Genomic DNA, 57671 nt, shown 5'->3' with positions numbered 1-57671 from the left:
TGAGCACCAACCCGGCCATGATGTCGTGACGCAACCAGGCAACCCGGTACCCGCGTAGCGTGCGAAGTCCAGGAAGCCAGCGACCCCACCCGGTTTCGTTACCGACACCGCGACGTGCAATCCGGCCCGGTTCAGGGACGGGAGGCAAAGAATCCGAATTGCTCATAGCGCTGTGGCCTGCGGTAATGTGATTAGACAGTAGCTCAATCAGGCAAATTGTCCCGTCCTGATGCCCGATTCCGAGGGGGCGAATGCCGGGGTCGGTAGCTGCCAATGATGAAATGCAGCTAACGGCCAAGCGGACATCCGCCAAATGTCCACCGGCAGTGAACACGCGCTGGTCGCTGGTTTCGGCATTCGGCAAATTCGCGCGAAAAAGACGGCTAGACAGTCGGCACCGTTCCGCCGTCGATGACAAACTCACTGCCCGTGATAGATGAAGCTCGAGGCGAAGCCAGAAAGCCAATCAGGTCGGCAACCTCTGACGGCGTCGATGGGCGCCCGAGCGGGATGCCCCCTAGTGCGTCCATGATGATCTGCTTGCCGCCTTGATAGTCAGTCCCTGCCTCCTGCGCGAGTCGCTCGGCCAATGCGACCGAGGCTTCGGTTTCAACCCAGCCCGGCGAAACCCGGACAACACGGACGCCTTTGGGCGAAACCTCTTTCGATAAACTCTTGCTGTAAGTCGAAAGCGCAGCCTTGGCCGCTGCGTAGGCTGTCGTAGCGTCCGGCAGAGGCAGCCGACTCTGGATGGAGGTCACGTGGAGGATGACCCCTTCCTTTCGCTCCAGCATATCCGGGAGCAAGGCACGATCCAGGCGCACGGCCGGAAACAGATTCAGATAGAGCTCACGTTGCCACTGCTCTTCGTCCAGTGCAGCGAAGCCGCCGCCAGGTGCCGACGAACCACCCAGGACATGGATGATGATGTCCACACTGCCCAGTCGCTGTCGGGTCGCGGCGATGACTGCATCACAGCCTTCCCGGGTCGAAAGATCGGCCAGAACCAACAGGCCATCCGGCAGGGCACTGTTTGGCTCCCGAGCAGAGGTAATCACCTTCGCGCCCTCGCCCAGGAACAGGTCGACCACGGCCTTCCCGATGCCCTTGGTGCCTCCGGTGACGAGGACTCGCTTACCACTCAAGCCAAGGTTCAGCATGGCGTGATCTCCAAGGAGGCTATGCGATCGCTCTCCAGCGTGAAGACGTGACTCATCTGAACCGGGCTACCGGGAAAATGGCCGGTAAGCCGTGCAATGACGGTCAGCCTGCCCTCTCCCTGCATTGCCTGCAGAGGTTGGACTTCAAAAGAGAAAGCCCGCCGGACCTCCTTCTGCCAGACGTCGATGGCCTGAATGCCTTCATGCGTTTTGTTTTCATCGAACACCCTGGCATGCGAGCAGAAGCAGCTCGCAAGTTGTGATAGGTCGCCGCCATTGCTGACATCGAAGTACGTCTCAACGGCGACGGGAAGCTGAAGGCTCATTTGCTGATCTCCTGGATGGATTACCTGGAGTGATCTTGCGACCTGACTGATAATTTGCTCAACTGGGATAAACTTTATGACCTATCCCATAATCCAGGACAATTCATGTCAGACCCTCGTTTAGGCCTGAGCGAGCTGGACGCTGTTATAGCGGTTGCCCGCAGGGCTTCGTTTCGACAAGCCGCCATCGATCTGAATGTCTCAACCACCGCGTTAAGCAGCACCATCGCTAAACTGGAAGCAAGCCTCGAAACGCGGTTGTTCAATCGCACGACCCGCAGCGTGGCCGTCACCGAGGCCGGCAGGATTTTTCTGGAGCAGGTGGGGCCGGCCCTGCAGGATTTGCGCGCGGCGCTCGACGCGGTGCGATCTCACAATGCCGGCCCTTCGGGTACGCTGCGCATCAATGCGTTCGCCAGCGCTGCTCGAGCAGCACTCCTGCCACTGGTGGTGGAATTCTTGCGGCATCATCCGAAGGTACACATCGACCTTGTCACCGAAGGCCGCCTGGTGGATATCGTCGCTGATGGCTTCGATTTCGGCGTACGTTCCGCGAGCCTCGTGCCGAGCGATATGATCGTGATCCCCCTCGGCCTGCCGCAACGGTACGCCGTGGTCGGTACACCGGCGTACTTCGACCAATACGGCAGGCCACGGACACCGCCTGATCTGCTCAACCATCGGTGCGTGCGTGTCCGTCTGCCCAATGGGGCGATTTTCCCGTGGCATTTCGAGCGAGATGGAGAAGTGACCAGGCTCGATGTGAACGGGCCGCTCACGCTTGATGAACCAAGCGTCGTCAAAGCAGCGGTGCAGGAAAGCATGGGGCTCGGCTTTTTCATGGAGCAGGACGTTCGGGATGAAATCGAGGCCGGACAGTTCGAGCAGGTATTGGAAGATTGGACGCCGCCCAGAGACAAGCTCTGCCTGTACTACCCGAACCGCCGCAACCCCTCCGCCGCGATCAAGGCATTCATCGCCCTCGCTCGCGCCAATCCGGCCGCCAAGGATGGACCCGCGTAAACGTCGCCCATCGATTGTACAAACGAGCCTCACACACCGATTAACCTGGCGCTACTCGGCATCAGGCGATCAAACCCAGCGTCAATCCTTTCAGGGTCGCGGCGGCTCGGGTCGAGCATTCCAATTTGCGAAATATGCTTTCCATGTGGGTGCGAACAGTGCTCGGACTGATGTCCAGCAGTCGCGCCACCTGCTTGTTACTAGCGCCACGGCTGATTTCCAGGAGCACGTCACACTCGCGTGCGGTGAGTAACGAGCCCTTCGGCTGATGAGCCCGCCGCTCGCCACGGGCAGCGGCGATAACCGCGTCACAAACATCCTTGTCGAACAAGCCACCGGCGGCATCCTGTGCGAGCAGTCTGGCCGCCTCCGATTCGCCATAGGCCGTCCTCCATGGCCGGGCTTCCCTTAGTGCGACCCAGGCCACGGAGGTGGCGAACAGTCGGTGCTCGGCACACAGTGCATCACCCATCACGCCTCGAAAATAACCACTGCCATTCAGCCGTTCGTAAGCATGGGCTGCAATCTCCGCAGACACGGCCAGCTCACTGATAGGCCTCAGCGCCTGCTGCGTCCAGTAGGGGACGAGGTGCACCCGCTCCACGGCGCTATAAGAAAGCGCCCCGGCGGTATTCCAGAGCTGGTTGGAAACGGCTGCCCGGCCGAGACCGTAAACGAGCGCTGCCTTGCCGATCGCAGTCAGGGAGGGTTCATCTAGCCCCCACGAACGTGCAGCCTCCATCGCGACATGCGCCACCCGTCGCGAGTGCCCCGCCAGCCAGGGTAGCTTCAAGTCAATCACGTCCCCCACTAATGTCAGCGAGACCGAACGTTCGGCCTGCGCGTCGGCCGGGTGTTGCGAGAGGCCTTCCAGGTCTGCCAGCCACTCCCTGGCGTTATCCATGAGCAACGACGCGAGGGAGGCGGGATAACGCCGATCCGACTGGTCGCGAATCCAGCGCAGCGCCGCGTCGAGGCCATGTGCTCGACTGAGAATATCCAGATCACCTGCAAGCACCACCTGATAGGCGACCTCCGGAATGTGTTCATGGGTCAAGCCCAGCGGTCGGCCAGTCCCATCGTAGGTTTCGAATACGCCGCACAAGCCGGCCTCGACAGCGGCACCCAGTTCGAGGGTTCTCGCGACTTCGCCAGAGACCTCGCAGTGCACCACGGCAAGCGGGACCGCCTGATGCACCGCGTTCATTTTCTCTTTGCTCAGGGTCAGATCGAGCATCGCACGGCGGCCATCGACGTCATCACCCAGCAAATTTGCAAACCCTTCGGCGTTGGCGGTGCAACCTGACCAGCGCAGCAAGGCGACCTGCTCCGCTACCCTCTGATGCTCGCCCTCGCCGTGTGCGGCCTGCGCCAACCTCCGCGCCAGTGCGGCAACGCGTCGGGAATGCCCGAGAGGCTGTCCCATGCTGAGGTCCCCGACCTGGCCGATCGCCCGCAAAGCTCCGCTCAATGAGATGTCCAGGTGCAACGCGCTATCCATGAAAAAATGCCTTGGGTCGGATAAATGACCGATGCCCACGAAGCAGGCCAGTCAGCAGAATTTGAGCTCCCACACAGGAGCTGATGCAATGAAAACATTCAGATCGAAAGCCGTCACCGTCGCCTTTGCCCTTGCAAGCACATTGGTCGCGGGTGTCAGTCAGGCCAAAGATACAACGCCTTCGGTGGTCATCGTACACGGCGCATTCGCCGACGGCTCCGATTGGGCCAAGGTCGTGCCGCTTCTTCAGGCCAAAGGGGTTGCAGTTTCGGTCGTGCAAAACCCGCTCACCTCGCTTGCCGACGACGTCGCCGCGACGCAAAGAACCTTGAACAATCAGCCAGGCCCGGTCGTTCTGGTCGGTCACTCCTGGGGCGGCACCGTGATTACTCAGGCCGGCAGCGACGAAAAAGTCCGCGCCCTGGTGTACGTCGCCGCCTTCGCGCCTGATGCCGGTCAAACAAGCGGCGAGCAAGGAAAAGGCGCGCCCACGCCTCCGGGCATCAGCCAGATCAAGGCTGACGGCAACGGTTTCCTCTACTTGACGCCAGAAGGCATGGCAAAGGACTTCGCCCAGGACCTCCCTGCGACGCAGACCGCCGTGATGACCGCGACGCAAGGCCCCATCAAAGCCTCCGCGTTCGAGGATAAAACGACCGTTTCGGCCTGGAAGACCAAACCGTCGTGGTATCTGCTCGCCACCGAGGACCGGATGATCCATCCCGATGTCCAGCGCTCTGCCGCCAAGCGTATCGGCGCCACCCTGGCGGAGCTGCGCACCAGCCATGTCCCCCAGCAGTCGCAGCCAGCCGAAGTGGCCAAGGTGATTCTCGAGGCAGTGAAAAAAGTCGGCGAGCAGTGATTGCTGCGTGCGGCGCCACTAATAACCCAGAACTCAACCGCTGCATCGATACGGAACGGACGCATGAATCATCTGAGTGAGCGCAACTACGACTTCATCGTGTGTGGCGCAGGCACGGCGGGCTGCGTGGTTGCTGCCCGCCTTGCCCAACAGTCCAACGCACGCGTGTTATTGATTGAAGCAGGCAACGAATACAACGGCCCAGAGGTTGTAGAACCCGCGCAGTGGCCGCTGAACCTCGGTTCGGAGCGCGACTGGGCATTCGAAGGACAAGCCAATCCCCACCTCAACGGTCGTCGTCTTTCCTTGAACATGGGCAAGGGGCTCGGGGGTGGATCCAGCATCAACGTGATGGTCTGGGCACGCGGGCATCGATCGGACTGGGATCACTTCGCTGCCGAGTCCGGCGACGCTGCCTGGGGATACGATTCGGTACTGGATTACTACCGGAGAATCGAGAACTGGCACGGCAGCCCGGATGCCGCACGGCGGGGTTCTGGTGGCCCCGTGCATGTCGAGCAGCCGGCTACGCCTCAGCCCCTCGCCAAGGCAATACTGGAAGCGGCCAGCCGTCTCGGTATTCCCCGATATGACAGTCCCAACGGCGCGATGATGGAAGGCCCGGGCGGGGCCGCGATCACTGATCTGCGCATCAATCAGGGCAGGCGCGAGTCCGTTTACGATTCCTATATCCGGCCACTGCTGAACCAACCGAATCTGACGGTTCTCACCGGCGCATTGGTGGCCCGTGTTCTTCTTGACGGCTCACGGGCGGTCGGTGTCGAAGTGATCATCGAAGGGCAACGCCACTGCTTCTATGCCGAAGCCGAAGTCGTCTTGTCCCTGGGCGCGGTGAATACGCCCAAGGTGCTCATGCAGTCAGGAATCGGCCCGGAGCGCGAACTGCGCACCCATGGCATCGTTCCGATCAGTCACCTTCCCGGTGTGGGTCAGAATCTTCAGGACCATATTGCCTTTGCCTGTACCTGGGAATACTTGCGCCCCCAAGCTGTGGGCGGCGGTGGTTGTGAAACCACTGTGTACTGGAAAAGCGACAGTCGCCTGGACGCCCCAGACCTGCTGCACTGTCAGCTTGAATTTGCGGTGCCCTCCCCGGCAGAAGTGGGTATCCCGCCGCCGCAACAGGGTTGGACGACGTTCGCAGGGCTGGCCAGGCCTGTCAGTCGAGGGCGCTTGCGCCTATCGGGCGCCGGACCATTGGATGCACCGCTGATTGAGCCGAACTCGCTGAGCGCACCCGAGGACATTGCGTCGGCGTTTGCGTCGATCGACCTCTGCCGGGCAATCGGAAACAGCGAAGCCTTCAATGGGTTGGTAAAGCGCGAGGTGGTCCCCGGGCCAAAAGATCACCGCGCCATGGAGCAGTTCATGCGCAATTCTGCAGTGTCCTACTGGCACCAGTCCTGCACCGCGAAAATGGGCCGAGATGCGATGTCGGTGGTCGACCATCAACTCCGCGTGTATGGCATCGAGAAACTGCGGATCGCCGATGCCTCGATCATGCCGCGCATCACCGTTGGCAACACCATGGCTCCTTGCGTCGTCATTGGCGAGCGAGCCGCCGATCTCATCCTCGCGGCGCATGGAGTGATCGCTCCGGTCACAGCGCCACTCGGATAAGGCAATGAGAACACTGACAGCGGGCGGCGGTATCGTCGACCTTGCAAAAAAAAGGGAGGCAATTGACTGTCGCAGTCGCAACCCACAGCAATTGACCAAACACGCTTCGCGTCGCTATCTGGCGCCCTGCTGGTATTCACGGGGCGTACACCCAAACTCGCGGCGAAAAACGGTGTGCAGGTACTGCGCCGATTTGAAGCCGCAACTGCGCGCGATGTCGGCGATTGCTGAATCGGTGTTCTCCAGCCCGTTGGTGGCGGCTGCCAATTTGAAACCCAGGATCTCGTCGTGGACGCTGCAGCCTCGCACATCGCGAAAGTGCGATTCCAGCGATGAGCGAGACACCCCCACGTAGGCCGCCACTTGCGCGGACTTGATGCCCTGGCAGGCATATTGGCGAATGAACAGCAGGGCTTGCATGACATATGGGTTGCCCAAGGGTTGGTGCAAACTCGAGACCTGCACGTTGATCGCATCCGGGGGTATCAGGATGTGCATGCCGGTGGAGGGCATGCCGTGCAGCATCTGGTGCAGCAATCGCGCAGCGGTGCGCCCCATGGTTTCGGTGCCCTGGATGACCGAACTCAAGGGGACCCGGGTCAAGCAGCGGGTCAACGGGTCGTTGTCGATGCCAATCAGTGCCACCTCCTCCGGGACGGCGATTCCGGCGGTCAGGCAGGCTTGCAGCAACTGCCGGGCGCGGGCGTCACTGACGGCGATGATACCAATGGGTTTAGGCAGGCTTTGTAGCCAGTCGATCTGCTGCTCGACGGCGCTGTCCCAGAGTGGCGCGCTGGTGCCCATGCCCCGATAGACCTCAGCGTGCAGACCATCGCGTTGCATCAATCGTCGAAAGGATTTTTCCCGTTCCTGCGCCCAACGGTTGGCCTGCGCTTCCGGCAGGCTGAAGCAGGCAAAACGTGTCAGCCCTGCCTCGATCAAGTGCTTGTAAGCAAGGGTAATCAAGGCGTCGTTATCGGTGGCCACATACGGGATACCTTTCGGATAGGCGCGCTCATCCTCGTAAGAACCGCCCACCGCCACCACGGGTAACTCGATGCCGGCCAACGCCTCACCGATCAGCGGATCGTCGAAGTCGGCAATGATCCCATCCCCCTGCCATCGTTCGATGCCTTTCAGGCGACAGAGAAAATCCTCCTCCAGAAAAAGGTCCCAAGAGGCACGGGTGCTGCTCAGGTAATTGCCGATGCCGCTGATGATGCCGCGGTCATAGATCTTGCTGCCGTTGAACAGCAGCGCGATGCGGTGCACGGGAGGTACGGTTTTCATTGTTTTTATTATGGTCTGGAGGCAAGCCGTCCTGGACGGCGATTGGCACAGACTAGGCGCCCGGTCGACGAATCTCAATACTCAAAATCGCACCCTGTGTTGATGATTTTCGTAATCAGCGGTAACGGGGCCGTTGCTAGTATCGGGACACCGCCTAGAACAACAAGGACATTTGCCTGATGCCGTACTTCCCCAATGTCGACCAGATTCGCTACGAAGGCCCTGACAGCAACTCGCCTCTCGCCTTCCGGCACTACGACGCCGACAAAGTCATCCTCGGCAAACCCATGCGTGAACACCTGCGCATGGCTGCCTGTTATTGGCACACCTTCGTCTGGCCAGGGTCCGATGTGTTCGGTGCAGCAACCTTCAAGCGCCCGTGGCAACACACCGGCGACCCGATGGAGGTGGCCATTGACAAGGCGGCCGCCGCGTTCGAGTTTTTCTCCAAACTGGGTATCGACTATTACTGCTTCCACGACACGGATGTCGCCCCGGAGGGCAATTCGCTGAAGGAGTACCGCAACCACTTCGCGCAAATGGTTGATCACCTGGAGCGACATCAGGAAGACAGCGCAATCAAGCTGCTGTGGGGAACCGCCAACTGTTTCAGCAACCCACGCTTTGCCGCCGGTGCCGCCAGCAATCCGGACCCCGAAGTGTTTGCCTGCGCCGCCGCCCAGGTGTTCAGCGCCATGAACGCCACCCAACGCCTGAAAGGCTCCAATTACGTGTTGTGGGGCGGTCGCGAAGGTTACGAAACCTTGCTCAATACCGATCTGAAACGTGAACGCGAACAACTGGGCCGCTTCATGCGCATGGTGGTCGAGCACAAGCACAAGATCGGCTTCAAAGGCGACCTGCTGATCGAACCCAAGCCACAGGAACCGACCAAGCACCAATACGATTACGACAGCGCGACCGTTTTCGGCTTTCTCCAGCAGTTCGGTCTGGAAAAGGAAATCAAAGTCAACATCGAGGCCAACCACGCAACCCTGGCAGGCCATAGCTTTCATCACGAGATTGCGACGGCCGTCTCGCTGGGGATTTTCGGCAGCATCGACGCCAACCGCGGTGATCCGCAAAACGGTTGGGACACCGATCAGTTCCCCAACAGCGTCGAAGAAATGACCCTGGTGACCTATGAAATTCTCAAGGCCGGCGGGTTCATGAATGGCGGATTCAACTTCGACTCCAAGGTCCGCCGCCAGAGCCTCGATGAGATTGATCTGTTCCATGGCCATATCGGTGCAATGGACGTTCTTGCCCTGTCCCTGGAACGGGCAGCCACCATGGTTCAGAACGACCGACTGCAGCAACTCAAGGATCAACGCTACTCCGGCTGGCAGCAGCCGTTCGGGCAGGCGGTGCTGACGGGTGACTTCAACCTCCAGTCACTGGCCGAACATGCATTCGCTAACGAGCTGAACCCGCAAGCCGTCAGCGGCAGGCAGGAGATGCTCGAGAACGTCGTCAACCGGTTCATCTATCGCTGATCGCCAGCGAAGTCAGTCGGCAACGGGGCTGTGACATTTACGCGACAAATCTGTGTCCGCAACGCCTGCCGACTCTCTACAGTCCTACCAGCCCGATACTCATCATCAGGCAGTGTCTTTCCAACAACAATAAAAGGACGCACCACCATGAAGAACGTAAAACGCACGCTATTGGCCGGCGCCTTGGCTCTGCTGTCGTTGCCGGTGATGGCCGATGCCGCCCACCCGAAAATCGGTTTCTCCATTGATGATCTGCGGCTGGAGCGCTGGTCACGGGACCGCGATTACTTTGTCGCGGCAGCGGATAAAATGGACGCCAAGGTCTTCGTGCAATCGGCCGATGGCAACGAGCAAAAGCAGATCTCGCAAATCGAAAACCTCATTTCCCGCGGCGTCGATGTGATCGTCATCGTGCCGTTCAATGCCACCGTCCTGACCAACGCCGTCGCCGAAGCGAAGAAGGCCGGAATCAAGGTTGTGTCTTATGACCGTCTGATTCTCAACGCCGATATCGACGCTTACATTTCATTCGACAACGAAAAGGTCGGCGAAATGCAGGCCAGCGGCGTGCTGCACGCAGCGCCCAAGGGCAATTACTTTCTGCTGGGTGGCGCGCCCACCGACAACAACGCAAAAGTGCTGCGCGAAGGGCAGATGAAAGTGCTGCAGCCGGCCATCGACAAGGGGGACATCAAGATTGTTGGCCAACAATGGGTGAAGGAATGGAGCCCGACCGAAGCACTGAGCATTGTTGAAAACGCCTTGACCCGCAACGACAACAAAATCGATGGCATCGTTGCCTCCAACGACGCCACGGCAGGCGGCGCCATCCAGGCATTGGCGTCTCAGCAACTGGCTGGCAAGGTGCCGATTTCGGGACAAGACGCTGACCTCGCAGCGGTCAAGCGAGTGATCGATGGCACTCAAACAATGACCGTGTATAAGCCGCTGAAACTCATCGCCTCCGAAGCCGCCAAACTCTCGGTACAACTGGCGCGTAACGAGAAACCCGCCTATAGCTCGCAGTACGACAATGGCAGCAAAAAAGTGGACACCATCCTGCTCACGCCAACCCCGTTGACCAAGGACAACATTGACCTGCTGGAGCAGGACGGGTTCTACACCAAGGCACAGATTGCCGGGAAATGAACAGCAGAGCGTAACGTCTCAACGGCCCGCTGCGGGAGCCCGGCCAGCCCCTGGTTCCTGCAGTGTCAGCCACATACCTCACGCTCATGAGTCTCTGCCATGCCCGATTATCTGCTGCAAATGAACGGTATCGTCAAAACCTTCGGCGGTGTCAAAGCGCTCAATGGCATCGACATCAAAGTCAGGCCGGGTGAGTGCGTTGGACTGTGCGGCGAGAACGGCGCCGGCAAGTCCACACTGATGAAAATCCTTTCGGCGGTCTACCCCCATGGCACCTGGGACGGCGAAATTCTCTGGGATGGTCAACCGCTCAAGGCCCAATCCATCAGCGAAACCGAAGCCGCCGGTATCGTCATCATTCACCAGGAACTGACGCTGGTTCCCGACCTGTCGGTGGCCGAGAACATTTTCATGGGCCATGAACTGACGCTGCCCGGTGGGCGCATGAATTACCCGGCGATGATCCACCGTGCCGAAGCCTTGATGCGTGAACTGAAAGTGCCGGACATGAACGTGTCGCTACCGGTTTCGCAGTACGGCGGTGGCTATCAGCAACTGGTGGAAATTGCCAAGGCACTGAACAAGCAAGCGCGCCTGCTGATCCTCGACGAGCCTTCATCGGCCCTGACCCGCTCAGAAATCGAAGTGTTGCTGGACATCATCCGCGACCTCAAGGCCAAGGGTGTTGCCTGCGTCTACATCTCCCACAAGCTCGACGAAGTGGCCGCCGTGTGCGACACCATTTCAGTGATCCGTGACGGCAAGCACATCGCCACGACCGCCATGGCGGACATGGATATTGCGCAGATCATCACCCAGATGGTCGGACGGGAAATGAGCAACCTCTACCCTACCGAGCCGCACGACATCGGCGACGTGATTTTCGAGGCCCGTCACATCACCTGCTACGACGTCGATAGCCCCAAACGCAAACGGGTCGACGATATTTCGTTCGTTCTCAAACGTGGGGAAATCCTCGGAATTGCCGGCCTGGTCGGCGCAGGCCGTACAGAACTGGTGACCGCGCTGTTTGGCGCCTACCCCGGCCGCCATGAAGGCGAGGTCTGGCTGGACGGCCAACCCATCGACACCCGCACACCGCTCAAGTCAATCCGTGCCGGCCTGTGCCTGGTGCCCGAGGACCGCAAGCGCCAAGGCATCATTCCAGACCTGGGCGTCGGCCAGAACATCACCTTGGCCGTGCTGGACGGTTACTCGAAACTGACCCGCATTGATGCCGAAGCCGAGCTGGGTTGCATCGATCGGGAAATATCGCGCTTGCACCTCAATACCGCGAGCCCGTTCCTGCCGATTACCAGTCTCTCCGGCGGCAATCAGCAAAAAGCCGTGCTGGCGAAGATGCTGCTGACCAAACCCCGGGTCCTGATCCTCGATGAGCCCACCCGGGGGGTGGATGTCGGCGCCAAGTACGAAATCTACAAGTTGATGGGAGCGCTGGCGGCCGAAGGCGTGTCGATCATCATGGTTTCCTCGGAGCTGGCCGAGGTGCTAGGTGTGTCCGACCGAGTATTGGTCATCGGCGAGGGGCAGTTGCGTGGCGACTTCATCAACCGCGAACTCACCCAGGAACAGGTGCTCGCCGCTGCACTCAGTCAATCTGGTGGCTATAACAATAATGATCGGATACCCGCGTAATGAATCAGGTCAAACAACTTTTTACCCGCTACAAAATGCTCGCGCTGCTGGTTGCCGTGGCAATGATATGGATGTTCTTCAGCTGGCAGACCGAGGGCGGATTTCTAACACCGCGCAACCTGTCCAATCTGCTGCGGCAGATGTCCATCACCGGGATTCTTGCCTGCGGCATGGTGCTGGTCATCATCAGTGGCGAGATCGATTTGTCGGTCGGCTCATTGCTGGGCTTGCTCGGTGGGGTGGCGGCCATCCTCGACGTGATCTACCACATACCGCTGCTGGCGAATCTCAGCCTTGTCGCCCTGTGCGGACTGCTGATCGGTCTTGCCAACGGCTACATGGCCGCGTACCTGCGCATCCCGTCTTTCATCGTGGGGCTGGGGGGCATGCTGGCTTTTCGCGGCATTTTACTGGGGATTACCGGCGGCACGACCATCGCCCCGGTGTCGCCGGAGTTTGTTTACATTGGCCAGGGTTATTTGCCACACACGATGGGCATGGCCCTGGGCGTTCTGCTGTTCGCATTGACGCTGTTCCTGACCTGGAAACAACGGCGCAATCGCGCGCTCCATGGTCTGGCGCCACATTCACTGGCGCGTGACGTTTTTCGAGTGCTGTTGATCGGTGCAGTGCTGGCCGGATTCGTCCAAACGCTCAACAGCTATGACGGCATCCCCGTGCCGGTTCTGCTTCTGCTGATTCTGTTGGGTGTGTTCAGCTACGTGACCAGTCAGACCGTATTCGGTCGACGCGTCTATTCCGTGGGCAGCAACATGGAAGCAACGCGCCTGTCCGGTATCAATGTGCAAGCCGTGAAGCTCTGGATTTTCGGCATCATGGGCGTAATGTGTGCGCTCGCTGGCGTGGTGAACACGGCGCGCCTGGCCGCCGGCTCGCCCTCGGCCGGCAGCATGGGCGAACTCGACGCCATCGCTGCGTGCTTTATCGGTGGCACCTCCATGCGCGGGGGCTCCGGTACGGTCTACGGTGCCCTCCTCGGCGCGCTGGTCATTACTAGCCTGGACAACGGCATGTCCATGCTTGACGTCGACAGTTACTGGCAGATGATCGTCAAAGGCAGCATTTTGGTGTTGGCCGTATGGATAGACGTGAGCACCCGGACCGGACGACGCTGAACCGCTGCGGGATGAAATCATTCACGACCGCATTGGACATAAGCCCTTTTCCTCAGGCCGAGGCCTCCCTCTTTCAATGCCGAACATAACCGCCCAAGCAATATAGGGTCGTTGATCTTGTCGAGGGAGGTTCAGCTGGCAAGCACTGAGTATTCAAGAGTAGGACAGAGGCAGACGCCATTTGCGGTGGATCCGTCTGGAATTTTTCAAATTCACCATCGAGCAGGCCATCATCAAGAAGGCAGCCAGGCTCATCCACAGCTATTCGAAGCCGACGCTGAGCTACTGATCAACAATGACGAGTTACTTCAGCACGAGGTGTTTGGCCCGGTGGTCGTCGTCGTTGCGGTTAATGACCGGCACCAACTGCAGCAAGCCCTGATTTTCGGGGGGATTCACCAAGGCGATTCATGAAGCCCGGCGGATTTACGGTATCGCACATTACACGTAGCACATGAGCGCCAGGCTCCTGAGCGCGGTTTCAATGCTGTCCATCTAGCCTGGCAATTGCGCCTTGACCTGATGTGCAAATTCCGGACTCCCATTGACGAGCTACTTACGCCGCCCTCAAGGGTCTGGCTGATGAGTGCATCGGGCTGCGGGTGGCATTGGCCGATGGTGAACAGGCACAAGCAAGGAGCACATTGTCAGGTGGTTTTTTTGGGTCTATCTTATACAAAACCTATACAAGACCATCATGAATGTACAATAAAGAGCATTGGCCACTGACGCTGTACTTTGACGGTAACTGTCCGTTGTGTGCGCGCGAAATTATGATCCTGCGCCGACGCGCCTCAGAGAGTCAGCTGCTGTTTATTGACATCAGCAGCGGTGCATTCGATGCCGAGGCACTCGGGTTTACGTTCGAGCACATGCAGTCGTCGTTGCACGCCCGTTTCGCTGACGGACGCTGGGTAACCGGCCTGGACGCCACCCTGTGGAGCTGGCGAGCCGCCGGTTTGGGTTTTTGGGCAACGCCACTGACGTGGCGTGCATTGCGCCCGTTGCTTGAACTGGGTTATCGCCTGTTTTGCCGCTTACGCCCCCATTTGGCTTGGTTACCTCACCCGGATGGCCGCCGTCGATGTGTCGATAACTGTTGCGCGCTGCCGGAATCAAAACCCGCACCCGATGAGCTGATCACCTTCAAAACAAAGCAGCCCTAGAACGCTTCAGTTTGGTATTGGCCTGATGAAGAACCTGGGCCACAGGTGATCTCGCGAAGCTCGTGTTATCTGCGTCAGATCGTGCGCAGCTGATACTCTCCTACCGCCAAGGATTGCCGACACATACAGCGCAGCATGGCTGCGAGGAATCAAGATGAACCCATCATTAGCCGAACATTACCGTGAAATTCTCGTCGGCGTAGGCGAGAACCCTGAGCGTGAAGGTCTGCTGGACACCCCCAAGCGTGCCGCCAAAGCGATGCAGTACCTGTGCAATGGCTACACAATGAGCCTGGAGGAAGTGATCAATGGTGCACTGTTCGAATCGCAAAACGATGAAATGGTCATCGTGCGCGACATCGAACTGTATTCATTGTGTGAGCATCACATGCTGCCCTTCATCGGCAAGGCTCATGTAGCGTACATCCCCACCGGCAGGGTACTGGGCCTGTCAAAGGTCGCCCGAGTCGTCGATATGTTCGCCCGCCGCTTACAGATCCAGGAAAACCTCACAAAACAAATTGCCGACGCCATNCAGCACATCACCGATGCCGCCGGCGTGGCGGTGGTCATTGAAGCGAAGCACATGTGCATGATGATGCGGGGCGTGGAAAAACAAAATTCGGTGATGACCTCATCCGTGATGCTGGGTGCCTTTCGCGAGTCGTCCGCTACGCGTCTCGAGTTCCTGCAACTGATTGGGCGACGCAGTTAAGGCCCAGAAATCGCACACGGTGTGGGAGAGGCGAAATGAACAGTTCCTTTGCAATGAACTCGCTTGGCGACGGCTACCGCGTCTTAGTGATAGGCCCTAGTGGAGCGCTTGGCGCGGCGTTTTGTGAGTTGCTGAAGGAAGATCCACGATGCTCGGTTGTTCGTGAGCTGGGGCGCAAAAGTGTTCCAGGATTGGACCTGGAAGAGCCCGACAGTATCGCGAGGGCGGCCGCCGAATTAGCTGAAGAAGCCCCGTACCAGTTGATCTTGCATGCCGCCGGGCTGCTCCATCGCGACGACATCAAGCCTGAAAAAAGTTACTCCGCGATTGAAGCAGANGCGTTGCAGTCAGTCTTTCAAGTCAACACGTTCGGGCCTGCGCTGGTTTTGCGTCACTTCCTGCCGTTGCTGGACGCTCATGGCGCGATGGCGATGCTCTCCGCCAAGGTGGGCAGTATCGACGATAACCGTTTGGGCGGCTGGTATGCCTATCGCGCCTCAAAGGCAGCGTTGAACATGTTGATTAAAACGGCTGCGATCGAACTAGCGCGAACCCGCCCTCAGACCCGCTTGTTGAGCCTGCATCCCGGCACGGTAATTTCGGGCCTGTCACACCCGTTTCGTGGTGCCTCGGCAGCCAGGCCGGCGAGCATTGCTGCCCATGAGTTGTTATCTCTGATTGACCGCTTGGCGCCTGCCGACAGCGGCCATTTCTTTGCTTATATCGGAGAACGCCTACCGTGGTAGGCAGGGAGTGAACCTTGAATCTGCAAGCGTTGACCGAGCGGGCCGCGAATGGCGAAGTACGTGAGTTGGAGCTGCTGTCTCTGGAAGGCGGTTTTTATCTGGCGCGAGTCGGGCTGGATCACGGCCAGTTCACGCTGCTGGACGATACATCGAAGCCTATGCACCTTCGCTCCATCAATCACCTGCGTGAGTTGCTGCAGCTTGTCCCGCCATTTCCCTGCGTGCTTGTGCAGCAGTGCGTCCATGACGAGATGTGCGGTTCACGTGAAGGGCCCATTGAGTCGTTACGTATTCCTTTCTCGCTGACTGCGTCATGGTAAGTCACCCTCCGTTGGATCCTGTCGTATGAATAAGACTCACCGACTGTGCCTGGTCTTGGGCGATCAGTTGTCTTTTGACNTNGCCTCATTGAAGGNNCTGGACGCCGAGCACGATACGGTGTTGCTGGTCGAAGTGATGGAGGAAGCCAGCCATGTGCCCCATCACCCGCAAAAAATCGCACTGATCTTCAGCGCGATGCGCCATTTTGCCCAGGCGCTGCAACAACGCGGCATCCGCGTGCAATACGTCACCCTCGATGATCCGCACAATACTGGATCGGTAGCGGGAGAGTTGCAGCGTTGGCAGTCGCGACTGAACCCGGATGAGTTGCATCTGACAGAATGCGGTGACTGGCGNCTGGAGCAGTCGCTGAAAGATTGTGGCTTGGCGATCCAGTGGCATNCCGATACCCGTTTTCTCTGCACCCGCGCTGAGTTCTCGTCCTGGGCCGACGGCAAAAAGCAGCTGCGCATGGAGTTCTTCTACCGTGAGATGCGGCGCAAGAGTGGCCTGCTGCTCAACGGCGATGGCAGCCCGGTCGGCGGCGCTTGGAACTTTGATGCAGAAAACCGCAAGGCGCTGCCCAAAGGCGTGAGAGCCCCATCCCCCATGCGCTTTACGGCAGATGCCATCACCCAGGAGGTACTGGCGCTGGTCGCAAAAAACTTCACCAGCCACTATGGCGCCCTCGACACCTTTGACTACCCGGTTACACATGCCGACGCCCAAGCGTTGTGGGACTACTTCCTCGACTGGGGGCTGGCGGCCTTCGGCGACTACCAGGATGCCATGGCCACTGATGAACCGTTCCTGTTTCATGCGCGGATCAGCGCCGCGCTAAATATTGGCCTATTGAATCTGCGTCAGTTGTGCAGCGACGTCGAGGCCGCGTATTGGGCGCACAGGATTCCATTGAACGCCGCCGAAGGTTTTATCCGCCAGCTCATTGGCTGGCGTGAATATGTACGGGGTGTCTACTGGCTGAAAATGCCCGACTACGCCAGCGGCAATCTGTTTGGCAACAGCAGGCCGCTTCCAGCGTTCTATTGGACGGGCGACACCCAAATGAACTGCATGGGCCAGGCGATCGGCCAAAGTTTGAAACACGCCTATGCCCACCATATCCAGCGGCTGATGGTGACCGGCAACTTTGCGCTACTGGCCGGCATCGCACCGAGCCAGATTTGCGACTGGTACCTGGCGATCTACATGGACGCGTTCGACTGGGTCGAACTGCCCAATACATTGGGCATGGTCATGCACGCCGATGGCGGATACCTGGGCTCCAAGCCGTACTGCGCCAGTGGCCAATATATAAAGCGCATGTCTGACTACTGCCGCAACTGCGCGTATAAGGTCAGTGAAAGCACGACCGAGGACGCCTGCCCGTTCAATTCGCTTTACTGGCACTTCCTAATGCGTCATGGCGACCTTCTGCGCGGCAATCAGCGCATGGGCATGGTCTACAAAAACCTCGATCGGATGACTGACCCCAAACGACAAGCGCTCTGGGAACGCGGCCAGAAACTGCTCGCCAGGCTCGACGCAGGGGAGTCGTTTTGAAGAAGAGTGAACTCCCCGTCAAAACATGCGTGACGTGCGGCCTTCCCNTNTTTGCTGGAAAGGCCATCTATTCCTAAAGAGTCTCCTGCTGCTACGCTGACCTCTTCCACGGAGGAATCGCGATGCCAAATTCAGACCTGCTGCCTTCCCTGCTATACAAGATCAATGAAAACCAGTTGGCACTCGAAGCCGCGATCATGGAGCTGACGCTTTGGGTCGAGCAGCGCGGATCGGCGGAGGTTGCCGGCAACGTTCGAGGAGCGCTGGACACCATTAGCAAGAACGAAGATTTCATCAATATGACTCTCGCGGTGCTCATGGCACCGGAGTGATCTACCCCATGATCCGTATCAGAAAAAATATGGTCGGAATAGGCCTGCGCACCCTAGTCATACGATCTCCAATCATTAACCAAAGAAGCAAAAATCCCCCCTCCAACGCAATACCAGAGCCTGCAACGCCCGAAACCCTCTTGCCCGGCCTACTCGAATACGATACAAACCAATCCAGTTGTACGACAACATCATAAAAATGCCCCCGCCACCTGAGTCGGCCTATCACTCATCGAGACCTGCCATGCCCCGCCCTACGTATGCCCAAACCATACCGCCGCCCTTCCCCCGCCATCTCGCCGTGATCATACTTTTGTGCATGGGCTGCGCGTTCGCCGGTAACCATGTGGCGGCACGGGTCGCTTTTGATGATGGCGCGGGTGTGTTGTTGGCGATTTTGATGCGTTCTGGCGGGACCTTGCTGGTGCTCGCCATCCTGGTGTTGTGGCAAAAACAAAGTCTGCGTCCGCCGCCGGGTACCTGGCACTGGCAGTTGCTGTTGGGCCTTCTGATTACCGTGCAGAGCCTGTGTCTGTACTCCGCTGTAGCACGGATCCCAGTGGCGCTGGCGCTGCTGGTGGCCAACGTGTTTCCTATCTTGCTGGCGTTGCTCACCTGGGTAGTGGGTGGCCCGAGACCGACTGCACGCACCGCTACGTTGATGGGTTTGATTCTGGTTGGGCTGGTGTTTGTGTTGGATGTCCCCGGGCGTGTGTCGACCACGACCAACGTCAGCCAAGAATGGCTGCTGGGCGTCGTGTTCGCGTTCTGCGCCGCCAGCGTATTCGCATGCGCGCTGTGGATTACTGACCACAAGTTGTCTCAGGTACGTGGTTCGGTGCGCAGTCTGTTGACCATTTTTATCGTATTCGGCAGCGTCAATCTTGCGGGGTTGGCTGGCGCCCTTCCAGGCGGACTAAATCTGCCCGCGACGTCAACCGGATGGTTGGCCCTTGCCACCTTGGTGGTGCTGTACGGCACGGGTTTTATCGTACTGTTTATTTTGGTGCCTCGGCTGGACATGCCACGCAATGCGCCGGTGATGAACATCGAGCCGCTGGCGACGTTGCTGATGGGCTGGATTGTGCTGGATCAGATGCTCAGTGCGGGGCAGGTTCTGGGTGGGGCGATTGTGGTCACCTGTATCGTTTTGCTGACGTATCGCACATCAGCTATCAAGGCTGACGAAAAAGCGCGACGGGCACAGTGCTAATAGCAGGGATACTGCTTGGGGTTAAACAACGTAACCGCCGTCCTACCCGAGAACTTAGGTAGTCATCCATTGTGACTTCATTGAACGAGCGCCCTTTGGAAGATCGGAGGTGTGGAATGAACCCAGTAACACCTGACGGTCGTTACTTTGTTGTCAAAGGGCAGCTGTGGCGATGTTCTAATCCATCGCTTAAGGAGGATGTGCGGCAGAGTCTCGTAGATGAGCTCATGGCAGCTCGACGTGAGGTGAAGAAAGCTAAGGCTTGGTCCGGGTTGTAGCCCGCCTCCAGCCAGACCTCCTGTGATTGCTTGTTGCGCTTCACAACACGTTCACTTGCCCCTGCCAAGTGCTGCCAGAACCTACGGCCGTCCGCACTGCCCTGGTAGTCAGAAAAATAGACGTCTGGGGCTTATGTACTCAAACCGACATCACTTGGCCGGTACCCTTCAAGACGTCAGTCAGACACAGCGGTTCGGCATTCAACCGGGGCGCGAAATACCATGCTGGCGCAGTTTGCGGTAGAGCGTATTACGGCTGATCCCCAGGCGGGCGGCGACATGAGCGATGTGCCAATGTTCCGCCTCAATCAACGTTAGCAGTGTCTGCCGTTCGGACACTCCAAGTGGGTTTTCGGCTAACACGGCTGGAACTGCCGGTAGCAACTCCGCCAAGTCCTCCAGAGTGACACGTCCCTCCATCGACAACGCTATCAGTGTGCGCAGACACGTGCGCAGCTGCCGGACATTACCCGGCCAAGGATGCGTCAGCAAGCGCTCTCTAACTCCGGCCTCGAGCCGAATCCTTGCATCTTTTGTCTCTTCGCGCAGTAGAAGGTCGAGCAAACGACCCTTGTCTGAACGCTCACGTAACGGTGGGAGCTGCACGGAGAAACCGGCAATGCGATAAAACAAGTCTTCGCGAAAACGCCCTTCGACCACACAGGTGTTCAGATCCTGGTGGCTGGCACTGATAAGGCGAATATCGAGAGGACGTGCCGTCGCTCCGCCTAGGGGCACCACCTGACGTTCCTCCAGCACCCGCAGCAGGCGAGTCTGCAACGCCAGGGGCATATCGGCGATCTCATCGAGAAATAGAATGCCGCCATGGGCTTGCTCCAGCTTACCGATCATTCCGTCCTTGCGTGCGCCAGTAAAGCTGCCGCCGTGATAGCCGAACAGTTCGCTCTCGATCAGCGTTTCTGGAATGGCCGCGCAATTGATCGCTATAAACGGCTGGCTAACCCTGGAGCTGGCACGATGCAGCGCAGCAGAAAAAGCTTCTTTGCCTGTACCGGTTTCACCTTGTAAAAACACGGGTACGTCACGCTCCAAAACACGCAATGCGCGAGCAAAGCCGCGTTGCAAGCGCGGATCTTCGAGACACACTTGCCCATCGTCAATTTTGGGGATTGCAGGAGTGCCGGAAGGCACTCGGCGTAAGGGTTCTCGCAACTGTCCGTAGAGCTGGCGTCCGTCCAGCAGCCGCATTGGCCAGCAGACACTTGGCTGCGAGCTGGCCTGACTCATCACCTGATCGAGAGGTGTCTCCAACAGCATCGTCAGAGATTGCCCAACCACCTGCTCACGGCTGAGGCCCAGCAGCTCGAGCGCCGCATGATTGACTGAACAGATACAAGCGCTCTCGTCGAAACTGAGCAACCCCTCCCCCAACAGTCCGACGTAGCCGGACTCCGGGTGGAAGCGCAGCAAGTATCGCTGCGGATCATGCCCCAGGAAATAACAGCTCTCGATCAAATGGGCCGTCAGGTTGGTCAATGCCATTGCTTTGAAGTGCTGCTGAAGACCTTGTTCTTCTCGCACAGAAGAGAGGTTAAGAACGGCGAGCAACTCTCCGCTCGCATCAAATATCGGGCTGGCCGAACAGGTTAAGCCGGCATGCTTGCCACGGAAATGTTGATCACGACGGATAGTGACATGCTGTCGCTCGACCAGGCAGGTGCCGACACCGTTGGTTCCCTCACAATCCTCGCTCCATACCGAACCGAGCCACAGTCCGGAACGTTGCAATTCGGCTCGTTCGGAGTCATTGAACACGCTGTCGATCGCCACACCGCGAGCGTCGGTGAGTAGCACCACGTGGCCATCACGTCCGAGCTGTTGGTGCAAGTTGCTCATCTGCCAGTGAGCCACAGCGATGATGTGTTCCAGTGGCGCGCGGTGATCCTGCAAGCGTGGATGCTCAACCACGTTAGGTGCGCGGCGACTGGCAGGATCGAGCTGATATTGATCCAGGCACCGGCGCCAGGATCGTGTGATGGCCAAGTCAGCAATAGGGCCATGGGTGGCGTGAGTACCCTGCACGGCTTGCAGCACTTGTTGTGCATGGGCGTTGATCAAGGCCGGCTTCATTATTCTTGTTCTCCGTTACGGTTAGGACACGGGTCTGTTCGCAGCTTATATGAAAAGATCGCAACCAGCGCTTTTTGCACCGAGTGACACTCTGTCATCCACCATTTTCAGAATCGTGACAGATCTGCGAATCCAAGCCTGATCAACACCGCAGCAGCCGCTCTGCAATGGGGCTTTCGCGAAGGTGGCCCGAGCCTTGCTGAGGGGCAAGTTGTACAAAAACAACAAGATCGGAGAAGCCCCATGAACATCGCTGTTGAAACACCTCTGCACACGCCAACTGCTCAACTCGCGGCTTGGGTCGAAAACCTCGGCGAGCGTCTCACCCAACGTGATGTGGACGGCGTACTGGAACTGTTTGCCGAAGAGTGTCACTGGCGTGACCTGCTACTTTTCAGCTGGAACCTGGTGACCCTCGAAGGCAAGCCTGCCATCCGAGACATGCTCGAAGCACGCCTCGACCAGACTCGTCCTGAGCGATGGAAACTGGAAGGTGAAGCGACGCTGAATGACGGTGTGCTCGAAGGTTGGATCAGCCTGGAAACCGAAGCGGCGCGAGGTAAAGGCTACGTTCGCCTAAAAGACGGTGTGTGCTGGACGCTGTTGACAGCCATGCGCGAGCTCAAAGGCTTTGAAGAACCCAGTGGCCGCCGTCGTCCAATGGGTGCAAGTCATGGTCACACCCACGCCGACAAACGCAACTGGTTAGAGCGTCGCCAAGATGAAGAAGCTTCGCTAGGCATTACCACCCAACCTTACTGCCTGATCGTTGGTGGCGGCCAAGGTGGGCTGGGGCTCGCTGCGCGGCTCAAGCGAATGGGCGTGCCAACTCTGATCGTCGACAAAGCCGAGCGTCCTGGAGATCAGTGGCGCGGTCGCTACAAGTCGCTGTGCCTGCACGACCCTGTCTGGTACGACCATATGCCTTACCTGCCCTTCCCCGATCACTGGCCAGTCTTCACCCCAAAAGACCAGATTGGCGACTGGCTGGAAATGTACACCAAAGTCATGGAGCTCAATTATTGGCCGCGTACCGAATGCGTGAGTGCCAACTTTGACGAGCAAAGTGGCACCTGGAAGGTTGAAGTGCAGCGCGATGGCGAGCGTGTGACTTTACAGCCCACCCAGTTGATCCTCGCCACTGGCATGTCTGGCGTCCCCAACGTTCCTGTTTACCCGGGTGCTGAGATTTTCAAGGGCCAGCAGCACCATTCCAGCCGCCACCCAGGCGGGGACGCCTGGCGCGGCAAGCGCGCGGTTGTCATCGGTGCCAACAACTCTGCTCACGATATCTGCGCCGACTTGGTGGAGAACGGTGTCGAGGTGACCATGGTGCAGCGCTCCAGCACCCACATCGTACGCTCCGACAGCTTGATGGAGCTGGTCTTCGGCGGGCTCTACTCTGAAGACGCCCTGGAGACAGGCTTGACCACCGACAAGGCTGACATGCTATTCGCCTCTATCCCCTACAAAGTGATGCCAAGCTTCCATCAACCCATCTTTGAAGCGATCAAGGAGCGTGACAAGGACTTTTACGAGCGCTTGACCAAGGCCGGCTTCATGCTCGATTTCGGTGATGACGAATCTGGCCTTTTCATGAAGTACGTCCGCCGTGGTTCTGGTTACTACATCGACGTCGGCGCCTGCGAACTCATCGCTAATGGCACGATCAAGCTCAAAAGCGCGCCAGGCCTGGGTGTCGAACGCATCGAAGCAGATGCCGTCGTCCTCAACGATGGCAGCCGCCTACCTGCAGATCTGATCGTCTACGCCACGGGCTATGGCTCAATGAATGGGTGGGCGGCGAAGCTGATTTCCCAGGAAGTCGCTGACAAGGTCGGCCGTTGCTGGGGACTGGGGTCTGGAACCACGAATGATCCTGGTCCGTATGAGGGCGAATTGCGCAACATGTGGAAGCCCACACAGCAGGAAAACCTCTGGTTCCACGGTGGCAACCTGCACCAGTCACGGCATTATTCGCTGTATCTGGCGTTGCAGTTAAAGGCGCGCTTCGAAGGCATCGACACATCCATCTACGGCCTTGCAAAGAGTCATCACGCTGGCTTCAATGATGCTGGCTCAATTTCCGTAGCCGTCAATCGGCACGGAAGCGCTGGCAAAGCGATTCTTGAAAATGCGCCAACAGAAAATCGATGAACACCCGTGTTTTGGCCGGCAACGATTTTTTGGAAGAGTAGTAAACCGAGACCACGCCTAGATCTACATACCAATCTGGCAATAAGCGAATCAGCTCACCGCGTTGCAACCAGGGCCACGCGCGGTCCAAAGGAAGCAACGCGACGCCTAGCCCCATCACAGCACAGCTGCACAGCGCTTCCGGGTCGTTCATGATGGCTGTTGGTTTTAGGTTGAGGTCGAACCGCCCTTCCCCATGATCACGAAGCGTCCAGTTCAGCAAACGCCCTGAGTTGGTCGAACGCATTACGATGCCATCAACCCCCTGCAACTCGCTGGGCACAGCGGGTAGCGGCTTGCCTTCCAGCCATGACGGAGCAGCGACAGCCACGAGATGAAGTTTGGCCAGTTCTCGTGCCACGACGCCAGGTGACAATTCCATGCCACCACCGATAGCGACATCAAACCCTTCACCGATCAAATCCACGCGACGGATTTCTAAATGCCAATCCGGCACCACAGCGGGGTAACGCTGCTTAAAGGTCTTGAGCAATGGCAATACATAATCGTAAGCGAATGACGGTGACAAATTGACCCGCAATCGCCCTGCGGGGACTTCTCGGGCTTCGCCTATCTGATGGATGGCGCCCTGGATGGTTTCCAGGCCTTCCGCTACCTGTTGGTAAAACAACTCTCCCGCCTCGGTGAGGGTGAGACTTCGCGTGCTGCGGTGAAACAACCGCGTACCCAGATTGGCTTCAAGCCGCGCCACATTCTTACTCACGGCAGCAGAGGAAACCCCCATCCGCCGAGCCGCTTCGGAAAAGCTGCTGGCTTCCGCGGCACGGACGAAGGATTCAAGATTACCCAGGGTTTCCATGATCATCTCCAACTTTTGGTTGAAGCTGATTCTACCCATTGAAGACTAATTAAACCTTGATGCTTTGGTCATGATGGGCTTCCTCCTGATTACCTAGATAGGAAAGCAAGCATCATGGCTAAAATTCTCGTTACTGGCGCGACAGGCAGATTGGGCAATGCAGTCTTGCGTTCACTGGTACAAAAAATCCCGGCGTCAGATGTTTTGGCAATGGCACGTGATATTGAAAAGGCTGAGCCTCTGTCTGCATTAGGTATAGAAGTGCGCTACGGGGATTACACCGATTACGATTCGTTGGTTGCGGCATTCGAAGGCGTAGAAAAAATCTACTTGGTGTCAGCCGTAGCGTTCAGTGATCGTCTTGCCCAACATAAAAACGTGATCGATGCCGCCGGCCGGGCGGGTGTTCGCCATGTGGTTTACACCAGTATTCAACGGATCAACGATGAGCTGGCACCTATTGAAGGAGTGACGGAGAGCGATATAGCGACCGAGCGACTGCTTGAAAAGTCGGGCCTCACGTACACGATTGTTCAACATCCGCTGTACGCTAACGATTTGCCCTTCCTCATCGGCGCCGACGCGGCAAAAGAAGGCTTCAGTGCCCCAACAGGTCAAGGTCGAGCTAGCTTCGCCACATACGCCGAGTTGGCAGAGGCCGGTGCCGCACTATTAACCCAAACAGGGTATGAAAACCGCACTTGCCTGCTGAATGCGGGACAGACGTGGTCATTCCAGGACATCGCTGATGAGTTGGCTCGACTCTCGGGAAAGCCGATTGATTACCAGCCAATTTCCACTCAAGCATTCATCGCCGCTCGAGAGGCTGACGGCTGGCCAGCCTCAGTCGCGAAATTTCTCAGCGGCTGGGGTAATGCCATTGATAAAGGCGCTTTCGATCAGAGCAGTCCTGCCCTTGAAAAACTGCTGGGACGCAAGCCGAAAGATCTTGAGGGCATTCTACGGGTAGCCTTCTCTCTATAAGTATTCATCCTTCGATCCCTCCCATCTCTTGTAGCAACCGCTGGAGAAACGCCAAGCCGTTTAACCCCACTTTCTGCACCTAACCATTTTCTGTACGCCGGCAAGACTCCGGCAAAGCAGGCTGTGATCAGGTTCGGAAAGCCTGGAGGCATACAATCCCCAAAAGGTACAACCCGTCCATATCCTTTAGGGTGTAGTTTTTTCCGTAGTGTTTGGCGTTACGAACTGCCGTATCGGTCAAAGGCATGGGTACATCCCCTCGTCTCGTTCGATTGAGGAGAGATGTACGGGTCCGGCGATGCTTCATCTATCTGGAAACTGCAACGAGCAAAACCCGGATTTCGAGGTACTTATTGATGTACTTAAAATTCGTGGCTGCTGGTAGATTTCGATAGAAATCGCAGGAACGAAAAAAGAGGCCGAAGCCTCTATTTTCTAGCTTTGCAGCGCTCAATGGAGCTCTGCAAAACAACATCTGGAGCGGGAAACGAGACTCGAACTCGCGACCCCGACCTTGGCAAGGTCGTGCTCTACCAACTGAGCTATTCCCGCGTCTTGGTGGTGTGCATTCTATAGAATCCAGAACCCCCGTCAACCCCTTGATTCAAAAAAGTTTTATTTCTTTTCCACGTCGGTCTTCAGATGCGGCCAGGCAGCCCGCAGGTATTGGACCATGGACCATAATGTCAGTCCGGCAGACACCAGCAGCAAGGCATAACCGATCAAGACCCAGAAGGTAAAGTCCGATGGATTGGCCAGCAGAATCACCAACGCGAGCATCTGCGCGGCGGTTTTCCATTTGCCCATGTTGGAAACGGCCACGTGGGCGCGGGCGCCGATTTCGGCCATCCATTCGCGCAGGGCCGAGACGACAATCTCGCGGCCGATAATCACCGCGGCCGGCAGGGTCAGCCACAGGTTGCCGTGTTCCTGCACCAGCAGGACCAGGGCGACGGCCACCATCAGTTTGTCGGCCACGGGATCAAGGAAAGCCCCGAACGGTGTACTTTGCTCCAGACGACGGGCCAGATAACCGTCCAGCCAGTCTGTGGCGGCGGCAAATGCGAAGACCGAGGCGGAGGCCAGGTAGCTCCATTCGTAAGGCAAATAGAACAACAAAATGAAAATCGGAATGAGCAGGACGCGTAGAACGGTAATCAGATTAGGGATATTCATCGGCACAACTGGCTACGAGGTGAGAAGGCATTCTACTCGCTGTGCAGACTTGCATAAATCAACTCAGCGAGCTTTTTACTGATCCCGGGTGCTTTGGCGATCTCTTCGATGCTGGCACGAGACAGCTCCTGCAATCCACCAAAATGTTTTAACAAATCGCGGCGACGTGTCGGTCCGACGCCTGCAACGCCCTCAAGCGTCGAGGTGCGCCGGGTTTTTCCACGTCGGGCACGGTGCCCGGTAATGGCGAAACGGTGGGCCTCATCGCGAATCTGTTGAATCAGATGCAGCGCGGGGGAATCACCGCGCAAGGTAAATTCGTGGGCGGCGTCGTTGAGGTACAGGGTTTCAAAACCGGCCTTGCGCGTCGCGCCCTTGGCCACGCCCAGCAGAATCAGATCAGGCACCGCCAGCTCATTGAGCACGTCGCGGGCCATCGACAGCTGACCCTTGCCACCGTCTACCAGCAGGATATCGGGGAGTTTGCCCTCCCCGTCCTTCAATTTGCTGAAGCGCCGCGTGAGGGCCTGGTGCATGGCGGCGTAGTCATCGCCGGCGGTGACGCCTTCGATGTTGTAGCGCCGGTAATCGGATTTGATCGGTCCTTCCGGCCCGAACACCACGCAGGACGCCACGGTGGCTTCGCCGCTGGAGTGGCTGATGTCGTAGCACTCCAGGCGCTGGGGCGGCTCGTCCAGGTTAAGGACTTCTGCCAAGGCATCGAAACGCGCAGCGACGTGTTGACGGTTGGCCAGCCTCGCGCCCAACGCCTGCTCGGCATTGGTGACCGCCAATTGTTGCCAGCGTGCTCGCGTACCACGTACCCGATGGCTGATGGTCAACTCGCGACCGCGCAGCTCTTCAATGGCCGTAATCAGGGTCGGAAAGTCCTCGTGGACCACGTTGACGATCAGTTCGCTCGGTAAGTCGCGCTCAGGACTGGTAATGAAGTACTGGCCGAGAAAGGCAGCCATGACCTCGGAAACGTCTTCGTCGATGCCGACCTGAGGAAAGAAGTTCTTACTGCCCAGCACCCGCCCACCGCGCACGCTGATCAGGTGAACACAGGCACCGCCCGGATTGACGAATGCAGCGATCACATCGATATCGCCGGTGCCGCCTTCCATGCTTTGTTGGTCCTGGACTCGACGCAGCAGTGAAATCTGGTCACGCAACTCGGCGGCGCGCTCGAACTCGAGGTTGATCGCCGCCTCTTCCATGCCCGCAGACAACTCGTCCGTCAGTGCATTGCTGCGGCCTTCAAGGAACATCACCGAGTGGCGAACGTCCTCGGCATACACTTCGGGCTCCACCAGCCCGACGCACGGGGCCTTGCACCGCTTGATCTGGTATTGCAGACAAGGGCGCGTACGGTTTTTGTAGAAGCTGTCTTCGCACTGACGCACGAAAAAGGTCTTTTGCAGCAGGCTCAGGCTTTCGCGGATTGCGCCGGCGCTGGGGTATGGACCGAAATACTTGCCCTTCNCCTTTTTCGCACCACGATGGATGCTCAGACGAGGGAACTGGCCATCCGAGAGAAAGACGTAAGGGTAGGATTTATCGTCACGCAGCAGAATATTGTAGGGCGGCCGCCACTCCTTGATCAGCGTCTGCTCAAGCAGCAGCGCTTCGGTTTCATTGGCGGTGATGGTGGTTTCGACCTGGGCGATACGCGCCACCAGGGCGGCGGTTTTCGGCGCAAGACCGGTCTTGCGAAAGTAGCTCGCCAGACGGCTTTTCAGGTTCTTGGCTTTGCCCACATAAAGCAGGCGTGCCTCGCTGTCGAACATGCGGTACACGCCGGGGCGNCCACTGACGGTCGACAGAAAAGCGCCTGGATCGAAGACTTCGGTCATTTCAGAGGCTGGCATCGACCATGCCGTGACGCACCGCCAACAGNGTCAGTTCAACATCACTGCTGATGGCGAGCTTCTCGAAAATGCGATAGCGGTAGGTGTTGACGGTTTTGGGCGACAGGCAGAGCTTGTCGGAAATGATCTGGACTTTCTGACAGCCGACAATCATCAATGCGATCTGGATCTCGCGTTCCGACAGCGCGTCGAAGGGCGAATCGTTGGTCGGCTGAAAGGATTTGATCGCCAGTTGCTGTGCAATCTGAGGGCTGATGTAGCGTTGCCCGGCAAACACCAGGCGAATGGCCTGGACCATTTCCGGCAACCCGGCGCCCTTGGTCAGATAACCCGCGGCACCGGCCTGCAGGAGCCGCGTAGGAAACGGATCTTCCTCACACACGGTGACCGCGACGACTTTGATGTCCGGATGACTGCGCAATAACTTGGTAGTGGCACCAAGACCGCCGATCCCAGGCATCTTGACGTCCATCAAAACCACATCGGGTTTCAACTCCCGGGCCTTGATCAGGGACTCCTCCCCCGACTCGGCCTGACCGACTACTTGCAGGCCATCGATGTCAGCCAGCATTCGTGTAATGCCTGTACGAACGAGATCATGGTCATCGACTACTAGCACCCTAATCAAGCAGACACCTCGCGATATGGTCTTATAGGTTGCTGAACACCTTAGCAAAAAGCGACTGGCAGACCTAGCGGCAAGCGCTATATAAAAAGTTTCAATACATCTTGAAAGGCTTGTCGCTAGCGTGTTTCAGCGACGCAGCTCATCGACATCGCGCTGCATTCTCAGGAAACACTCATCTTGGCCAACTACCTTCAGCCCCTTTCTCTCGTACAGCGCTTTGGCCGGATTCGTTTCAAAAACTGTCAGGCGTAACGCCGGACGCCGTTCCTTGCACGCCATGGCAAATACCTGATCGATCGCCCAGGAACCGGCACCCCGCCCCTGAAATGCTTCGAGCACGTGCAATTCTCGGATGTACACGGCTCTGGCGTCGCGACTCAAGCTCACATAACCCTGCAAGACATCGTCACGGACGATCAACCAGTTCTCACGCCCGGCCCAGGCGACATCGAAGGCCTCGTCCTGCCACAGCAGATCATGCTGAATGTAATAGCGAAGCATGTTGCGACAGGTCAGGTCGCGGGCGAATTCCAGATCCCGGGCGGTTGCGGGACGCAACTCAAAACCCATCAAGCCTCCAGGACCTTCAGGATTTNGTGTCGTCATGTTTCGTCCTTATGAGGTGACAGGTTGGGCGGAACACGAAGTGTGTCATAAACCCTGATGCACTCAAGCGATAGGAAACGCCGCCGGTGCCCGATAGCATTTTCTGATTGAAACCGCGCACCGGCCTCTAGTAAGCTCGGCGCATTCATCGGAGACAGACCATGTTCAACGCCCTCTCACAGCTTCGTACCGCCAGCGCCTCGCGCTCGGTTGCGGCTGCCCGGGCGACTGACGTGTGTGCTCCGGTCAGCTTTTATTTTGGGTATTGGTTTAGCCACTGGCGCGCCTGATACCNAAACGGCGCCCACTACTCAAGGGGTCGCCTACCAGAGAAATCTAACCCCCGGTCGGCTCCCCGACCGGGGGTTTTGTTTTTTCAAGCCTTAATTATTTTGCATCACACCAGACAACCAGAGGATTCACGAAATGAACTACGCCACTTATTACCGTTACGACACTTTTTCTGCATGGCGATTTAGCAAGCTCCGTTCGGGACAGCCTGCCGCCTCCGATCGGTCACCTATTGGTGGCAAGCCAACACACGCAGCCAATACGGCCAATTGTCGAACACCCCAGTAGGGCAGAGCGTGCGGGAACAGCCCGCCGCTTGCCCAGGAAGCCTTGAATATGAACTCCTCCNTCTCTGCTCTGCCGCTGTCCACCTTGAGTTCCGCCAATGAAGCGCTGACCCTGCGTCTGCCCAGCTCGTTGCAACTCAAGCAGCAACTGCCCCTCAACAACGCCCTGACCCGGCAAGTCGCTGCCCACCGCGACGCGGTTCGCGCGATCCTCAACGGTGAAGATTCCCGTCTGCTGGTCGTCGTCGGCCCTTGCTCGATTCACGATCCCCAGTCCGCGCTCGAATACGCTACCAACCTCGCTCGCCTCGCCACCGAAGTCAGCGACCAGCTGTTGCTGGTAATCCGTGCCTACGTCGAAAAACCGCGCACCACCATCGGTTGGAAAGGCCTGGCCTACGACCCGCACCTGGACGGCAGCGACGACATGGCCGCCGGCCTCACGCTGTCCCGCGAGCTGATGCGCGAAATGCTGCGCCTGGGATTGCCGGTCGCCACNGAACTATTGCAACCGATGGCGGCCGGCTACTTCGACGACCTGCTGAGCTGGGTCGCCATCGGCGCCCGCACCACTGANTCACAGATCCACCGCGAAATGGCCAGCGGCCTGGGCATGCCGGTCGGGTTCAAGAACGGCACCGATGGCGGCGTGGCTGTTGCCAGCGATGCCATGCGCTCGGCCGCCCACCCGCATCGTCATTTCGGTGTCGACAGCCAGGGGCATCCTGCGATCATTCAAACCCCTGGCAATCCCGACACCCATCTGGTGTTGCGCGGTGGTCATCGCGGGCCAAACTACGATCGCGACAGCGTCGCCCAAATAAACAGCGACTTGACCCGACTGAAGATCCCCGCGCGGATTATGGTCGACTGCAGCCACGCCAACAGCGGCAAAGACCCTGCACGTCAGCCCGCCGTGTTCAACGATGTACTTGAGCAGCGCCTGCAAGGCGATCGATCGCTGATCGGCATGATGGTCGAGAGCCATTTGTTCGAAGGCTGCCAGCCCTTGAGCCCATCGCTGCGCTACGGCGTATCGGTGACTGATGGCTGCCTTGGCTGGACCGGAACGGAACACCTGTTGCGTCAGGCAGCCGACCGGCTGCGGGCACAGAACGGCGTACAACGACCGGCATAACCACCGCTGACCTTCCAGCCCTCGATTCGAGGGCTGGGCGTCTGAAAAGCGAATCGGTTGACAGGTAAACGGCCTAGGCACAGTAGGCCGTTGCATTGATGCGCTCGGCGAACGACAAAAAGATGTCCAAATATTCCGAACAGGACCTCACGCTCTTTCGAACTTTCCTACATTTTCTATACCTTTTTCATCAGCTTACAGCGGATTCCTCATACATCGCCGAGCAGCTGGTGTGCTTTAGAGTGAGCCCATATTCACCTCTCTGAACCACCGCGAAAAAGGAATGAACATGCTACGGAATGCAACCACACAGTATCCAATCCTGCTGATCCACGGGCTCTTCGGCTTTGATCGCATTGGCAAAGTCGAACTCTTCCATGACGTCAAGCAGGCCCTCAGAAGTGCTGGCGCAAGAGTGTTTATCCCCCACCTCTCGGCTACCCAAAGCAACGAAGTGCGTGGTGACCAACTGTTGGCACAGATCGAACGGGTGCTGGAAGGAACCGGCGCCCATCAGGTCAACCTGATCGGTCATAGCCAGGGTGCCCTCGCGGCACGTTACGCCGCGGCCATTGCCCCGGAGATCGTCGCGTCGGTGACCTCGGTCAGCGGCCCGAACCACGGCTCGGAACTGGCCGATTTCCTGCGCAAGGCCCTCACACCGGGACGCCTGCCGGAACACGTTGCGGCCACGGTTGCCACGCTGTTTGCTGACTTTCTGTCGTTGCTCAGCGGTCATCAGCACATGCCGCAGAACGCCATCGCGGCGCTCAACGCCCTGACCACCGAAGGTGTGGGCGCGTTCAACGACAAATACCCGCAAGGCCTGCCGAAAACCTGGGGCGGCAAGGGACGCGAGCTGGTGAACGGCGTGCGTTATTACTCCTGGAGCGGGACATTGCAGGGTGACCTTCTCGATAAAGGGCTGGAGGCGATCAGTCCGCTGCACGGTTTCCTCCAGGCCTTCTCTCGCTACTTCACCACCGAGGCGGAACAAAATGACGGCATGGTTGGCCGCTACAGCTCCCATTTAGGCAAAGTCATCCGTTCCGACTATCCGCTGGATCATCTGGACAGCCTCAGTCAAACCGCCGGCCCGCTGCGCAAGGGCATCGACCCGATTGCCTTGTATGTGCAGCATGCCGAACGCCTGAGAAATGCCGGCCTATAATCTGTCCGGAACTTTGACGAGAAATAGGCCACTGAATCCGGTAGGCTCCGCACTTTACTGAACATTGAAAGGAGAATTTTCCATGGCTAAAGCCACCGCCCGTCACATCCTCGTTTCCACTGAAGACAAGTGCAACGAACTCAAAGCCCAGATCGAAGGCGGCGCCGATTTCGCAGAAATCGCCAAAGCCAACTCCAGCTGCCCATCCAGCCGCGACGGCGGCAACCTGGGCTCGTTCGGCCCAGGCCAAATGGTTAAAGAGTTCGACACCGTCGTCTTCAGCGCCCCGGTCAACACCGTGCAAGGCCCGGTGAAAACCCAGTTCGGTTATCACCTGCTGGAAGTCACCAGCCGCCAGGACTGATCAACGCTCTGATATTCTGCACAACGGCCCGCCTTTTGGTGGGCCGTTGTGTTTCGGATACGTAATACGGCTGGCGAGGGACGCGCCGCTAGCGTACAAATTGCGGTTATCGACCACCCGGCTCTAAGGCTGACAATGCGACTGGCTTTCCCCACTTTGTTGTTCACTGCCGTGGCCCTGCTATTGGGTGCCGCCGGTGTGAATGCAGCACCGCAACATGCGTTGACCGTGTACGGCGAACCGGCGAAGTACCCCGCCGGCTTCAGTCATTTCGCCTACGCCAACCCTAACGCCCCCAAAGGCGGCAGCCTGCGCCGCTCGGCCATCGAGATCGGGCGTTTCGACCATGTGTTGCCGTATATCGACAAAGGCATCGGCGTCTCCCAGGTCGACGGCTGGCTGTACGCCCCGCTGGCCCAGCGTTCGCTGGATGAGCCCTACACGGTGTACGGCCTGGTGGCACAGAAAATGGAGCGTTCCGACGACGGTTTGTCGCTGCGCTTCTACTTGGACCCGAAGGCACGTTTCGCCGACGGCAAGCCGATCACCGCCGAAGATGTGCGCTACAGCTTCGACCTGCTGATGACCCAAGGCAGCCTGCGCTTTCGCACCCTGTTCGCCGACGTCAAGCACGTCGAGGTCGAAGCGCCGCTAACGGTCCGGTTCGACTTCAAGAGCAACGAAAACCGCACCCTGCCCCTCGACATCGCCACGTTGCCGGTATTTCCCGAACACTGGTGGAAGACCCGCGACTTTGCTAATGGCGGTGGTTATGAGGCGCCATTGGGCAGCGGTCCTTATAAGGTGGGCAAGGTCGACTCCGGTCGCAGCATCACCTTTGAGCGCAACGCCAACTGGTGGGGCAAGGATTTGCCGGTCAGCCGCGGCCTCTACAACTTCGATCATTTCAGCATCGAGTACTTCGGCGATACCGACGTCGCGCGCCAGGTCCTGCGTGGCGGAGCCTACGACTACAACCGCGAATTCTCCGCGACCGGTTACTCCATCGGCTACGAAAGCCCGGCCCTGAGCGATGGTCGCCTGCAAAAAGCGCATCTGGCCACAGAAGCCCCGCAATCGGCCCAGGGGTTTGTCTTCAATCTGCAAAACCCGATGTTCCAGGACCGCCGAGTGCGCCAGGCCCTGGCCATGCTCTGGGATTTCGAGTGGAGCAATCGGCAGATGATGCGCGACCTGTACATCCGCCAGCAGAGCTTCTTTTCCAACACCGACCTCGCCGCCCGCAAGCTGCCGGACGCGGGAGAGCTGGCCATTCTCGAACCGCTGCGTGGGCAGATCCCCGACGAAGTCTTCACCAAAGTCTTTGAAGCACCGAAAACCGATGGCAGCGGTGTGATTCGCGACAAACAGCTGCAAGCGCTGGACTTACTCGAGCAGGCCGGCTGGAAACCCGACGGCGACCAACTGGTCAACGCCGAGGGCACGCCGTTGAGCTTCACTTTTCTGGTCAGCCAGAACGGCATGGACCGATTGCTCTTGCCCTACAAGCGCACCTTGAAACAGATCGGTATCGACCTGAACATTCGCCGCATCGACTCGTCCCAGTACGTGAATCGCCTGATGAGCCGCGATTACGACATGATCGTCACCGGCTACCCGGTCACCACTTCACCCGGTGGCGAGCTGTTCAACTACTTTGGTTCGATCTCAGCCAACGATCCCGGCGCGAATAACTACATGGTGTTGAAAGACCCGGCCGTCGACACCCTGATCAACGGCCTGGTCAAGGCCAACACCCACGCCCAGATGCTGCGTTACGCCCACGCACTCGACCGGGTGTTGCAATGGAACTACTACTGGATTCCCAACTATTACCCGCCGGGCACTTCGACGGTGTGGTGGAACCGGTTCGGCATGCCCGACGAGCAGGCCAGTAATGACGAAGCCATCGAAAGCTGGTGGGAAGTGAGCACCACGCCACTGACCAACCAGCAGATGACAGCCGAAAAAATCCGCCGTGGCACACCCGGAGGGCCGCATTGATGTGGGCTTACATACTGCGGCGCCTGCTGCTGATCATCCCGACGCTGGTGATCATCCTGCTGGTGAACTTCGTGATCGTACAGGCCGCACCGGGCGGTCCGGTGGAACAGGCCATCGCCCACTTGCAAGGCATCGGTGGCGCGAGTGTCGGCGGCGGCTCCGGCGAAACCCCATCCGGCACCTCCCGGGCCAGTCGCGGCCTCGACCCGCAACTGATCAAGGACATCGAAAAGCANTACGGCTTCGACAAACCGGCACCGGAACGCCTGTGGTTGATGCTCAAGAACTACGCCCAACTGGACTTCGGCAACAGCTTCTTCCGCGGCAAAACCGTGATCGACCTGATCCTGGAAAAAATGCCGGTGACCATTTCCCTGGGTTTATGGGCCACCTTGATTACCTACCTGGTGTCGATCCCCCTGGGCATTCGCAAAGCCGTGCGCCATGGCAGCAGCTTTGACGTGTGGAGCAGCACCGCCATCGTCATCGGCTACGCGATGCCGGCGTTCCTGTTTGCAATGTTCCTGATTGTGCTGTTCGCTGGTGGCACGTCGCTGAACTGGTTCCCGGTGCGCGGGCTGGTGTCGGAGAACTTCGATGAACTCAGCACCGTCGGCAAGATCGCCGACTACTTCTGGCACTTGGTGTTGCCGGTCACGGCGCTGGTGATCGGCGGGTTTGCCACCCTGACAATCCTCACCAAGAACTCATTCTTGAATGAAATCACCCGCCAGTATGTGGTCACGGCCCGCGCCAAAGGCTTGAGCGAACGACGCGTGCTCTACGGCCATGTGTTCCGCAACGCGATGCTGCTGGTGATCTCGGGGATTCCCCAGGCCTTTATCAGCGTGTTTTTCGCCGGTTCCCTGCTCATCGAAGTGATCTTCTCCCTCGATGGCCTGGGCCGCATGAGCTACGAGGCCGCCGTGTCCCGTGACTACCCGGTGGTGTTCGGCTCGCTGTTTATCTTCACCTTGTTCGGGCTCTTGATAAAACTCATCGGTGACCTCTGCTACACCCTGGTGGACCCGCGTATCGACTTCGCCGCGAGGAACGCCTGATGCTTAATTTATCCCCGGTGGCGCGTCGGCGTTTTGAGCGGTTCAAGAAAAACCGGCGCGGCTGGTGGTCGCTGTGGCTGTTTATCGGCCTGTTTATCCTGACCCTGGGCGGCGAATTGATCGCCAATGACAAACCGCTGGTGCTCAGTTATCAGGGCCAGTGGTATTTCCCGGTGTTCAAGCGCCACACCGAGCAGGAGTTTGGCGGGCAACTGCCATTTCAGGCCGACTACCGCAGTGACTACGTGCAAAAGCTGATCAAGCAGGACGGTGGCTGGATGCTGTTCCCGCCGATCCCGTTCAGCGATGACACGCCCAACTACGAACTGACCCGCCCTGCCCCNAGCCCACCCTCGNCNGTNAATTGGCTAGGCACCGACGACCAGTCCCGGGACGTCATGGCCCGGGTGATTTTCGGCGCACGGGTATCGATCCTGTTTGCGTTGATGCTGACCTTCGTCAGCGCATTGATCGGCATCGCCGCCGGCGCCTTGCAGGGTTACTACGGCGGCTGGGTGGATCTGCTTGGCCAGCGCATATTGGAGGTCTGGTCCGGATTGCCGGTGCTCTACCTGCTGATCATTCTGTCGGGCTTTGTCGAGCCGAATTTCTGGTGGCTGCTGGGGATCATGGCGCTGTTTTCCTGGCTGGCCCTGGTAGACGTGGTGCGCGCCGAGTTCCTGCGCGGGCGCAACCTGGAATACGTCAAGGCCGCCCGCGCATTGGGCCTGGGCGACGGCAAGATCATTCGCCGGCATATCCTGCCGAATGCCATGACCGCCACCCTGAGCTACCTGCCGTTTATTTTGACCGGGGCGATTTCCACCTTGAGCGCCCTGGATTTCCTCGGCTTCGGCATGCCGGCGGGCAGCGCGTCGCTGGGCGAGCTGATTGCCCAGGGCAAGCAAAACCTGCAAGCGCCGTGGCTGGGCTTGACGGCGTTTTTCACCCTGGCGCTGATCCTGTCGCTGCTGGTCTTTATTGGCGAGGCATTACGTGATGCCTTCGACCCACGTTCATGAGTGACTGCAGATGAACCTGATCGAAATCCGNGACCTCAGCGTGGCCTTCAATGGCCAGACAGTGGTGCGCAACCTGTGCCTGGACATCCATCCCGGCGAATGCCTGGCGTTGGTGGGCGAATCGGGCTCCGGCAAATCGGTGACCGCCCACTCGATCCTGCAACTACTGCCCGAGGCCGGCACCCGGACCACGGGCAGCATTCGCTATCGCGGCAAGGAATTGCTCGGTGCCCCGCCCCAGGTGTTGCGTGAACTGCGCGGCAACCGGATCGCGATGATCTTCCAGGAGCCAATGACCTCCCTCAACCCGTTGCACAGCATCGAAAAGCAAATCGGCGAAACCCTGCTGTTGCACAAGGGCCTGACGGGCAAGGCGGCCCAAGCGCGGATTCTGGAATTGCTGCAACTGGTGGGCATCCAGAAACCCAAAGAGCGGCTCAAGGCCTATCCNCATCAGCTGTCCGGCGGCCAGCGCCAGCGCGTGATGATCGCCATGGCCCTGGCCTGCGAGCCGGANTTGCTGATCGCCGACGAACCCACCACGGCGCTGGACGTGACCGTGCAGCGCAAGATCCTGCTGCTGCTCAAGTCCCTGCAACAACGGTTGGGCATGTCGCTGCTGCTGATCAGCCATGACCTCAACCTGGTGCGCAGCATTGCCCAACGCGTGTGCGTGATGAAGGCCGGGGAAATCGTCGAAGAGGCCACGTGCGAAACGATCTTCACTGAACCGAAACATCCCTACAGTTGCGTGCTGCTGAACGCCGAACCGGAAGGCGAAGCCCTGCCCCGGGACGAGCGCGAGAACGTGCTGGAGGTGGACAACCTGCGCGTGCAGTTTGCCCTCGGTGGCGGCTTGTTCCAGCGCAAGACCTACCTGAACGCAGTGGACGGCATCAGCCTCAGCGTGCAGCGCGGCAAGACCCTGGGGATTGTCGGCGAGTCCGGTTCAGGCAAGTCGACCCTGGGCCAGGCGATCCTGCGTTTGCTGGATTCCACCGGCAGCATCCGCTTCCAGGGCGAAGCCCTCGACCCCCTGAACAACCAGCAAATGCGCCCGTGGCGCAAGCAGATGCAGGTGGTGTTCCAGGACCCGTTCGGCAGCCTCAGCCCGCGTATGTCGGTGCAGCAGATCATCAGCGAAGGGCTTGAAGTGCATAGCCAGTTGACGGAGCAAGAGTGCAAAGCCGAAGTGATCCGTGCGCTGGAAGAAGTCGGCCTCGATCCACAAAGCCGCGATCGCTATCCCCACGAGTTCTCCGGCGGCCAACGTCAGCGCATCGCTATTGCCCGGGCGCTGGTACTGAAACCGGCGCTGATTCTGCTCGATGAACCGACCTCGGCACTGGATCGCACCGTGCAAAAACAAGTGGTCGCCCTGCTCCGCCAGCTTCAGGAAAAACACGGCCTGACCTACCTGTTTATCAGCCATGACCTGGCGGTAGTACGCGCCATGGCCCACGACATGATCGTGATCAAGGATGGCAAGGTGGTGGAGCGCGGCGCGAGCCATGATGTGTTCGAAGCGCCGCAGCATCCGTACACCAAAGAGCTGTTGGCGGCGGCGCATCAGCGGTAGGCATAGGACCGCGTCGCCTCAATCGCTAGCACGCCAGCTCCCACATTGAANCCNCGCTCCCACAGGGTTTTGTGTTGTTCCTGGAATTTGTGAACGACACAAAACCCTGTGGGAGCTAGCTTGCTAGCGATAGGGCCCTCCAAGACACTACATATTCTGGATCTGACCTCTATGAACACCACCGAAAGCCTCAAGGATTACCAGCGCGTTCGCCTGCTGGCGATCCGCTCGCTGTTCGAGATTATCGAGCAGTCCAGCGAAGGCACGGTGATTGTCGACCGTGACGCGAATATCGTGTGGATGAACGAGCGCTATGCCCGCCGCTTCGGTCTGGAGTCCGCCGAAGTGGCGATCGGCAAAGCGTGCGAAAGCGTGATACCTGGCAGCCTGTTGCGTGAGGTGGTTCGCACCGGCCGGCCGATCTTGCTGGATATGCAGGACACGCCGAAAGAACCGCTGGTGGTCATGCGCTTGCCGATCCACGACGACGCGGGCGCCGTGATTGGCGCCATTGGTTTTGCGCTGTTCGACGAATTGCACAGCCTGTCTCCGATGCTCAAACGCTACCTGAGCATGCAGGAAGAACTGGCCTCTACCCGCTCGTTGCTGCGGTCGCGGCAGACCAAATACAACTTCGCCCACTTCATCGGGACCAGCGCCGCCAGCCTGGAAGTCAAACGCCGCGCCCGGCGCAGTGCCAGTGCCGAGTCACCGGTGCTGTTGCTCGGCGAAACCGGCACCGGCAAAGAGCTGCTGGCCCAGGCGATCCATGGCGCCTCGCCGCGTGCGCACAAAGCCTTCGTCAGTATCAACAGCGCCGCGATTCCCCATGACCTGCTCGAAGCCGAGTTTTTCGGCACCGCGCCGGGCGCGTTTACCGGGGCCGACCGCAAGGGCCGCCCGGGTAAGTTGCAGATCGCCCAGGGCGGCACGCTGTTTCTCGATGAAATCGGTGATATGCCGCTGCCGCTGCAAAGCAAACTGCTGCGGGTGTTGCAGGAAAAGGAATTCGAGCCGGTCCGTTCCAATGAGGTCATCCAGAGTGATGTGCGAGTAATTGCAGCCACCTCCACCGATCTGGAAGCGGCGATCAAGCGCGGCGAATTTCGCGCTGATTTGTATTACCGCCTCAACGTGCTGCCGATCAACGTGCCGCCCCTGCGTGATCGTCTTGATGACTTGCCAGCGCTCAGTGAAGCGATCCTTGAAGAATTACGCAGCCAGCATGAGCTGAACACCGAAGCGTTGGATCTGCTGGGGCAACATGCGTGGCCGGGGAATATCCGTGAGTTGCGCAATGTGCTGGAACGCGCAGCGTTGTTGAGTGATGACCTGGTGCTGGATGCCAGGGAGATTCGCGCGGCAATCGGGACGTTTACGCCGGTGGAGCGTGTGGCGCCGGTCATTGAGGTGGTTGCGCATGAGACGTTCAGTGAGGCGCGGGAGCGGTTTGACCGGCAGTTGATTGAATCTGCCTTGGCTCAATGCGGGGGTAAGGTGATTGAAGCGGCGGCACGGTTGGGGCTGGGGCGGTCGACTTTGTACAAGAAGATGGTGGCGTTGGGGATTGCCGAGTCTCTATAAAGAGACATTGATCTCTTTTGGTAGATAGGGCCTCTTCGCGGGCAAGCCACGCTTCCACAGGTTATGTGTTTTCTGCGCAATCCTGGCCCAACGCAAAACCCTGCGGGAGCGTGGCTTGCCCGCGAAGACGTCCGCACAGTCGCAAAAATTCTCAAAACCGAGACAAATAATTTAAATTCGCCACAGCAACAGACAAATATCCTTATATATCAATATGTTGCACTCATGGCACGAATCTCGCTAAAGCCCTCTCCCACAAAAGATCCACCCTACAACAATAACAATCCGATTTGGAGACACACCATGAGTGTGATCATTGCCCTGGCAGCCCTCGCGCTGCTGATGCTGGCGGCCTACCGTGGCTACAGCGTCATCCTGTTTGCCCCCATCGCCGCCCTCGGCGCCGTGCTGCTCACCGACCCGTCCGCCGTCGCCCCTGCCTTTACCGGGGTGTTCATGGAAAAAATGGTCGGCTTTATCAAACTGTATTTCCCGGTGTTCCTGCTCGGCGCGGTGTTCGGCAAGCTGATCGAGCTGTCGGGCTTTTCGCGCTCGATTGTTGCCGCCGCGATCCGTTTGCTCGGCACACGCCAGGCGATGCTGGTGATCGTGCTGGTCTGCGCCCTGCTCACCTACGGCGGCGTGTCCTTGTTTGTGGTGGTGTTTGCGGTTTACCCGTTCGCAGCAGAGATGTTCCGCCAGAGCAATATCCCCAAGCGCCTGATCCCCGCGACCATCGCCCTCGGCGCGTTCTCGTTCACCATGGACGCCCTGCCGGGCACGCCGCAGATCCAGAACATCATCCCCAGCACGTTCTTCAATACCACCGCCTGGGCTGCGCCGTGGCTGGGCNTGATCGGCACCATCTTCGTGTTCTGCACCGGCATGCTGTTTCTCCAGCGCCAGCGCAACAAGGCCCAGGCCGCCGGTGAAGGTTATGGCACAGAACTGCGCAACGAGCCGGAGACCGCAGCCGACATCAAACTGCCGAATCCATGGATCGCCCTGTCGCCGTTGCTGGCCGTCGGCATCATGAACCTGCTGTTTACCCAGTGGATTCCGCAGTGGTATGGCAAGACCCACAGCCTGAGCTTGCCGGGCATGAGCGCGCCGGTGACCACCGAGATCGCCAAGCTCACGGCGATCTGGGCGGTGCAGGCGGCGTTGCTGGTGGGTATCGTCATGGTGCTGGTGTTCGGCTGGTCGGCGATTCGCGACAAGCTCGCCGAAGGCAGTAAAAGCGCGGTAAGCGGTGCGCTGCTGGCGGCGATGAACACCGCGTCGGAATACGGCTTTGGTGCGGTGATCGCCTCNTTNCCGGGCTTTCTGGTATTGGCCGACTGGCTCAAGGGCATCCCCAATCCGCTGGTCAACGAAGCGATCACCGTGACCCTGCTGGCCGGTATCACCGGTTCCGCCTCGGGCGGCATGAGCATCGCCCTGGCGGCCATGGCCAANNACTTCATCGCCGCGGCCCACGCTGCCAACATCCCGCTGGAAGTGCTGCACCGGGTNGCGGCCATGGCCAGCGGCGGCATGGACACCCTGCCCCACAACGGCGCGGTGATTACGCTGCTGGCGGTGACCGGCCTGACCCACCGCGAAGCCTACAAGGATATTTTCGGCATCACGATTATCAAGACCCTCGCGGTGTTCGTGGTGATCGGTACTTTCTACGCCACCGGCATTGTGTGAGGTTTACATGACGAACTTGAACGGCAAGACCGCCCTGGTCACCGGCTCCACCAGCGGCATCGGCTTGGGCATAGCGCTGAGCCTGGCCAAGGCCGGCGCCAACCTGATCCTCAACGGCTTCGGCGANGCGTCCAAAGTGATTGCCGAGGTTGAGCAATTCGGTGGCAAGGTCGGCCATCATCCAGCCGACGTCAGCGACCCGGCGCAGATCGCCGACATGCTGGCCTATGCCGAGCGCGAGTTCGGTGGCGTGGATATATTGGTCAATAACGCCGGCATTCAGCATGTGTCGGCGGTGGAGGATTTCCCGGTGGAACGCTGGGATTCGATCATCGCGATCAACCTGTCGTCGGTATTCCACAGCACGCGCTTGAGCCTGCCGGGCATGAAAGCCAAAGGCTGGGGGCGTATCGTCAATATCGCCTCGGTGCATGGCCTGGTCGGTTCGGTGGGTAAGGCCGCGTACGTGGCGGCCAAGCATGGCGTGATCGGCTTGACCAAGGTCGTCGGGCTGGAAACGGCAACGACGAATGTGACCTGCAACGCCATTTGCCCGGGCTGGGTGCTGACGCCGCTGGTGCAGAAGCAGATTGATGACCGTGCGGCCAACGGTGTTGATCCACAGCAGGCGCAGCATGATTTGCTCGCGGAGAAACAGCCGTCGCTGGAGTTCGTGACGCCGCCGCAGCTGGGTGAGTTGGTGTTGTTTCTGTGCAGCGAGGCCGGCGCCCAGGTGCGCGGCGCGGCGTGGAATATTGATGGTGGGTGGTTGGCGCAGTAACCGGTCAACCCCCTTGATGATCGTTCCCACGCTCTGCGTGGGAATGCAGCCCGGGACGCTCTGCGTCCAAAGAGCCGAACGCGGAGCGTCCGTTGAGGCATTCCCACGCGGAGCGTGGGAACGAGAGAGGCAAGCCATGTCCGACATCCTCTGGCAACCCAGCGCCGAGCGCATCAGCAAAACCCGCATGGAGGCCTTCCGGCGCTTCATCGTAAAGCGTCACAACATCCACCTCGACGACTACCCCGCCCTGCACCAATTTTCCATCGACCGGCGCGAAGCCTTTTGGCAGGCGATCGTCGACTTCTTCGACATCCGTTTCCACGACCAACCGGACGCGGTGCTGGTGGAAGACGCGCAAATGCCCAGCGCCGAGTGGTTCCCAGGCGCCACCCTGAATTTCGCCGAACACCTGCTGCGCCGGCGCGACGATGCCGTGGCGGTGATTGCCATTGGCGAGAACGGCCAGCGTGAACACCTGACCTGGGGCGAACTCGCCGAGCATGTCGCCGGTTTTCAAAACAGTCTGAAAGCCGCCGGTGTCGGCGTGGGCGACCGCGTGGCCGCGTGCATGCCCAACACCTGGCAAACCCTGGTCGGCATGCTCGCCACCACCAGCCTCGGTGCGATCTGGTCCTGTTCATCGCCGGACTTCGGCACCCAAGGCGTGATCGACCGTTTCGGCCAGATCGAACCGAAAGTGCTCATCACCTGCGCCGGATACCGCTACGCCGGCAAAGACATCGACCAGACGGCCAAGGTCAATGAAATCCTCGAACGCCTGCCGTCGTTGCAGCAGTTGATCGTGGTGCCTTACGCCCGGCCACAGGCACACATCGAGCATTTCCACACTCGGGCGAATGTGACGCTGTGGGATGATTTCTACGACATCGGCGGCGAGCCGGATTTCGTCCCCGTGCCGTTCGCCCATCCGCTGTACATCCTCTANTCCAGCGGCACCACCGGCGTGCCCAAGTGCATCNTCCACAGCACCGGCGGCGTGTTGCTGCAACACGTCAAGGAACATGGCCTGCATTGCGATCTCGGCCCCGGCGACCGACTGTTCTACTACACCACCTGCGGCTGGATGATGTGGAATTGGCTGGTCTCGGCCCTGGCCGTGGGTAGCGCCGTGGTGCTGTACGACGGCTCGCCGTTTCATCCAGACCCCGAGCGCTTGATCGACCTGATCGACGATGAACGCATCAGCGTTTTTGGCACCAGCCCCAAATTCCTCGCGACCCTGGAAACCCATGGCGTCAACCCCCGCGAGAGCCATGACCTGAGCAGCCTGAAAACCCTGCTCTGCACCGGTTCAGCGTTGTCACCACAGAGTTACGACTACGTCTATCGCGACCTCAAGAGCGACCTGTGCCTGGCCTCGATGTCCGGCGGCACCGACATCGTTTCGTGCTTTGTGAACAGCAACCCTTTTGAGCCCGTGCGTCGCGGCGAAATCCAGGGCAAGAGCCTGGGCATGGCGGTCGAAGTCTGGAACGACGACGGCAAACCTGTGATCGGCGAGAAAGGTGAACTGGTGTGCACCCGGCACTTCCCGGCCATGCCCATCGGTTTCTGGAACGACCCGCAGCAAGAGAAGCTGCACGCTTCCTATTTCAGTCAGTTCCCCGGCGTCTGGGCCCAGGGCGATTACGCCGAACAGCTGCCCCACGGCGCGATGATGATCCATGGCCGCTCGGACGCGGTGCTCAACCCTGGCGGTGTGCGGATCGGCACGGCGGAAATCTATCGTCAGGTGGAGAAGGTCCAGCAGGTGCTGGACAGCGTGGCCATTGGTCAGCAATGGCAAGATGACGTGCGGGTGGTGCTGTTCGTGAAGTTGCGCGACGGCGTCGAGCTGGATGAGGCCTTGCAGCAGCAGATCCGCCAGGTGATTCGCGCCAACACCACGCCGCGCCATGTGCCGGCGAAGATCCTCGCCGTCAGCGATATCCCGCGCACCATCAGCGGCAAGATCGTNGANCTGGCGGTGCGGAATGTCGTGCATGGGCAGAAGGTGAAGAACACCGATGCGCTGGCCAATCCCGAGGCGCTGGAGCAATTTCGGGACCGGCCGGAACTCGCTTTTTAACGGTTCTATTGAACGCTCGTGCCAGGCCTGCCTGTGCCAGAGGCAGGCCTCTGCGCTGTCACGGAATGGTTCAACGTGATCCGCACCGGGTCGACGATCGCGCTATCGGGGTTGGCTTCAAGTGTGTTTCGCAAGAGGGACATGTTGTGGTCAAACCCGCCCTCGTCGGTGTGCAACTGGCTCAGCAGCGAAGTGACTATCGCCAGTGAGTCGGCGTTTTCAAAGGCTTTGGAACTGGCGTGACGGGCATTGCCTTCATCTGTCACCGCAAGCCGCCCGGAGGCCAGGTTCAACAGCGACGCCACGTCCAGGGACTGTCCACCGCCAGCGTTGCCGGCGTCGCGGGCATAGGCGACATCACCGATCTGCGCAGGTCCGTGAAACAGCTCATGGATCAAGTCGTCTGCGACGACGTCATGGTTGAATCCCAGATCTATGAAGTGCCGGTTGAGATTAGGCGTATAGATTTCAATGTACTTCGCGTCGGATTGCCCGGCTGCACCTTTCCACTGCTGGTAAGCGCTCGTGTCGAAAGCCGCAATGTGATGGGTGTCCTTGAGTGGATCAAGGATGAAGTTACTGATGGAAACGCCCGCAAAGTCCGCCCTGACCGCTCTCAAATAGTTCAATAACTGATTGATTGCATCGTTCGAGTCGCTTCCCATCAGCAGTCTGGCAACCAGGTTGCGCTGCGACTCAAAGTCACGACGGGTCAAGACATTGATCGCGTTTTCGATTTTAGTCCGGGCCCGCGGCAGACTTTCTTCGATGAACTGTCGGGTATAGCTGACAGGCATTGTCTTGGTAGATCGCGGCAAACGGACAGGGGCCACATAGGCAAAGTTGTCGAGTTTTGGCCCCCAGGCTTTGCCCAGACGGTCGAGGGCATACCATTGAAAATTGTTGCGGGCCGCCACCACCGTGAGTTCCTCACCGATTGCACCACGGGGTCGCCAGGTACCCTGTCCGGTGTTGACGTTACTGGCTGCGCGGACCAGGTCATAGGATTTGTGGCTGCCATGGAGTCTGCCCAACTGGGACTTTGCCAGTCCGAGAAGCTCTTCAGCCTGCCTGCTGAACCGTAACGTGCCCTTGTGGATGAGTTTCCCGGCACCATAAAACACCGTTGGCACATCATCCACGGGGTTGAAGAGGGAAACGGACGTCACAAACGCCAGTTTGGTCAAGCGGGCGCCTTTGGACGACAAGGAAACCGCCTTCGACGAGATGCTCAGCGCTTTAGCGCCCGCCCCCACAAATGCGCCGCCCAAAGCCATAGCGTCCATGACGCAACCGTAGATCCCGTCAACGACCTTATTGTGTTCTCCGGAAGACAAATCCTCGATGCACTTCTTGAACGGAACCACCAGATTCACGATGTAATCTGCAGTCTCTTCGCCATTTTTGCGTTCTGTTTCAAGTGCTGTCGGCACCGTGGCCATTAACTCGATTTCGTCAAATGTGCGCAACGGATGATTGTTTACAACGAACTCGGCAATTCGCAACAGCTGCGGATTACCGAAATTACGGTAGTTACTCTGCTGCCGTGCCGTCACAGACGCTGGCGCGGGGAGCTCACCCAGCTTTTCAATAATCGCCATGTCGCTGTTGGCGTTATCGGCGAAAACACCGTCAGTGTATTCAATAACCGAAAGAGGCAATAATTCGGGAGTTGCAGGTCGCTGATGTGCATTCAGCTCCCCGTTAAAATCCATTCGGGCGGCAGTCCGCAATTTGCCCGTTGAAGTTATCAGCGAAGCCAGCGTGGTGTTTTTCCGTAATTCACCCCGCAAGGCAAACAACTCATAACATGCAACCGCATTGCCGTGGGCAGCGAACATAACAATGCCAAAGCGCCCCTTCACAGCATCGTTACTTTGCTGGGTTTCGTAGGTCGTTGAAATAGGCACCGGCGATAATGAGAAGTAAGAGTCGGTTCTGGTCGCTGGAAGACGAACGGTAAAAAAGGTGATCTTACCTTTTAGAAAAATCTCCAGATCATGGGAGGGCATGTGTGAAAGGACCAACTTCACAGTGGAGGCCAGCGCTTTATTTAAATTGCCGAGATAATCCCGCAATTGGCGATGGTATTCGACATTGTTGGCCGGCAGGCTACGCAATCTTGGAAAGCGGCTATAAAGGCTGGTGACGGAGGGATCGTAGTGAGTGGGTCTTTTTTGATTGGTCACACCGGCCAACAAATCAGGCGTTCTGGAAATAACGTTGTCGGGAAATACTGCGCGAAAATCCCATTGGCCACCCGCAAGATCCGCCGACATGTGCAAGCCGACCATCGACATGGGGTTGGGGGACGCATAAAGGCCGGGGTGTTGATAAAGCACTTTGTCGTCCAGGAAATCACACGCCGGCACCGCTCCTTTCAACGCTTCGCGCGCAATGGTTTCGCGGTTAGGCATGGGAGTGGAATAGACGCTCGCCAGATGGGTGAAGTTCTCCGCGTATGCCTGGAACGCCGTGATTGCCCGCTCGGTGGTTTCCTTTGCCGCTTGAGTGAGCTCGCTTGCGCTGATAACGCCATTCAATAGCGCCCAGTCAACGATCGGATCGATCATTGCCAACTCCCGCAGTCGGGACAGCGGTTCGCTGACAGGTTCCAGTTCGACATACGCCATGATCTGCGCATACGTCAGCACACGCGACGCACCCTTCCTGACCGCTTCCGCCAGAGCAACGCCATGGCAAAAGGTGACCCAGGCAACCGAGCCCATCGTCATCGATGCTGGCACGCCCTTGACCAGAAATTCCGGCGCCATGTCCGCCAGCAGCAGATGACACGCCAGCGGCGCCGCAGCAGGATCAACCCAGCCTTTGGTATAGAGAAAGGCTTGCAGCTCTTCGCGCACCATGGCCGGCGACCGCTCAACGTTGCTCGGCGCATATAAAGCGAAACCGGCGATACGCTTGCGGTCTTGGGTGCTACCCAGAGACGGATAAAGATCCAGCAACAGGCTGGTTACCAGAATTTGTTCAAGATCTTGTGAAGAGACGTTTTGCCCGGATTGCGCGCCGAACCAGGCCGACTCCTCCAGGAGTTTTTTGGCACACGCTTGGGCTACCGGATGCTTGATCAACTGACCGATCCGTTCAGCGGCATTATCGTGCGTCGCCATGGCGCGCCCCGTTTCGCGGAACAACTTATCCAGCAATTTGGTGTTTTTGGCGACACGCTGGGTGACCTGCCGAATGGCGTCGCGCTGCTCAACCGACAAGACGGCTAACGACGGATCATCCGTAACAAGCTGCCCCCAATAGTTTCCCAACTCATCAACCTCAGGATCGAACTCGAAAAGCGCGATCAGGTTTTTTGTTTCGCTGGCATTCCTTGGAACTGTCAAGCCATGAAACTTCAGCCATTGGTCCACATCGACGAAATCTTCGCTATAAATGTAACCACCGGCTTGTTTGGCAACATCACCTATCACCAGAAGCTTCTGATAATAGTGGGACTCCTGGACGATACTCACGTCGACGACGTCCCACACTAACCGGTCTTTTCGGAATATCTCAAGCCCGCCGCTTTCGTTGATACGGGTCGCTGCCATGTTCTCGGGGCGGTGGCGACGAAGTTCGTCCATCACGATCGTGTAGCTGGCCAGGTTATTCCATGCCACTCGACCGGGCATATGGACGTCATGAAGCGATGACCCTTTCGCCAGTTCAAACTCGTAGCCTTGCCAATGGTAGGGCCCTTCGTCCTCTTGATCCTCGAAGACACTTTGCAATAAGCGCACGACCACCTGTCGCTCAGCCGCATCGGCCTTTAACCAAAGATGTTGAACTTCGGAAACCGCCCCGGACAACTGATAGTCTTTATATTTAAACTTGGCAGACATATAACACCTTATGAAATTAGCTCGCTGATTAATTCAACGAACGTCAATCCTGACTCATCGAAGAACAACCAAACAGTAAAAAGTCATAAGGCAATATTTCATAACCGCTCACGCTAACAACCTAATCAATCCACCAACCCCCAGTCTCCACTACGCATATTAACGGTCGAAGCCCCTGCGCCATAAAGTTTAAGGCGCAATTTCAGATTACTCAGGGAGTCCGCATGCTTTAGCGCCTCCTCCTCACTGATTGCGCCTCCCGCCACTAGTGCATACAGTGCGCCATCAAACGTCTGCATACCGAACTCAGCAGACTTTTCCATGATGTTTTTAAGTTCGTCCAGTTCATTGCGTCTAATCAAGTCAGCAATCGTCGCTGTACCCAACATCACTTCCACTGCCGCCCTGCGCTGACCGTCGCGAGTACGCACCAGTCGTTGGGAAACAAACGCTTTCAAGTTGTTGCTCAAGTCATGCAGCAACTGCATCCGCCGCTCTTCGGGAAAGAAATTGATGATACGGTCCAACGCCTGATGGGCGTTGTGCGCGTGCAACGTAGAGATCACCAGATGACCGGTATCGGCAAATGCCAGCGCATGCTCCATGGTTTCGCGGTCGCGGATTTCGCCGATCAGCACCACGTCCGGGGCCTGGCGCAGGGTATTTTTCAACGCAGCATGAAAACTGCGGGTATCAACGCCGACCTCGCGCTGGTTGATGATCGACTGCTTGTGCCGATGGATGTACTCGATCGGGTCTTCGATGGTGACGATGTGGCCAGTGCTGTGGCGGTTGCGATAATCGATCAACGCCGCGAGAGAGGTAGACTTGCCGCAATCGGTGGCACCGACGAACAGCATCAATCCCTGTTTGAGCATCACGGTTTCGAGCAGCACCGCCGGTAGTTTGAGGTCTTCGAAACGCGGGATGTCGAGCTTGATGTTGCGTGCCACGATTGACACATCGTTGCGTTGCTTGAAGATGTTGACCCGAAAGCGCCCGACACCCGCCAAGGAGATCGCCAGGTTCATCTCCAGTTCCCGGTCGAACTCCAGGCGCTGTTCGGCGTCCATGATGGACTCGGCAATGGCCGCGACTTCTCCCGGCTTGAACGGCTGATCGGTCAACGGCTTGAGCACGCCGTCGAACCGTGCACTGGGTGGCGCGCCAGTGGAGAGATAGAGATCGGATCCATTCCGGTCAGCCAGTACCTGCAACAGTGCATCGATTTCCATGGCAAAAAGCACCCGCGAAGCATTCAATGAAAAAATAATGACCCATGGCGGGTCATCCAGCGTCTACCGCCCTGCAAGGATAGTAGACGCCGCCACACCGACTTAAGCGCAGGACAATTTGATGAACGCATCACCGACGGGCAGCGATGCCCAGGCCTTGATCGCCAGACTGGACTGGACACGCACCCCGCTGGGCGCTGCCAGTACCTGGCCACAGAGCCTGCGTACCGCGGTCGACATCGTGATCCATTCACCGATGCCGATGCTATTGCTGTGGGGGCCGCACCTCACGCAGATCTACAACGACGGCTTCGCCCTCCTCGCCGGCAGCAAGCACCCACACGCTTTCGGACAACCGACGCACCAGATCTGGCCAGAACTCCAGGACTTTACCGACCCCATTTACAGCGCCGTCCTACAAGGCCAGGTGCGAACCTACAGCGAACAACGTTTTACCTTGCAGCGCGACGAGGATGATTCCGACTTCTGGCTGGACCTGACCTACAGTCCGATCCGCGATGAAAACGCTCAGGTCGCCGGCATTCTGGTCACTGCCATCGAAACCAATGAACGCCGCCGCATCGCGCTGGAGCTGGAACAGCGGTCGGCCGCCAGCCTCAAGGCCCAGCACAGCACCGAACAACGCCTGCAANTGGCGCTGGCCGCCACCGATGCGGTAGGTACGTGGGATTGGGACATCGGCGAAGACCGCTTCATCGCCGACGCGCGTTTCGCCGAACTGCACAACATCGACCCGCTGCTCGCCAACCAGCTGCCCATCAGCGCCTACCTCCAGGCCGTGCACCCGGAAGATCGCGCAATGGTCGCCCGCAGCATCAAATATTCCATCACCCACGGCACCGAATACGCCGAGGAATACCGCTTGCTGCAAGCCGATGGCCAGGTGCGCTGGGTGTTCGCCCGTGGTCGCTGCTACAAAGACCCGCAAGGCCGCCCGGCACGCTTCCTTGGCGCCGCGCTGGACCTGACCGAACGCAAACACACCGAGCACGCGCTGCGCCAAAGCCAGACCGAGCTGCAATTGATCATTAACGCCATGCCGGTGCTGATTGGCTACGTCGACCACGAACAGCGCTTTCGCCTGAACAACAGCGCCTACCTGGATTGGTATGGCCTGACACCGCAGGAACTCTATGGCCGCACCATTCGTGAAGTGCTGGGCGAAGAAGCCTATGCCTTGCGCGCCGAACACATTGCCCTCGCGTTGACGGGCAAGTCTTGCTGTTTCAGCCTCAATACTCCGCACCGGGACGGCAGCAACCGCCATGCCTTGATGAATTACTTGCCGCGCCACGGTGCCGACGGCGCGGTGAATGGTTTTTACATCTTTGTCATTGACGAAACCGAGCGCAAACAGACGGAAGAAGCCCTGCGCAATCTCAACGATACCCTTGAGGAACGGGTCGCGGCCCGCACCCAGCAGTTGGCCGAGGCCAACCAACGGCTACAAAACGAGATGTTCGAGCGCGAACGCGCGGAAGACGCCTTGCGCCATGCGCAGAAAATGGAAGCCGTGGGCCAGCTTACCGGCGGCATTGCCCATGATTTCAACAATATGCTGACCGGGATTATCGGCAGCCTGGACCTGATGCAGCGCTATATCAGTGCCGGGCGCAGCGACGAAATCGGCCGCTTTACCGACGCNGCGGTGTCTTCGGCCAATCGTGCCGCCGCCCTGACCCATCGGCTACTGGCGTTTTCCCGGCGTCAGTCGCTGGATCGCCGGCCGCTGAACGCCAATGACCTGGTGCACTCCCTGGAAGATTTGTTCAGCCGGACCAAGGGCGATCACATCGAGCTCAAACTGCTGCTGGCCGACGAGGTCTGGCCGGTGAGCACCGACGTCAGTCAACTGGAAAACGCCCTGCTCAACCTCGTGATCAACGCGCGCGACGCGATGCCCGACGGCGGCGAATTGCTGATCGAAACCGCCAACAGCTACCTCGATGGCAGCGATATCACCACNCTCGAACCGGTGAAGGCCGGCGACTACGTGATGCTGGGCGTGTGCGACAACGGCACCGGCATGGCACCGAAGATCCTGGCCAAGGCGTTCGACCCGTTTTTCACCACCAAGCCTATCGGCCAGGGTACCGGCCTTGGGTTGTCGATGATTTATGGGTTCGCCCAGCAGTCGGGCGGGCATGTCAGCCTGTTCAGTTTGCCGGGCAAGGGCACCAGCGTTCGTTTGTACTTGCCGCGGCTGCACGCAACGGAACCCGAAAACGTGCTGCTGCCCTTGACAGGCGAAGCACCGGCGGCGATTGCCGGTGAAACCGTGGTGTTGGTGGAAGACGACCCGGCGGTGCGCATGCTGGTGCTCGACCTGCTCAACGAGCTGGGTTATCACGCCCACGAAGCCGAGGATGCGAAGACCGCCCTACCCTTGCTGGAATCGGANNTGCGCGTGGACCTGCTGGTGACCGACGTCGGCCTGCCGGGCATGAACGGCCGACAACTGGCGGAAATCGCCCGTCAGCACCGGCCGGGCCTGCGCGTGTTGTTCATGACCGGTTACGCCGAAAAAGCCGCCGAGCGCCAGGGCTTCCTGGAGGACGGCATGGACATGGTCGCCAAGCCGTTTTCCATTGACCTGCTGGCGACAAAAATCCGCAGCATGATCGGCCAACCGGAGTGAGTTGAGGCATAATCGCGCGCCCCCGCTGGCATCAACATAGCCACCACCGTTGCAAGGTATGCCCCAATGAAAGCTCAAGCCCGCCATATTCTGGTGAAAACCTCGGAAGAAGCCGAACAGCTCAAGCAGCGCATTGCCAAGGGCGAAGCGTTTGATGTGCTGGCCAAGAAATACTCGACCTGCCCGTCCGGCAAGCGCGGCGGTGATTTGGGTGAAGTGCGGCCAGGGCAGATGGTCGGGGCGATTGATGCGGTGATCTTCAAAAAGCCGGTGAAGGTGGTGCACGGGCCAATCAAGAGCAAGTTTGGCTATCACCTGGTGCAGGTGTTTTACCGGGANTAAGCAATTGGCGAGGGCCCTGTGGCGAGGGGGCTTGCCCCCTCGCCACAAAAGATTGTTTCAAGCTTTGGGGATCAGCGCTCCGGGCACTTGAATCACCCGACTCGAGGGGGCTTGCCCCCTCGCCACAAAAGATTGTTTCAAGCTTTGGGGATCAGCGCTCCGGGCACTTGAATCACCCGACTCGCCAATCGATGCCCCGCTTCAGCGGCCTCAACCGCACTCCCGCCCTTCAGCCGACTGGCCAAATACGCCGCACTGAACGAATCCCCCGCCGCCGTCGTATCCACCACCTGCTCGACCTTCTGCGCGGGCACCTCGAACGACTCGCCATCACAGCGAATCAGACACGCCTCGGCGCCACGCTTGAGCACCACTTCGGGCGTGCCAATCTGCTCGTAAGCGGCAAACACCGTCTCGCAATCGGAAAAATGAAACAACGCTTGCTCGTCATCGACCGTCAACAACGCCAGGTCGACATAGGGCAAGACGCTGCGATACGCCGCCCGCGCCTCTTCGACTGTCGCCCACAAGCGTGGCCGGTAGTTGTTGTCGAACACAATCCGCGCATCCCGCTGCCGGGCCTCAATCAGGGTTTCCAGCAATTTCTCCCGACCTTGCACCCCGAGCACCGCCAGGGTGATGCCGCTGAAATACAGCACGTCGTAATCCGGCAGTGCCGCCAGGATCGGCGCGGCGGCCGGGGTCGTGAAGCAATCGCGCACGGCCGCTTCGTTGCGCCAATAGAGGAAGCGTCGCTCGCCCGCCGCATCAGTCTGGATGCAGTACAAACCGGGCAGTCGACCAGGCAGTCGCTGGACCATGCCCAACCCGATGCATTCGTCGGCCCAGGTCTGGCACATGGCATCGCTGAAACTGTCGTCGCCCAGCGCGGTGACGTAATCGACGACGCCGCTCGTGCCCAGTTCCCTGGACAGGTAGACCGCGGTGTTCAACGTATCGCCGCCGAAGCTCTGTTGCAGCGTGCCATCGGCGCGTTGTTGCAGCTCGATCATGCACTCGCCGATGAGGGCAATGCGCGGGGTGTTGGGGCCGAGGGTGTTGATGGTGTTCATTGTTTTTGTCGTCTCTGGTGTTGCGATGTTATCTGGGAGGCCGTCATCGCCAGCAAGCCGGCTCCTACAATGGAATGCGTTTCCCCTGTAGGAGCCGGCTTGCTGGCGAAGGCCGCACCTCGGTCTCTCAACCTTTAGAAACAGGTTTCCATGGTTTCAATGACGTTCAACTGCTCATCCACCAGACACCCCGTGCGCCACTTGTCGAACGTCAGGCACGGGTGCGAAGTGCCGAACGAGATGATGTCACCGATACGCAACTCAACCCCTGGCGCCACCGTCATGAACGCATGCTGGTCCATCACCGCCGTGACTTTGCACGCGGTCACGTCATCGCCTTCGGCGGGCAGGATACCGGCCTTGTAGCGTTTGAGCGGCACCGGCAACCCGGCGTCGTAGGCCACGTCGCGCTTGCCCAGGGCAATCACGGCAAAGCCAGGCTCGGGCAACGATTGCACATGCGCCCAGACTTCCAACGCAGGGCGCAGGCCTTCATTGAGGTCGCTGCGGCGGTCGAGCACGCAGCATTGCGCGTCTTTGTAGATACCGTGGTCGTGGGCCACGTAGCTGCCCGGGCGCAACACGCTGAGGAAACGNCCACCAGCGTTCTGCGCTTCGAAGGATTCGGCGATCAAGTCGTACCAGGCCGAACCCGACGCGGTAATGATCGGCTTGGGAATCGCAAAGGCCCCGCTGTCCTGCAACTGCACAGCCAGACGCACCAGGGAGGCGGCAAATTCACGAATGCCCGTCACCGCATGATGACCATGGATCACGCCTTCATAGCCTTCGATACCGGTCAGCGCCAACGCCGGTTGCGCGCCGATGGCCTTGGCCAGCGCGACCACTTCCTCTTCCGTGCGGCAACCGCAACGGCCGCCGACCACGCCGTATTCGATCATCACGTTCAGGCGCAAGCCACGGGCAGCGAAATACGCCCCCAAGTCAGCGACGTTGTCCGGGTGATCGACCATGCAATGGAAATCGAACGTCGGGTCCGCCAGCAGATCGACAATCAACGCCATGTTCGGCGCACCAACCAATTGGTTGGCCATCAACACGCGGCGCACGCCACCGGCGTAGGCGGCGCGGGTCTGCACCGCATTGGCCAGGGTGATGCCCCAGGCGCCGGCGTCGAGTTGGCGGCGGAACAGCGCGGGCATCATGCTGGTTTTACCATGGGGCGCGAGTTCTGCGCCGCTGTTGCTGACAAACGCTTGCATCCAGCGAATGTTGTGTTCCAGGGCGTCACGGTGCAGCACCAGTGCAGGCAGGCTGACGTCGCGTACCAGATTGGCGCCGGTCTGGGCAAAGCCCTTTTCCACGGCGGCAGTGTTTTGGGCAGAAGACATGGTCGAACTCCTCACATTCGCGGCTGTAGGCAGCCGCTGTTATTCGTTGATACGCCGGGCCAGGCTATTGGCGCTGTCGATCAACACCCGGCGATAGTCGTTGTAATTTTTAATCGCGTCGGCCCGTGGGGCGACGATGCACAAGGTCGCAATGCTGATGCCTTGTGCGTCGCGGACCGGGGCGGCGAAGCAATGGGTGAAGGTGTCGGCGACGCTATCGAAAGAGAAAAAGCCATCGATACCGGCCTGACGGATTTCCTTGAGAAACTGCTCCAGCGGCAGGCGTTCGCCATCGGGCAGGATGAAATCGTCGTAGTCGATCAGGTCGATGATTTGCTGGTCGCTCAAGTGCCCCAGCAACAGGCGCCCGGAGGCAGTCCACGGGATGGGTGCGTTTTCGCCGATGTCCGATGAAATACGGAAATGCCGCTCACCTTCGCGCATCAGCGCCACCGTGTATTTGCGCCCATTGAGCAGGCACATCTGCGCGGTTTCGTGGGTTTGGCTGACGATTTCCTGCAAGGCGTGGTCGGCCTCGCGGGTCAGGTCGAAATGGCGCAGGTGCGCCTGGCCGAGGAAGTACAACTGGCGGCCGAGGTAGACGTGGCCGTCCTTGCCCACGGGCTCGAGGATGCGACGTTCCAGCAGGGAAGCAACCAGTTCGTAGATCGTTGATTTCGGGCTGTCGATGCCGCTGGCGATTTCATTCGGGCGCAGCGGTTTGCCGACTTCCTTGAGGAAATCGAGGATATCGAACGCCCGGTCCAGACCGCGAGCCCGGCGCTTGATGGTGTCTTCGGTCATGTCATCAGGTTCCCATTCAAAGTGGCCGGGAGTTTAACCAGAGTGTGNGTTCCCACGCTCTGCGTGGGAATGACTCAATGGACGCTCAGCGTCTGCTCGTGGGGACGCGGAGCGTCCCGGGCTGCATTCCCACGCAGCCCGCGATGGGCGCGACTCGGTTCACGCCTTTTTCTTGTAGGCGATGCAGTCAATCTCGACCTTGCAGTCGACCATCATGTTCGCCTGCACACAGGCCCGGGCCGGTGCGTGCTCGCTTTTGAAGTACTCGGAGAAGACCTTGTTGAAACTGGTGAAATCCCGCGGATCCTCCAGCCACACGCCAGCGCGCACCACGTCTTGCAGGCCATAACCGGCCTCTTCGAGAATCGCGATCAGGTTCTTCATGGCCTGGTGGGTCTGCTCGACGATGCCACCGGTAATGATCTCGCCGTCCACCGCCGGCACCTGCCCGGAAACGTGCAGCCAGCCATCGGCTTCAACGGCGCGGGCGAAAGGGCGAGGCTGACCGCCAGCGGCGGTGCTGCCGGTGCCGTAACGAGTAATGCTCATGAGTGTTTCTCCTGATCGAAAAAATATAAAAGTTAAAACCGCGTGTTCTTGAGAAATTCGGCAAGACGCGGCGATTGCGGGCGTTCGAACAGCTCCTTGGGAGGCCCCTGCTCTTCGATACGCCCCTGGTTCATGAATACGATCTTGTCCGACACTTCATAGGCAAAACGCATTTCGTGGGTGACCAGCAACATGGTCATGCCCTCCTCCGCCAGGCCCTTGATCACGCTCAGCACCTCCCCAACCAGCTCCGGGTCGAGGGCCGAGGTGACTTCGTCGAACAGCATCAGGCTCGGGTTCATCGCNATGGCACGGGCAATCGCCACGCGCTGTTGCTGACCGCCGGACAACTGGCCGGGATAGTGATCACGCCGCTCCAGCAGGCCAACCCGCTCCAGCCATTTTTCCGCCAGCGCCACGGCTTCGTCCTTGTGCAGTTTCTTGACCTTGAGCAAGCCAAGCGTGACGTTTTGCAACGCCGTCAGATGCGGAAACAGGTTGAACTGCTGGAACGCCATGCCGGTCATCGCGCGGTGCTGGGCAATCACGCGTTCAGGGTGGCGCACGCGTTTGCCATTGACCTCGTCATAACCGATGGACTCGCCATCGAGCACGATCTGCCCGCCCTGGAATTCTTCCAGCAAGTTGACGCAACGCAGCAGCGTGGTCTTGCCCGAGCCGCTGGAGCCGATCAAGGTCACCACGTTGCCGCGCTGCATGGACAGGTCGACGCCTTTGAGCACTTCCACCTGGCCGTATTGTTTGCGCAGGCCGCGAATGTTCAGCAG

The 57671-nt window shown here is 58.9% G+C and carries 46 protein-coding genes, 1 tRNA gene and 3 pseudogenes (1 of these 50 running past the window's edge); 30 read left to right on the top strand and 20 right to left on the bottom strand.

The window, feature by feature from the left end:
* From B7L09_RS00325 to B7L09_RS00315, 3 genes are all read right to left on the bottom strand, one after another.
* Positions 1 to 166 carry the beginning of a SulP family inorganic anion transporter gene (locus B7L09_RS00325; protein ID WP_094467282.1) on the bottom strand. The gene continues 1619 nt to the left of window position 1, outside the view, so the window shows 166 of its 1785 coding nt (coding positions 1-166); it begins with the start codon at positions 164 to 166; the stop codon falls past the left edge of the window.
* 217 nt (positions 167 to 383) lie between these two features.
* Entirely contained in the window at positions 384 to 1160 is a 777-nt protein-coding gene (locus B7L09_RS00320; RefSeq protein ID WP_010460786.1) for an SDR family oxidoreductase, read from the bottom strand.
* Entirely contained in the window at positions 1154 to 1486 is a 333-nt protein-coding gene (locus tag B7L09_RS00315; RefSeq protein WP_010460787.1) for a nuclear transport factor 2 family protein, read from the bottom strand. The genes B7L09_RS00320 and B7L09_RS00315 overlap by 7 nt, the downstream gene beginning before the upstream one ends.
* Before the next feature lie 105 nt (positions 1487 to 1591).
* Between B7L09_RS00315 and B7L09_RS00310 the strand changes: the two genes are divergently transcribed.
* The gene (locus tag B7L09_RS00310; RefSeq protein ID WP_010460789.1) at positions 1592 to 2509 is read left to right on the top strand and encodes a LysR substrate-binding domain-containing protein; all 918 of its coding nucleotides are present in this window, start codon (positions 1592 to 1594) and stop codon (positions 2507 to 2509) included.
* A 61-nt stretch (positions 2510 to 2570) separates the two neighbouring features.
* Here the strand turns inward: B7L09_RS00310 and B7L09_RS00305 are convergent, their stop codons facing one another.
* Positions 2571 to 4010, bottom strand: a complete 1440-nt coding sequence (locus B7L09_RS00305) for an HD domain-containing phosphohydrolase (protein ID WP_010460792.1) — start codon at positions 4008 to 4010, stop codon at positions 2571 to 2573.
* An 88-nt stretch (positions 4011 to 4098) separates the two neighbouring features.
* On the opposite strand from B7L09_RS00305, the gene B7L09_RS00300 reads away from it, so the two are divergent.
* Positions 4099 to 4872, top strand: coding sequence for an alpha/beta hydrolase (locus B7L09_RS00300; protein ID WP_010460794.1), 774 nt, complete (start codon positions 4099 to 4101; stop codon positions 4870 to 4872).
* Positions 4873 to 4935: 63 nt separating this feature from the next.
* Positions 4936 to 6513, top strand: a complete 1578-nt coding sequence (locus B7L09_RS00295) for a GMC family oxidoreductase (protein ID WP_010460795.1) — start codon at positions 4936 to 4938, stop codon at positions 6511 to 6513.
* Positions 6514 to 6627: 114 nt separating this feature from the next.
* Here the strand turns inward: B7L09_RS00295 and B7L09_RS00290 are convergent, their stop codons facing one another.
* Positions 6628 to 7803, bottom strand: coding sequence for a XylR family transcriptional regulator (locus B7L09_RS00290; RefSeq protein ID WP_010460797.1), 1176 nt, complete (start codon positions 7801 to 7803; stop codon positions 6628 to 6630).
* A 179-nt stretch (positions 7804 to 7982) separates the two neighbouring features.
* Here B7L09_RS00290 and xylA point away from each other — a divergent pair, with 179 nt between their 5' ends.
* From xylA to B7L09_RS00230, 12 genes and pseudogenes are all read left to right on the top strand, one after another.
* Positions 7983 to 9299: a xylose isomerase gene (gene xylA / locus B7L09_RS00285; RefSeq protein ID WP_010460799.1), complete on the top strand. Its 1317-nt coding sequence runs from the start codon at positions 7983 to 7985 to the stop codon at positions 9297 to 9299.
* A gap of 147 nt (positions 9300 to 9446) precedes the next feature.
* On the top strand, positions 9447 to 10448 hold the full coding sequence (gene xylF, locus B7L09_RS00280; RefSeq protein ID WP_010460800.1) for a D-xylose ABC transporter substrate-binding protein: 1002 nt from the start codon (positions 9447 to 9449) through the stop codon (positions 10446 to 10448).
* 99 nt (positions 10449 to 10547) lie between these two features.
* Positions 10548 to 12104 (top strand): D-xylose ABC transporter ATP-binding protein, encoded by a 1557-nt coding sequence (xylG, locus tag B7L09_RS00275; protein ID WP_010460802.1) that lies wholly within the window; start codon positions 10548 to 10550, stop codon positions 12102 to 12104.
* Positions 12104 to 13240 (top strand): sugar ABC transporter permease, encoded by a 1137-nt coding sequence (locus B7L09_RS00270; RefSeq protein WP_010460804.1) that lies wholly within the window; start codon positions 12104 to 12106, stop codon positions 13238 to 13240. The genes xylG and B7L09_RS00270 overlap by 1 nt, the downstream gene beginning before the upstream one ends.
* A 210-nt stretch (positions 13241 to 13450) precedes the next feature.
* Positions 13451 to 13621 (top strand): annotated as a pseudogene (locus B7L09_RS32190) (aldehyde dehydrogenase (NADP(+))); the annotation flags it as partial.
* Positions 13622 to 13941: 320 nt separating this feature from the next.
* Positions 13942 to 14406 carry a thiol-disulfide oxidoreductase DCC family protein gene (locus tag B7L09_RS00260; RefSeq protein ID WP_094467281.1) on the top strand — a complete coding sequence of 155 codons (465 nt, stop codon included), beginning with the start codon at positions 13942 to 13944 and terminating at the stop codon, positions 14404 to 14406.
* A gap of 154 nt (positions 14407 to 14560) precedes the next feature.
* Entirely contained in the window at positions 14561 to 15121 is a 561-nt protein-coding gene (folE, locus tag B7L09_RS00255) for a GTP cyclohydrolase I FolE (RefSeq protein ID WP_094467280.1), read from the top strand.
* 35 nt (positions 15122 to 15156) lie between these two features.
* Positions 15157 to 15867, top strand: a complete 711-nt coding sequence (locus tag B7L09_RS00250) for an SDR family oxidoreductase (RefSeq protein WP_094467279.1) — start codon at positions 15157 to 15159, stop codon at positions 15865 to 15867.
* 14 nt (positions 15868 to 15881) lie between these two features.
* On the top strand, positions 15882 to 16187 hold the full coding sequence (locus tag B7L09_RS00245) for a DUF6482 family protein (RefSeq protein ID WP_094467278.1): 306 nt from the start codon (positions 15882 to 15884) through the stop codon (positions 16185 to 16187).
* Between the two features lie 25 nt (positions 16188 to 16212).
* On the top strand, positions 16213 to 17751 hold the full coding sequence (locus tag B7L09_RS00240; RefSeq protein WP_094467277.1) for a cryptochrome/photolyase family protein: 1539 nt from the start codon (positions 16213 to 16215) through the stop codon (positions 17749 to 17751).
* A gap of 122 nt (positions 17752 to 17873) precedes the next feature.
* Positions 17874 to 18083 carry a hypothetical protein gene (locus B7L09_RS00235; RefSeq protein WP_094467276.1) on the top strand — a complete coding sequence of 70 codons (210 nt, stop codon included), beginning with the start codon at positions 17874 to 17876 and terminating at the stop codon, positions 18081 to 18083.
* Positions 18084 to 18327: 244 nt separating this feature from the next.
* Positions 18328 to 19296, top strand: coding sequence for an EamA family transporter (locus B7L09_RS00230; RefSeq protein ID WP_042932016.1), 969 nt, complete (start codon positions 18328 to 18330; stop codon positions 19294 to 19296).
* Between the two features lie 479 nt (positions 19297 to 19775).
* Here the strand turns inward: B7L09_RS00230 and B7L09_RS00220 are convergent, their stop codons facing one another.
* On the bottom strand, positions 19776 to 21665 hold the full coding sequence (locus B7L09_RS00220; protein ID WP_010460820.1) for a sigma-54-dependent Fis family transcriptional regulator: 1890 nt from the start codon (positions 21663 to 21665) through the stop codon (positions 19776 to 19778).
* Positions 21666 to 21908: 243 nt separating this feature from the next.
* Here B7L09_RS00220 and B7L09_RS00215 point away from each other — a divergent pair.
* A pseudogene (locus tag B7L09_RS00215) lies at positions 21909 to 23729 on the top strand (NAD(P)/FAD-dependent oxidoreductase); the annotation flags it as partial.
* A gap of 31 nt (positions 23730 to 23760) precedes the next feature.
* Here B7L09_RS00215 and B7L09_RS00210 read toward each other — a convergent pair.
* Entirely contained in the window at positions 23761 to 24681 is a 921-nt protein-coding gene (locus tag B7L09_RS00210) for a LysR family transcriptional regulator (protein WP_094467275.1), read from the bottom strand.
* A 114-nt stretch (positions 24682 to 24795) separates the two neighbouring features.
* Between B7L09_RS00210 and B7L09_RS00205 the strand changes: the two genes are divergently transcribed.
* Positions 24796 to 25665 carry an NmrA family NAD(P)-binding protein gene (locus tag B7L09_RS00205; protein WP_094467274.1) on the top strand — a complete coding sequence of 290 codons (870 nt, stop codon included), beginning with the start codon at positions 24796 to 24798 and terminating at the stop codon, positions 25663 to 25665.
* Between the two features lie 163 nt (positions 25666 to 25828).
* Here B7L09_RS00205 and B7L09_RS32710 read toward each other — a convergent pair.
* From B7L09_RS32710 to B7L09_RS00180, 6 genes and pseudogenes are all read right to left on the bottom strand, one after another.
* Positions 25829 to 25912, bottom strand: a pseudogene (locus tag B7L09_RS32710) (Arm DNA-binding domain-containing protein); the annotation flags it as partial.
* 229 nt (positions 25913 to 26141) lie between these two features.
* Positions 26142 to 26217: transfer RNA gene (locus B7L09_RS00200), tRNA-Gly, on the bottom strand.
* Between the two features lie 63 nt (positions 26218 to 26280).
* On the bottom strand, positions 26281 to 26841 hold the full coding sequence (pgsA, locus tag B7L09_RS00195) for a CDP-diacylglycerol--glycerol-3-phosphate 3-phosphatidyltransferase (RefSeq protein WP_094467273.1): 561 nt from the start codon (positions 26839 to 26841) through the stop codon (positions 26281 to 26283).
* A gap of 32 nt (positions 26842 to 26873) precedes the next feature.
* Positions 26874 to 28697, bottom strand: a complete 1824-nt coding sequence (uvrC, locus tag B7L09_RS00190) for an excinuclease ABC subunit UvrC (protein ID WP_094467305.1) — start codon at positions 28695 to 28697, stop codon at positions 26874 to 26876.
* Between the two features lies 1 nt (position 28698).
* On the bottom strand, positions 28699 to 29340 hold the full coding sequence (gene gacA, locus B7L09_RS00185) for a response regulator transcription factor GacA (RefSeq protein ID WP_094467272.1): 642 nt from the start codon (positions 29338 to 29340) through the stop codon (positions 28699 to 28701).
* Between the two features lie 126 nt (positions 29341 to 29466).
* Complete coding sequence (locus B7L09_RS00180) at positions 29467 to 29910, bottom strand: GNAT family N-acetyltransferase (RefSeq protein WP_094467271.1); 444 nt, start codon at positions 29908 to 29910, stop codon at positions 29467 to 29469.
* A gap of 663 nt (positions 29911 to 30573) precedes the next feature.
* Between B7L09_RS00180 and B7L09_RS00175 the strand changes: the two genes are divergently transcribed.
* The 11 genes from B7L09_RS00175 (at position 30574) to B7L09_RS00125 (ending at position 45015) form a co-directional block, all read left to right on the top strand.
* Positions 30574 to 31662 carry a 3-deoxy-7-phosphoheptulonate synthase gene (locus B7L09_RS00175; protein ID WP_094467270.1) on the top strand — a complete coding sequence of 363 codons (1089 nt, stop codon included), beginning with the start codon at positions 30574 to 30576 and terminating at the stop codon, positions 31660 to 31662.
* A 289-nt stretch (positions 31663 to 31951) separates the two neighbouring features.
* Positions 31952 to 32833 (top strand): esterase/lipase family protein, encoded by an 882-nt coding sequence (locus B7L09_RS00170; RefSeq protein ID WP_094467269.1) that lies wholly within the window; start codon positions 31952 to 31954, stop codon positions 32831 to 32833.
* An 82-nt stretch (positions 32834 to 32915) separates the two neighbouring features.
* Positions 32916 to 33197, top strand: a complete 282-nt coding sequence (locus B7L09_RS00165; RefSeq protein ID WP_010210937.1) for a peptidylprolyl isomerase — start codon at positions 32916 to 32918, stop codon at positions 33195 to 33197.
* 135 nt (positions 33198 to 33332) lie between these two features.
* Positions 33333 to 35201, top strand: a complete 1869-nt coding sequence (locus tag B7L09_RS00160) for an extracellular solute-binding protein (protein WP_094467268.1) — start codon at positions 33333 to 33335, stop codon at positions 35199 to 35201.
* Positions 35201 to 36262 (top strand): microcin C ABC transporter permease YejB, encoded by a 1062-nt coding sequence (locus B7L09_RS00155; protein WP_094467267.1) that lies wholly within the window; start codon positions 35201 to 35203, stop codon positions 36260 to 36262. Before B7L09_RS00160 ends, B7L09_RS00155 begins: the two co-directional genes overlap by 1 nt.
* On the top strand, positions 36262 to 37284 hold the full coding sequence (locus B7L09_RS00150; protein WP_176457651.1) for an ABC transporter permease: 1023 nt from the start codon (positions 36262 to 36264) through the stop codon (positions 37282 to 37284). Before B7L09_RS00155 ends, B7L09_RS00150 begins: the two co-directional genes overlap by 1 nt.
* 10 nt (positions 37285 to 37294) lie before the next feature.
* Positions 37295 to 38863, top strand: coding sequence for an ABC transporter ATP-binding protein (locus B7L09_RS00145; RefSeq protein ID WP_438269283.1), 1569 nt, complete (start codon positions 37295 to 37297; stop codon positions 38861 to 38863).
* A gap of 171 nt (positions 38864 to 39034) precedes the next feature.
* Positions 39035 to 40447, top strand: a complete 1413-nt coding sequence (locus tag B7L09_RS00140) for a sigma-54 interaction domain-containing protein (protein WP_094467264.1) — start codon at positions 39035 to 39037, stop codon at positions 40445 to 40447.
* Positions 40448 to 40750: 303 nt separating this feature from the next.
* Positions 40751 to 42142 (top strand): GntP family permease, encoded by a 1392-nt coding sequence (locus B7L09_RS00135; RefSeq protein ID WP_094467263.1) that lies wholly within the window; start codon positions 40751 to 40753, stop codon positions 42140 to 42142.
* 7 nt (positions 42143 to 42149) lie between these two features.
* Positions 42150 to 42923, top strand: a complete 774-nt coding sequence (locus B7L09_RS00130) for a 3-hydroxybutyrate dehydrogenase (RefSeq protein ID WP_094467262.1) — start codon at positions 42150 to 42152, stop codon at positions 42921 to 42923.
* 136 nt (positions 42924 to 43059) lie between these two features.
* The gene (locus B7L09_RS00125) at positions 43060 to 45015 is read left to right on the top strand and encodes an acetoacetate--CoA ligase (protein ID WP_094467261.1); all 1956 of its coding nucleotides are present in this window, start codon (positions 43060 to 43062) and stop codon (positions 45013 to 45015) included.
* A gap of 5 nt (positions 45016 to 45020) precedes the next feature.
* Here B7L09_RS00125 and B7L09_RS00120 read toward each other — a convergent pair whose 3' ends face one another.
* Complete coding sequence (locus B7L09_RS00120) at positions 45021 to 48869, bottom strand: hypothetical protein (RefSeq protein WP_094467260.1); 3849 nt, start codon at positions 48867 to 48869, stop codon at positions 45021 to 45023.
* Positions 48870 to 48994: 125 nt separating this feature from the next.
* Positions 48995 to 50104: a PilT/PilU family type 4a pilus ATPase gene (locus B7L09_RS00115; protein WP_094467259.1), complete on the bottom strand. Its 1110-nt coding sequence runs from the start codon at positions 50102 to 50104 to the stop codon at positions 48995 to 48997.
* Between the two features lie 121 nt (positions 50105 to 50225).
* Between B7L09_RS00115 and B7L09_RS00110 the strand changes: the two genes are divergently transcribed.
* Entirely contained in the window at positions 50226 to 52763 is a 2538-nt protein-coding gene (locus B7L09_RS00110; RefSeq protein ID WP_094467258.1) for a PAS domain-containing hybrid sensor histidine kinase/response regulator, read from the top strand.
* A gap of 66 nt (positions 52764 to 52829) precedes the next feature.
* Complete coding sequence (locus B7L09_RS00105; protein WP_094467257.1) at positions 52830 to 53105, top strand: peptidylprolyl isomerase; 276 nt, start codon at positions 52830 to 52832, stop codon at positions 53103 to 53105.
* Positions 53106 to 53242: 137 nt separating this feature from the next.
* On the opposite strand, the gene B7L09_RS00100 is transcribed toward B7L09_RS00105, so the two are convergent.
* The 5 genes from B7L09_RS00100 to B7L09_RS00080 all read right to left on the bottom strand — a co-directional run.
* A complete protein-coding gene (locus tag B7L09_RS00100) occupies positions 53243 to 54178 on the bottom strand; it encodes a sugar kinase (protein WP_094467256.1) in 936 nt (311 codons plus the stop codon).
* Positions 54179 to 54312: 134 nt separating this feature from the next.
* Positions 54313 to 55530, bottom strand: a complete 1218-nt coding sequence (locus B7L09_RS00095) for an amino acid deaminase (protein ID WP_094467255.1) — start codon at positions 55528 to 55530, stop codon at positions 54313 to 54315.
* A gap of 39 nt (positions 55531 to 55569) precedes the next feature.
* The gene (locus B7L09_RS00090) at positions 55570 to 56334 is read right to left on the bottom strand and encodes an IclR family transcriptional regulator (protein ID WP_094467254.1); all 765 of its coding nucleotides are present in this window, start codon (positions 56332 to 56334) and stop codon (positions 55570 to 55572) included.
* Between the two features lie 159 nt (positions 56335 to 56493).
* Positions 56494 to 56883 carry a RidA family protein gene (locus B7L09_RS00085; RefSeq protein WP_094467253.1) on the bottom strand — a complete coding sequence of 130 codons (390 nt, stop codon included), beginning with the start codon at positions 56881 to 56883 and terminating at the stop codon, positions 56494 to 56496.
* Positions 56884 to 56915: 32 nt separating this feature from the next.
* On the bottom strand, positions 56916 to 57671 hold a 756-nt coding region (locus B7L09_RS00080; RefSeq protein WP_141213410.1), incomplete at its 5' end, for an amino acid ABC transporter ATP-binding protein.

Origin of the sequence: Pseudomonas mandelii (assembly GCF_002251635.1) — a bacterium.
Classification (GTDB): domain Bacteria; phylum Pseudomonadota; class Gammaproteobacteria; order Pseudomonadales; family Pseudomonadaceae; genus Aquipseudomonas; species Aquipseudomonas mandelii_B.
This window is presented reverse-complemented; position numbering and strand designations above follow the sequence as displayed.

Bases quoted from the DNA above. Each gene is read 5' to 3' on its own strand.
- B7L09_RS00160 (WP_094467268.1), top strand. From the start codon at position 33,333: ATGCGACTGGCTTTCCCCACTTTGTTGTTCACTGCCGTGGCCCTGCTA.
- B7L09_RS00270 (WP_010460804.1), top strand. From the start codon at position 12,104: ATGAATCAGGTCAAACAACTTTTTACCCGCTACAAAATGCTCGCGCTG.
- B7L09_RS00085 (WP_094467253.1), bottom strand. From the start codon at position 56,883: ATGAGCATTACTCGTTACGGCACCGGCAGCACCGCCGCTGGCGGTCAG.
- B7L09_RS00180 (WP_094467271.1), bottom strand. From the start codon at position 29,910: ATGGGTTTTGAGTTGCGTCCCGCAACCGCCCGGGATCTGGAATTCGCC.
- B7L09_RS00260 (WP_094467281.1), top strand. From the start codon at position 13,942: ATGTACAATAAAGAGCATTGGCCACTGACGCTGTACTTTGACGGTAAC.
- B7L09_RS00300 (WP_010460794.1), top strand. From the start codon at position 4,099: ATGAAAACATTCAGATCGAAAGCCGTCACCGTCGCCTTTGCCCTTGCA.
- pgsA (WP_094467273.1), bottom strand. From the start codon at position 26,841: ATGAATATCCCTAATCTGATTACCGTTCTACGCGTCCTGCTCATTCCG.
- xylA (WP_010460799.1), top strand. From the start codon at position 7,983: ATGCCGTACTTCCCCAATGTCGACCAGATTCGCTACGAAGGCCCTGAC.
- B7L09_RS00100 (WP_094467256.1), bottom strand. From the start codon at position 54,178: ATGAACACCATCAACACCCTCGGCCCCAACACCCCGCGCATTGCCCTC.
- xylG (WP_010460802.1), top strand. From the start codon at position 10,548: ATGCCCGATTATCTGCTGCAAATGAACGGTATCGTCAAAACCTTCGGC.
- B7L09_RS00235 (WP_094467276.1), top strand. From the start codon at position 17,874: ATGCCAAATTCAGACCTGCTGCCTTCCCTGCTATACAAGATCAATGAA.
- B7L09_RS00290 (WP_010460797.1), bottom strand. From the start codon at position 7,803: ATGAAAACCGTACCTCCCGTGCACCGCATCGCGCTGCTGTTCAACGGC.
- B7L09_RS00295 (WP_010460795.1), top strand. From the start codon at position 4,936: ATGAATCATCTGAGTGAGCGCAACTACGACTTCATCGTGTGTGGCGCA.
- B7L09_RS00220 (WP_010460820.1), bottom strand. From the start codon at position 21,665: ATGAAGCCGGCCTTGATCAACGCCCATGCACAACAAGTGCTGCAAGCC.
- B7L09_RS00115 (WP_094467259.1), bottom strand. From the start codon at position 50,104: ATGGAAATCGATGCACTGTTGCAGGTACTGGCTGACCGGAATGGATCC.
- B7L09_RS00090 (WP_094467254.1), bottom strand. From the start codon at position 56,334: ATGACCGAAGACACCATCAAGCGCCGGGCTCGCGGTCTGGACCGGGCG.
- B7L09_RS00140 (WP_094467264.1), top strand. From the start codon at position 39,035: ATGAACACCACCGAAAGCCTCAAGGATTACCAGCGCGTTCGCCTGCTG.
- B7L09_RS00120 (WP_094467260.1), bottom strand. From the start codon at position 48,869: ATGTCTGCCAAGTTTAAATATAAAGACTATCAGTTGTCCGGGGCGGTT.
- B7L09_RS00305 (WP_010460792.1), bottom strand. From the start codon at position 4,010: ATGGATAGCGCGTTGCACCTGGACATCTCATTGAGCGGAGCTTTGCGG.
- B7L09_RS00310 (WP_010460789.1), top strand. From the start codon at position 1,592: ATGTCAGACCCTCGTTTAGGCCTGAGCGAGCTGGACGCTGTTATAGCG.
- B7L09_RS00170 (WP_094467269.1), top strand. From the start codon at position 31,952: ATGCTACGGAATGCAACCACACAGTATCCAATCCTGCTGATCCACGGG.
- B7L09_RS00320 (WP_010460786.1), bottom strand. From the start codon at position 1,160: ATGCTGAACCTTGGCTTGAGTGGTAAGCGAGTCCTCGTCACCGGAGGC.
- B7L09_RS00165 (WP_010210937.1), top strand. From the start codon at position 32,916: ATGGCTAAAGCCACCGCCCGTCACATCCTCGTTTCCACTGAAGACAAG.
- B7L09_RS00205 (WP_094467274.1), top strand. From the start codon at position 24,796: ATGGCTAAAATTCTCGTTACTGGCGCGACAGGCAGATTGGGCAATGCA.
- xylF (WP_010460800.1), top strand. From the start codon at position 9,447: ATGAAGAACGTAAAACGCACGCTATTGGCCGGCGCCTTGGCTCTGCTG.
- B7L09_RS00315 (WP_010460787.1), bottom strand. From the start codon at position 1,486: ATGAGCCTTCAGCTTCCCGTCGCCGTTGAGACGTACTTCGATGTCAGC.
- B7L09_RS00210 (WP_094467275.1), bottom strand. From the start codon at position 24,681: ATGGAAACCCTGGGTAATCTTGAATCCTTCGTCCGTGCCGCGGAAGCC.
- B7L09_RS00230 (WP_042932016.1), top strand. From the start codon at position 18,328: ATGCCCCGCCCTACGTATGCCCAAACCATACCGCCGCCCTTCCCCCGC.